The organism is Pseudomonas fjordensis (assembly GCF_976987115.1).
Genome location: NZ_OZ336860.1, coordinates 2662036 through 2719706, shown reverse-complemented (window position 1 = coordinate 2719706; position 57671 = coordinate 2662036). Strand labels below are relative to the sequence as shown.

The following is a 57671-nucleotide window of genomic DNA, read 5'->3' as shown; positions in this document are numbered from 1 at the left end:
GCACCTTGGGGCCGCGGGGACTTTTCGCAACTTGTTTGGGTTGGATGTTTCTGGCCAGCTCCAACAAACGCTGGGCCAACTTTTCCACAGGGATGGCGGGAAGATATTCCGAGGGCAGTGCAATCTGCATTCCCTCATAACCACTCCTGACCTGGACCGCCAAGTGATAGATCGAGGCTTCCCAGCCATCAGGCTGGGTCTCCCGATGGGCTTGCTCCACGCTTCGCTTGAGTACAGCCAGGACGTTGTAGGCCAACACTGCCGTAGTGAACCCGAGCAAGGCGGCCTTTGGGCTGCCGAGAGTTTCGATTTCACTTTCCAGGATCGCTTCCAGTCGCTGGAACATACCTTCAATGCTCCAGCGGCGGCGATAGAGTTGCGCGATCTGCTGAGCGCTGACGCTTTCAGGCAGGTTGCTCCAGAACATCAAGCTGCTGTCACCCGAGTCTGTTGGCGAATGAAGCGTCAGTTCGACACGCCGACATTGGTAACCGCCTCTGACCTGGATGATCTGCTCACGCACAGAGCCTGTTTCCACAGGCACGGGTTCTTGCCACTCACCCTCTTGAATCAGGCGTGGATGTTTGGCTTGCTGGCGAATGACAAAGGACGTCTGGACCTGCTCACAAGCTTCCATTACCGGAAGCGTGCAGTAGAGTCGGTCAGCCAGCCACACCTGGCCAGGTTCAGCATTAGCCAACAGAGGCAACACGCAAACACGCTCGCTGGCGTAGGCATCCTCACATGCCTGAAGGTCGATGACCTGATCGAGATCAGGATCGTAGACCACTACCGAAAAACCGGGACGAGCCGCACCTCGCTCCTGGCGTAAAGCCCCCAGACGCTTCTCAGTGGATGCCAGGTGATTGCCATCTACCACGCGAACCTGCCAGTCCGGCAGCATCGTCGTGCAACCCAGTTCTTTGATGGTTGGAGTCAGTCGTTGCGCACTACCGGTGACCAGAGCGCGCAATAGCGCGGGTTCAGTACGACTGATTTTGTCGTAGAGCGCCGCCAAGCTGACAGGGAGATCTTCCAGTTGCCGCGCGGCGGCGTGCAGGGATGGCTTCAAGCCCAATGAAACAAGGGACATCAGCTTGATTATGGTCGAGAACAGTAGTTCACGAGAATACTGCCGTTGCCGATGTTCTTCGAAGACCTGATCGACCCACTCAGGGGCAATAGCTTGTTCCAGCGCCAATTTGGCCATGACGCTGGCAGGTGCTTTTTTCTCGAAACGCGCTAGAACATCGGCCCACATCGTTTGGGATCCCTAAATGAAATTTCAGGGGATTTTACCGAAGACCTTGAAAGGGATGGCTCTGACAGCGGGTCACTTTTGGAAAAGAGCCCCAAAAGTAACCAAAAGGGCTCTTGCCCCACCACTCGGCACCTCGCTGTGGCTCGGTGTGCCCGTAATCCGCCAGTGATTTGGGGGGCCGCCGCCACGCGCCATCCATGGCGCGGGGCGGCTAAACCGGCATCCCTGCCGGTTTACCCCCCAAATCACTGTCGAATTACGGCCAGCGTGGTTTGACGGGGCGCTTGAGATCAAAATCAAAAGCAGAGCAAGAGCAGATCAAAAGCAGATCAAGAGCGGCTCGCTTCGCATCGTGGTTACCGTCGGCTGTCAGGCAGCCATCGCAGGCAAGCCAGCTCCCACATTTGGATCGCGGGGCGTCAGATAGATAGGTGAACGCTGTTATTGCTGGGTGAGTTGCGTCCACAACGCCGGCGCGCCTGCAGCCTTGGCAATCGCCTCCAGCCGCGCCGCATGCTCGGCCAGGTCCTGCTCGCTGGCGCGGATGATCGGCGTCGGCTTGCGATCAGCAGGCAAGCGGCGGATTTCCGAAGGGCGGTTGCCCGAGCCCTCCGCCGAACCGCTGCCATCGGACGCATTACCGGCCAGGGACAGGCTGGTCTGCCCGCCGGTCATGGTCAGGTAAACGTCGGCCAGAATCTCGGAGTCGAGCAAGGCGCCGTGGAGTTCACGGCCGGAGTTGTCGACGCCATAACGCTTGCACAAGGCGTCGAGGCTGTTGCGTTGGCCCGGGTGACGCTCGCGGGCCATCATCAGGGTATCGAGGATCGTGCAGTGCTGGGAGATGTCCGCACGGTCGGTCTGCCCCATCAGGGCAAATTCGTTGTTGATGAAACCGATGTCGAACGCCGCGTTATGAATGATCAACTGGGCGCCGTTGATGAACTCGAAGAACTCATCGGCCACTTCGGCAAAGCGCGGCTTGCCCTTGAGGAATTCATCGGTGATGCCGTGGACGCCAATCGCCCCTTCGTCACTGTCACGGTCCGGTTGCAGATAGACGTGGAAGTGGCGGCCGGTCAGGCGGCGCCCCATCAGTTCGACACAGCCGATTTCGATGATCCGGTGACCATCGGTCACCGGCATGCCGGTGGTTTCGGTATCGAGTACAACAGATCGGATGGCCATCAGGGTTCAGCTCTCAACGGTTCGGTACAGTTCAAGGGGCGGGATATTAGCACGCTCTGTAAACGAAGCGCCCCATGGCACCCAGCCACCGGTGAACACCAACAGTTTTTACAAGCTTTAGCAAAGTCGCTGATTCAGCTCTGCTTGTAACCGCGCACTTCATCCACGCCACGGTTGGCCAACTGGTCGGCGCGCTCGTTGCCAGGGTGGCCAATGTGCCCGCGTACCCATTTCCAGGTGATGTCGTGACGGTTGCACTGCTCATCGAGCAATTGCCACAGGTCGGCGTTCTTGACCGGCTCCTTGGCCGCCGTCTTCCAACCGCGTTTTTTCCAGTTGACCATCCACTCGTTGATGCCCTTCATCACATATTGCGAGTCGGTCACCAGCAGTACGTTGCAGCGCCGCTTGAGTTCTTCGAGGCCGCGAATGGCGCCCATCAGTTCCATGCGGTTATTGGTGGTATTGGCTTCGCCGCCCCACAGTTCCTTCTCCACGCCCTTGCACACCAGCAAGGCGCCCCAGCCACCTGGGCCCGGGTTGCCCTTGCAGGCGCCATCGGTGAAGAGTTCTACGCTATCGGTCATCGGTTATTCGGCCTGAAATCAAAAAGAGGTTTTACGGTTCGCGTTGTTCGCGGTTGACCTTGGCCAACGGCATCGGCACGAGCTTGCCGATCGGCTCGCGGCGCACTTGCTGCACCGGTCGCAGCCCGACCACGATCTTGCGTGCAACCAGTAAATAGAAGCCGCCACCCGACAGCTGCCAGGCCCCTGCGCGGCGTTCCCAGCCGGCCAGGCGGCCCTGCCACTTGGCAGTCGCAAGCGGCGGACGATAGCACCCGAAGCGGCGTTTCTCCAGCGCGAAGCCCAGCAGGTTGAGCCAGTCGCCTACCCGTGAAGGCGCGATGCAACGCGCCTGGCGCAGCCCGTCATGGGCGAACACCCGGCGCAGGCCCCAACTGCTCCAGGGGTTGATGCCGACAATCAGCAAATGGCCACCAGGGCGCACGCTGCTCGCCGCTTCGCGCAACAAACCGTGGGGGGACAGGCAGAAATCCAGGCCATGCTGCAACACCACCACATCGGCGGCGTGTTCGCTCAAGGGCCAGGCCTGTTCCTCGCAGACGATTTCCACCCCCGGCAACGGCGCACCCAGGCGCACATTGCGTTGCACCTGCGGCGCCGAGGGTGGCGTGTCGGCCGACGGGCCGTAATGCACCAAGTAGCCACCAAAGAACCGGCCCAGCTCGTCTTCGAGCATGCGCCGCTCTTCTTCCAGCAAAAACTGCCCAATCGGCCCGGACAACCATTCGCGGGCCGCGCTGATCAGGGCCAGCCACTCAGGATCGGCCTGGGCGAACGCTTTATCAGTCATTGCATTCTCCAACTCGCCTAGACGTTCTAAGATGCACCAATGTGTTCAGCTTGGCGAATCGAAGAATGATACAGATCAGTGCCCTACCCGCCTTCACCGACAACTACATCTGGTTGTTACAAGACCCCGCCACCCAACGCTGCGCTGTGGTCGACCCCGGCGATGCCGCGCCAGTGCTGGCCTGGCTCAAGCAAAATGCGGCGTGGACCCTCAGCGACATCCTGGTCACCCACCATCACCATGATCATGTAGGCGGTGTCGAGCAACTGAAAAATGCCACCGGCGCCAAGGTCTACGGCCCGGCCAACGAAAAGATCCCGGCGCGGGATGTGGCCTTGCACGATAACGACCGTATCAACGTGCTGGGCTGGGACTTCGACGTGTACGCCGTGCCAGGCCATACCCTGGGCCACATCGCCTTTTACCACCAAGGCGTACTGCTGTGTGGCGATACCTTGTTCGCTGCCGGCTGCGGTCGCCTCTTCGAGGGCACGCCCGAACAGATGTACAGCTCCCTGGAACGCCTGGCCGCGCTGCCCGCCGATACGCAGGTGTACTGCACCCACGAGTACACACAAAGTAACCTCAAGTTTGCCCAAGCCGTGGAGCCGCACAACGCCGACATCACCGAACGCGTGGAAAATGTCGCCCAACTCCGCGCCCGTGGCGAGATGACGCTGCCATCCAACCTGGCCTTGGAAAAACTTACTAACCCATTTTTGCGCACCGCTGAAACATCCGTTAAACAAAAAGCGGACGAACGGAACGGCCGCGACAACCGCTCTGGGGCCGAGGTGTTTGCTAGCTTGAGGGCTTGGAAAGATAAGTTCTAACCAGATGCAATCTGATACGTAATTTCTGAATGGTTGACCGGAACCACAGCGCTTTCTAGAATCGCCCGACATTTTTGCCCGGAACTTACTTCCAGCCAATGTCGTCATCTATTCGTAAATCCATTTCTTCAGACGCATTGACCCGCCTGGCTCAAGCCGTGGCGGTGGCCGTTTCCGCAACTCTGGCGGGCTGCCAATCGACCAATTACGCTGCACAATCCACCGTGCAACCCAAACCGAATCTTGCTGCCAAGATCAAGCAAAAACCTATTTGGCTATCAGAGAAGCCTAGCCCCGAAGTGCCCCAGGATGTCTGGGAACGCATGCGTCGGGGCTTTCAATTGCAGGACGGTGTCGGCGTCAACCCGCGCATCGAGCAACAGCGCCTGTGGTTCGCCAGCAACCCCTCCTTTCTGGAGAATGCCGGCGAACGCGGCAGCCTCTACATTCATTACATCGTCGAACGCCTTGAAGAACGCAACATGCCCCTGGAGCTGGCGCTGCTGCCAGTGATTGAAAGTGCCTACAACCCAATGGCCTATTCGCGCAGCGATGCGGTCGGCTTGTGGCAGTTCATTCCCTCCACCGGGCGCTACTTCAACCTGCGCCAGACCCGCGCCTACGACGGCCGCCGCGACATCACCGCCTCCACCACGGCCGCCCTGGACTATCTAACGCGTCTGCATGACATGTTCAACGGCGACTGGCTGCTGGCCCTGGCGGCCTATAACGCCGGCGAAGGCACAGTGAGCCGGGCAATCGAGCGCAACGAAAAGCTCGGCCTGCCCACCGATTACTGGAACCTGCCCCTGCCCCAGGAAACCAAGGACTACGTGCCCAAGTTCCTGGCCTTGTCCCAGGTGGTACTGGCGCCCGAAGCCTACGGCGTCAACCTGAACCCGATTGCCAACACGCCGTACTTTGAAGTGGTTGAAGTCAAGCAAAGCATGGACCTGTCACGGGTTGCCGCGCTGGCCGAGATCGACGAAGACGAACTGTTCCAGCTCAACCCGGCCTTGAAACAACGCACCACCCTGGACGGCCCCCAGCATCTGCTGGTGCCGACCTCCAAGGCCCAGTTGCTGACCAGCACCCTTTCGACGATGAAGCCGGAAGAATTGCTGAGCATGCGCCCGAAAAAGCCGGTGTTCGACGAAGTCGAGACCAAGGCGGTTGCCGGGCGTACCCGCAGCTACAAGGTACGCAGTGGCGACAACCTCACGCTGATCGCCAAGGCCAACAAGGTCGATGTGCATGACCTGCAGCGCTGGAACAAGCTCAACGGCCAGGCCCTCAAGGTCGGCCAGACCCTGGTGATGCAGGACACGCGTAAAGTCGCGGCGAAAAAACCGGTGCAGTACAAGGTCAAGAAAGGTGACTCGCTGTACATGGTGGCCAAGCGCTTTAACGTCGAGATGCAACATCTCAAGCGTTGGAACCCGCGCACCGGCCAGGCATTGAAACCAGGCCAGATGCTGGTGGTTTCCGGGCCGCGCTAAGGCCTCAGGCATTGTGGGGAACCCATGTGGGAGCGGGCTTGCCCGCGAAGGCGGCCTGACAGCCGACCAGAACGTTGGGTCTGACCGGGTATATATCCGTTATTTAGGTAACGGCCACTTAGGGTTCCGCCCTGACGGCGGCTCACTTTGCAAAAGCCGGAATGCCGGCCCAGGCCAAAGTAAGCAAAACGCTCTTGCCCCACCACTCGGCACCTCGCTTGGGCTCGGTGTGCCCGAACGCAGGCTTGAATCCGTGGGCCGCCGCCACGCGCCATCCATGGCGCGGGGCGGCTAACCCGGCGTCCTGCCGGGTTACCCACGAATTCAAGCCTGCGTTCGGCCAGCGTGGTTTAACGGGGCGCCTGAGATCAAGATCACAAGCAGATCAAGAGCAAGAGCGGCTCGCTTCGCATAGTGGTTAGCGTTGAGCACTACAGCGTTGTGTAGAGACCGATGCACATGGGCCTATAGCCAATTTCAAGATGCTTTTTCCAACCGGAACAAGCTGTTACTGTACCGATCATAAAGCCCAAGCCGCCCGGATCGGATCTCTGACTTGAAGCGTCCCCTCCTTCTACTAATAAGCCTGGCCTTGAGCTTTGCGGCGAACGCGACGATCACCGAGAGCCACGGTTATGCGCAGTTCGGCACACTCAAGTACCCGGCCAAATTCACCCATTACGATTGGGTAAACCCTGCAGCGCCCAAAGGCGGGACATTGCGGGTGATGGCATTTGGCACCTTCGATACGCTCAACCCCTATACCTTCAAGGGTTCAAGCCCGGTTTCCACCGCCAACTTCCTGCAGTACGGCGTCAACGAGCTCAATGAACCCTTGATGGTGGGCACTGGGCAATACGCGCCGTCCGGCGATGAACCCACCTCCAGCTATGGCCTGATTGCCCAGTCGGTGGAATACAGCGAGGACCGCAGTTGGGTGGTGTTCAACCTGCGCCCCGAAGCGCGCTTTCACGACGGCAAGCCGATTACCGCCGATGACGTGGCGTTCTCCTATCGCACCCTGCTGACCGAAGGCCACCCGCAGTACCGCACTAACCTGCAGGAAGTGGCTCGGGTCGACATCCTCAACCCTCACCGTATCCGCTTTGTGTTCAAGCGCGCCGGCAACCCCTTGCTGATCCTGCGCCTGGGCGAGTTGCCGGTGCTGCCCCAGCACTATTGGAAAAACCGTGACTTCAAGGCCACCACCTTCGAGCCACCCCTGGGCAGTGGGCCTTACCGCATCACCAAGGTGGCGCCTGGGCGGCAACTGGTGTTTGAACGGGTCAAGGATTACTGGGGCAAAGACCTGCCGGTCAACCAGGGTTTCTATAACTACGACAAGGTCGAAGTGGAGTTCTATCGCGACAGCGACGTGGCCTTTGAAGCCTTCAAGGCCGGTGAATTCGATATTTATATAGAGCATCAGGCCAAGAACTGGGCCACGGGCTACAACTTTCCGGCGGTCAACCGCGGCGATGTGATCAAGGCGCAGATCGCCCATCAGATCCCCACCCAGAGCCAGGGCCTGTTCATGAATACCCGGCGGCCGGCGCTCAGCCAGGCCAAGGTGCGCGAAGCTCTGGGGTTGATGTTCGATTTTGAATGGACCAACCGCACGCTGTTCAGCAGCGCCTATAAGCGCTCGGTGAGCTATTACCCCAACAGTGAATTCTCGGCCACCGGCCTGCCCGTGGGCCATGAGTGGTTGATGCTCTCGCCCTACCGCGACCAACTGCCGGCCGCGCTGTTTACCCAGCCGTTCAACCTGCCGCACACCGACGGCCGCGGCATCCCCCGCGAAACCCTGCGCCAGGCTCTGGCCCTGCTCAGCGAGGCCGGCTGGAAACTGTCGGGGCAGCGCCTGCTGGACAAGGACGGGCAACCGCTGCGCCTGGAAATCCTGCTGGTCAACCCGAACCTTGAGCGCATCCTGCAACCTTATGTCGAAAATCTGACCCGCATCGGCGTCGACGCCCGCTTGCGCACCGTTGACCGCGCACAGTACAAACAGCGCCTCGATCAATTCGATTTCGACATGATTCTGATGACCCTCAGCCAGACCTTGAGCCCCGGCCTTGAGCAGTGGCAGTACTTCCACTCCAGCCAGGCCGCAATCAAGGGCAGCAAGAATTACGCCGGTATCGCCAACCCGGTGGTCGACCACCTGCTGGACCAACTGCTGGCGGCGCAGACCCGCGAAGAACAACTGGCCGCCGGCCGCGCCCTGGACCGGGTGCTGCTGTGGCAGCACTACAGCATTCCCAACTGGTACCTCAACTATCATCGCCTGGCGTACCGCAACCGGTTCGCCTTCGTCACCACGCCGCCCTATAGCCTGGGCCTGAGCGCATGGTGGCTGAAAGCTTCGGAGAAAGCCCAATGATGTCCTTGCGTACTACCCTGCTCGCCAGCCTGTTGCTGTGCACCGCGGCGCACGCCGCGCCACAACATGCGCTGACCCTCTACAACGAGCCCCCCAAGTACCCCGCCGACTTCAAGCATTTTGACTACGTAAACCCCGACGCCCCCAAGGGCGGCACCTTCCGCGAATCGGCCATGGGCGGTTTCGACAGCCTTAACCCCTACATCAGCAAGGGCGTGCCAGCGGACAACCTGCCGCTGATTTACGACACCCTGGCCACGCAGAGCCTGGACGAACCCATCACCGAATACGGCCTGGTGGCCGGCAAGATCGAAAAAGCCCCGGACAACAGCTGGGTGCGCTTCTACCTGCGCCCCGAAGCGCGCTTCCATGACGGCCACCCGATCCGCGCCGAAGACGTGGTGTTCACCTTCCAGACCCTGATCAAGGAAGGCAACCCGCTGTACCGCAACTACTACGCCGACGTCGATGAGGTGGTGGCCGAAGACCCGTTGCGCGTGCTGTTCAAGTTCAAGCGCACCAACAACCGCGAGTTGCCGTTGATCCTTGGGCAGTTGCCCGTGCTGCCCAAACATTGGTGGGCGAGCCGGGATTTCTCCAAGGGCAACCTGGAAATCCCCCTGGGCAGCGGGCCTTACCAGGTGGCGGAGGTCAAGCCGGGCCGCATGATTCGCTACGAGCGCGTCAAGGATTATTGGGCCAAGGACCTGCCGGTCAATAAGGGCTTCTACAACTTCGATACCCGCATCACCGATTACTACCGCGACAGCACGGTGTCCCTGGAAGCCTTGAAGGCCGGGCAGTTCGACTATTGGCTGGAGTTCAGCGCCAAGAACTGGGCCAACGCCTACAACATTCCAGCGGTGAAAGAAGGCCGCTTGATCAAGGAAGAAATCCCCAACGGCAACCCCACCGGCATGCAGGGTTTTGTATTCAACATGCGCAAGCCGATGTTCCAGGACGTGCGGGTGCGCAAAGCCATCAGCCTGTTGCTGGATTTCGAATGGAGCAACAAGCAGTTGTTCAACGGTGCCTACACCCGCACCCGCAGCTATTTCGAAAACTCGGAAATGGCCGCTACCGGCCTACCCGGCCCGGATGAACTGGCGATCCTTGAACCGCTGCGTGACAAGATCCCTGGCGAAGTCTTCACCCAGGCCTTCGAACCGTCCCACACCGACGGCAGCGGCATGATCCGCACCCAACAGCGCGAGGCCTACCAACTGCTGCAAGAGGCAGGCTGGAAGATTGTCGACGACAAAATGGTCGACAGCACCGGCAAGCCCGTGACCATCGAGTTCCTGCTGGCCCAGACCGAGTTCGAGCGCATCCTGCTGCCGTTCAAGCGCAACCTGGCAGACCTGGGCATCGACCTGGTGATTCGTCGCGTGGACGTCTCGCAGTTCGTCAACCGCCTGCGCTCGCGCGACTTCGACATGCTGGTGGGCAGCTTCCCGCAATCCACCTCGCCGGGTAACGAGCAGCGCGAGTTCTGGAAATCCTCCAGCGCCGACAAGCCCGGCAGCCGCAACTACATGGGCCTCAAGGATCCCGCCGTCGACCAGTTGGTGGAAGAGTTGATCGACGCCGGTTCACGCCAGAGCCTGATCGCCCACGCCAGGGCGCTGGATCGTGTGCTGCAGTTTGGTTACTACGTGATCCCCAACTGGCACATCAAGACCTTCCGTGTTGCGTACTGGGACCACCTGGGCCACCCCAAGGTCTCGCCACGCTACGACGTCGGCACCGCCACCTGGTGGGCTAAACCCGACGTCAAACCGGCGGTATCCCTCGACACCACGCAGAACGCCGATGCGGCGAGCGGAGGCAATTGAATGCTGGCCTATATTGCTCGCCGCCTGTTACTGATCATCCCTACGCTGTTCGGGATCCTGCTGATCAACTTCGTCATCATCCAGGCCGCACCCGGCGGCCCGGTGGAGCAGATGATCGCCAAGCTCGAAGGCTTCGACGGTGCCACCAGCCGCATTGCCGGCGGTGGGGCCGAAGTCGCGGTGGCCGGTTCCAGCTACCGTGGCGCCCAAGGCCTGGACCCGGCGCTGATCAAGGAAATCGAAAAGATGTACGGCTTCGACAAGTCGGCGCCGGAACGCTTATGGATCATGGTCAAGAACTACGCCCGGCTGGACTTCGGTGACAGCTTTTTCCGCGACGCCAAGGTCATCGACCTGATCAAGGAGAAGATGCCGGTGTCCATTTCCCTCGGGTTATGGAGCACCCTGATCATGTACCTGGTGTCCATCCCCCTGGGGATCGCCAAGGCCACTCGCCACGGCAGCCATTTCGATGTGTGGACCAGCTCGGCGATCATCGTCGGCTATGCGATACCGGCGTTCCTGTTCGCGATTTTGCTGATCGTGGTGTTTGCCGGTGGCAGTTATTTCGACTGGTTCCCCTTGCGCGGGCTCACCTCCAACAACTTCGACGAGTTGAGCTGGGGCGGCAAGATCCTCGATTACTTCTGGCACCTGGCGCTGCCCGTCACCGCCCTGGTGATCGGCAACTTCGCGACCATGACCCTGCTGACCAAGAACAGCTTTCTCGACGAGATCAACAAACAGTACGTGGTCACCGCCAAGGCCAAGGGGCTGACCAACCGCCGCGTGCTGTATGGCCATGTATTCCGCAACGCCATGCTGCTGGTGATCGCCGGTTTCCCTTCGGCATTCATCGGCATCTTCTTTACCGGCTCGTTGCTGGTGGAGGTGATCTTCTCCCTCGACGGCCTGGGGCTGATGAGCTTTGAAGCGGCGATCAACCGTGACTACCCGGTGGTGTTCGGCACGCTGTTTATCTTCACCCTGCTGGGGCTGATCGTGAAACTGATCGGCGACCTCACTTACACCCTGGTCGATCCGCGTATCGACTTTGCCAGCCGGGAGCATTGAGATGAACCTGTCCCCCCTCAATCGCCGCCGGTTCGAGCGGTTCAAGGCCAACAAACGTGGCTGGTGGTCGCTGTGGCTGTTCCTGGTGCTGTTCGTGCTGAGCCTGGGCGCCGAGTTGATCGCCAACGACAAGCCCCTGGCAGTGCACTTCGACGGCGGCTGGTACTTTCCGGCACTCAAGCGCTACCCGGAGACCACCTTCGGCGGTGAATTCCCGTTGGAAGCCAACTACAAGAGCCCGTACATCCAGGAACTGCTCAAGGCCAAGGACGCCTGGACCCTGTGGGCGCCGATTCCGTTCAGCTACCAGAGCATCAATTACGACCTGAAAGTGCCGGCCCCGGCGCCGCCGTCCTCGGTCAACCTGCTGGGCACCGATGACCAGGGGCGCGATGTGCTGGCGCGGGTGATCTACGGCTTTCGCGTGTCAGTGCTCTTCGCCCTGACCCTGACCATCCTCAGCTCGATCATCGGCGTGATTGCCGGCGCCTTGCAGGGCTTTTATGGCGGTTGGGTCGACCTGGCCGGGCAGCGTTTCTTGGAGATATGGTCCGGCTTGCCGGTGCTCTACCTGCTGATCATCCTGGCCAGCTTCGTGCAACCCAACTTCTGGTGGCTGCTGGGGATCATGTTGCTGTTTTCCTGGATGAGCCTGGTGGATGTGGTGCGCGCCGAGTTCCTGCGCGGGCGCAACCTGGAATACGTGCGCGCGGCGCGGGCGCTGGGCATGCAGAACGGCGCCATCATGTTTCGTCACATCCTGCCCAATGCGATGGTCTCGACCATGACCTTCCTGCCCTTCATCCTCACCGGCGCCATTGGCACCCTCACCGCCCTGGACTTTCTCGGCTTCGGGCTGCCGGCAGGTTCGCCGTCGCTGGGTGAGCTGGTGGCCCAGGGCAAATCCAACCTGCAAGCGCCGTGGCTGGGCATGAGTGCCTTTGCGGTGCTGGCGATCATGTTGAGCTTGTTGGTGTTTATCGGCGAGTCCGCTCGCGATGCGTTCGACCCGAGGAAATGAGATGAATCCGGACAATCTGATCGAAATCCGCGACCTCAGTGTCGAGTTCGTCACCGGCGAGCATCATCACCGCGTGGTCAACCACGTCAGTTTCGACATCAAGCGCGGCGAAACCCTGGCGCTGGTGGGTGAAAGCGGTTCAGGCAAATCGGTCACCGCCCATTCGATCCTGCGCCTGCTGCCCTACCCGTTGGCCAGGCATCCGTCTGGCACCATCGAGTATTCAGGGCAAGACCTGCTGACGCTCAAAGAGAAGACCCTGCGGCATATACGCGGCAATCGTATTGCGATGATCTTCCAGGAGCCGATGACCTCGTTGAACCCGCTGCACTCCATCGAAAAACAGATCAACGAAGTGCTCGGCCTGCACAAGGGCCTGACCGGCAAGGTCGCCACCCAGCGCACGTTGGAGTTGCTGGAACTGGTGGGTATTCCCGAACCGCACAAACGCCTCAAGGCGTTGCCCCATGAGCTGTCCGGCGGCCAGCGCCAACGGGTAATGATCGCCATGGCCTTGGCCAACGAGCCGGAGTTGTTGATCGCCGACGAGCCGACCACCGCCCTCGACGTCACCGTACAGTTGAAGATTCTGGAATTGCTCAAGGAGTTGCAGGCGCGGCTGGGCATGGCGCTGCTGCTGATCAGCCACGACCTCAACCTGGTGCGGCGCATCGCCCACCGCGTGTGTGTGATGCAGCAAGGTTGCATCGTGGAACAGGCCGATTGCGAGACGCTGTTCCAGTCGCCCCAGCATCCCTACACCCAGGAACTGCTCGCGGCGGAGCCCAGTGGCGGTCCGGCCAATAATGAGGTCGGTCCACCGCTACTGGAGGTGGACGACCTGAAAGTCTGGTTTCCGATCAAGAAAGGCTTTTTGCGTAACACCGTGGATTACGTCAAGGCCGTGGACGGCATCAACTTCAGCCTGCCCCAAGGGCAAACCCTAGGCATCGTGGGCGAAAGTGGCTCGGGCAAATCCACCCTGGGCCTGGCAATTTTGCGCCTGATCGGCAGCCAGGGCGGGATTCGCTTCGAAGGCCAGCAACTGGACCGCCTCAGCCAACAGCAGGTGCGCCCGTTGCGCCGGGAAATGCAGGTGGTGTTCCAAGACCCTTTCGGTAGCCTGAGCCCGCGCATGTGCGTCAGCGAGATCGTTGGCGAAGGCCTGCGCATCCACAAGATGGGCACGCCCGCCGAACAGGAAGCGGCGATTATCGCGGCGCTCAAGGAGGTGGGCCTGGACCCCGAATCCCGGCATCGCTACCCCCATGAATTCTCCGGCGGCCAGCGCCAACGCATCGCCATTGCCCGAGCGCTGGTGCTCAAGCCACGCCTGATCCTGTTGGACGAACCCACCTCGGCCCTGGACCGCACAGTACAACGCCAAGTGGTAGAGTTGCTGCGCGGCTTGCAGGCCAAGTACAACCTGACCTACCTGTTTATCAGCCATGACCTGGCGGTGGTGAAGGCGCTGAGTCACCAATTGATGGTGGTCAAGCAAGGCCAGGTGGTGGAGCAAGGCGACGCCCGGGCTATTTTTGCCGACCCGCAGCATGCCTATACCCGGCAGTTGCTCAAGGCGGCTTTTTTGGTACCGGCCTGACGTAACGCGGGTGCAAATGCAGGAGAACTAACGCTATGTCGCCGAGCCCTACCGCCCGCCCCGCGGATGCACCGCGCTTCTGGCGCGACGAACGCCTGCCGTTCATCGAAGCGCGCACCATCGCCGACGGGCGCAAGGTTACCTACACCCGGCACGCCCATGAGCATTTTTCCATCGGTGCGATTACCACGGGCTGTAGCTATTACCACTACGGCGCGCAAACCTTCGACATCAGCGCCGGCACCGTGGTGCTGATGAACCCCGGCGATGTGCATGCATGCAACCCCATCCATGACCAGCCCTGGTCCTACCACATGCTGTACCTCGACACGCCGTGGCTGACCGACCTGCAATACCAGTTGGGGTTCAGTACCGACCAGGGCTACCGGCCCTTCGACACGCCCCATACCCGCGACACCGCGCTGTACCACGGCTTGCTCGACCTGTACCGCACACTGGTGGATGAACAGGCCGATCTGCTGCAAAAACAGAGCGCGCTGGTGAGTTACTTCACCGAGGTACAACAGCGCCTGAACCCTTCGTTGGCGCCGGTGCGCGAGGTCAACCACAAACTGGAACGCGCCGCCGACTACATTCGTGCCCACTGCACGCAGGCCTTGAAACTCGAAGACATCTGCCAGGCCGCCGACTTGTCGCCGTCTTACCTGATCCGCGCGTTCAAACAGTATTACGGCTTGACGCCCCACGCCTTCATGGTCAACCGACGCATCCAGTTTGCCCGCAGCCAACTGCGCAATGGCGCACTGATTGCCGACGTCGCCCTGGCCGCGGGCTTTGCCGACCAGGCGCACTTCCAGCGCACCTTCAAACAACACTTCGCGGCCACGCCGGGGCAATACCGCGAAAACCTCAAGCCATCAGCAAATAACCCACACTGGCCACCAGCAACGCGGCCATTGAGCGGTTGAACAGGCGCACCCCCTTCGGGTTGTGCAAATAGCGGCGCAAAAACGTCCCCGCATACGCCCAGCACGCCACCGATAGGTAGCAAATCACCAGGTAAAGCGCGGCAAACAACCACACCTGCGCCGCATCGCCATCGGCCACAAACAACCCCATGCCTGCCACACACGCCAGCCAGGCTTTCGGGTTGAGCCACTGCATGATCGCGCCGTACAGCATCGACGGCGCGGTCTGTGCACCATCAGCGTCCAACCGGCCATCATCCACCGCCAGCTTCCACGCCATATACAACAAGAACGCGACTCCGCCCCAACGGATCAATCGGATCAGGATCGGCCAGCGCACCAGCACTTCATGCAGCCCCAGGCCAATCAGCACCAACAACAAGGTGAAACCTACGGCGGCGCCCAACACATGTTTCTGGCTGGCGACAAAACCGAAACGCGCACCGGCACTTAAAGCAACCACATTAACGGGGCCCGGGGTGATGGACGTGGCCAGGGCAAAAGCGGCCATGGAGAGAATCAAGCTCATTACAGTTCCTTGTGTGATGCCAACGATGTTGAGATCACGGTAACGCGCACAAAGACGGGAGGTATTGAAGAAAATGCCCCTTTATCTTTCAGAACGAGCGCTGTTGATTTACGCCCCACCGCTAACCACGATGCGAAGCGAGCCGCTCTTGATCTGCTTTTGATCTTGATCTTAAGCGCCCCGTCAAACCACGCTGGCCGGAATTCGACAGGGATTTGGGGGGTAAACCGGCAGGGATGCCGGTTTAGCCGCCCCGCGCCATGGATGGCGCGTGGCGGCGGCCCCCCAAATCACTGGCGGATTACGGGCACACCGAGCCCCAGCGAGGTGCCGAGTGGTGGGGCAAGAGCGTTTTGCTTACTTTTGCGCTTTTCAAAAGTGAGCCGCCGTCAGGGCGGAACCCTAAGGGGCCGTTACCGCAGCAATGGATATGTACACAATCCAACTGTGTCGCCTGTCAGGCCGCCTTCGCGAGCAAGCCCGCTCCCACAGTTTGATTGTGGGGCGCCAGGTGGATAGGCGTTGGCTGGAAGGCCGCCATCGCAGGCAAGCCAGCTCCCACAGTTGGATCGTTAGGGTATCAGGTAGGTAGGCGTCGGCTGGCAGGCCGCCATCGCAGGCAAGCCAGCTCCCACAGTTGGATCGTTAGGGTGTCAGGTAGGTAGGCGTCGGCTGGCAGGCCGCCATCGCAGGCAAGCCAGCTCCCACAGTTGGATTGCGGAGGTATCAGGTAGATAGGTGTCGGCTGTCAAGCCGCCATCGCAGGTCAAGCCAGCTCCCACAGTTTGATTGCGGGGCACCAACGTTGAACCTCCCGCTTGAGCCTTCAGCACCAGTGACCTTACGGTGCCAAAGGAACAACGTTTCTCTATGATGTGGCCTTTGACTGAACATCCCTGGAACCGCCCATGCCCACCCTCACCTTGCGCAACGCCCTGCCCACCGACGCCGCACGCTGCTTTGAAATCGAAACCACCGCCTACGAGGGCGACGAAGCCGCAACGCTTGAAAAGATCACCACGCGCATCGCGCAGTACCCCGAGGGCTTTTTGATCCTGGAGGAAGATGGCGCAGTGGTGGGTTTCATCAACTCAGGGTGCGCCCATGAAGTGGTGATGTCGGACGAGGCCTTCAAGGAGTTGGTGGGCCATGTGGCCGAGGCGCCGAATGTGGTGATCATGTCGGTGGTGGTCGACCCGGCCCATCAAGGCAAGGGGTATGCGAAAACGCTGATGGCCGAGTTCGTGCAACGCATGCAAGCAATGGGCAAGCGCACCCTCCACCTGATGTGCAAGGAGCAGCATGTGCCGTTGTACAGAACAATGGGCTACACCTATGTGCGCCCTTCGCCGTCGGATCATGGGGGTATGGCGTGGCATGAGATGGTGAGAATGCTTTGATGCAAGCCGTTGCACGAGTGATTGCAAAAGTGTTTCCAAGCGTGAAGCCGCCAAAAAACCTGCAACGACACAGTGTGTTTCAGTGAGTGAAAACCTGGCGCTGCGCTGCGCTATCTGACAACCAGCCTGACTTTTCGGCGCGTGGGCCGGACTGCACCTATAGCCTTTTCACTCACTCGAAAACCTGCGCCCGATGCGGTTTTACGTTGTTACACCCAGCCAAAACAGACCTCGTTGAGCGCCTGCCCCTGGCGCTGTAGCCTGCGAAACGCCCTGTCAGGATCCCCTCCTGACAGGGTCAATTTCCTAGCGATCAGAGAGGTGCAATCATGTCTTCAATCAGTGACTCCATCCCATTCGTACCCGCGTACCAGCCCGCTGGCAAACACCCTATCGATAACGATGTACCCAGGACAAACCCTCTGGACAAACAGGCGGGAGAAGATGCCGAAGTGTCCAATGGCAAGGGCGGCTGGAAGAGCATTGGCAATGCGACGCGCGACCACGCCAACCGCACTCGGTTGGATCGCAACTTCTTGCCTTCGGACAAAAAGATCGTCGATGACTCCAGGGTCAATACCCATATCCAATATCACGGCAGCGGCACCCTGCCCGCCTTCTCAACTTCGGATTACAAGGCCTTAGACGACTCCCCGTCCAATATCCATCGTGAACCGATCGACTTCGAAATAAAACCTGACGGCATCGGCGGTTGGACCAAGGCGTGACAACTCCTCTGCTTTTGAGCTAAGCCGCCGTAGTACCCAGGGCTTTGCCGAACACCCCATACCCATTGGCTTCAACTGGTATGGTTGGCGGTTGTTCCGCTGTGGGACAGCCGCCGAGTCATCTACCAACTGCCGGAAGCCCCCCCGCCACCGCTGGAACCGCCACCGCCCGACGAACTGCTGCTGGAGCTTGAGCCGCTGGAGCCTGAACTGGACCCGCCGCCGGAGCCAGAACCTTCGCCGACCTTGCCAAAGATAATCAGCGCAACAAACGATGCGATAGGAAACGCCAGCAACCAGGCGTCGCGATCACCGTCCATCACCCGCCCCGCCACCCCGTACACGGCCATCACCGCCAGCAGTCGTACGGCAAAACCTGCGCGGCTGGTGCGCCAGGTCTCCCTCATGATCAGCAGCAGCACCAGGTACAAGCCCAGTACTATCAAGACGCCCAATGGCCACAGCAGCCAATGGGTGAAACTGACGTCCACGTACTGGTTTGCCACCACCAACCCGAGGATATAAGCCAGCAGCCCGATCACGCCGTAAAACAGCGTACGTACCTGCCACAACGCGCCGAATATCGCGCCGCCAATCAACAACGTCAGCGGCACTACAAACAGAAACATCGGCCAATCCCGACCACCTGCCAGCAGCGCCAACAACAGCGTGGCGGCTACCGCGACGATCAAAGCCCTGCGCCAGGGCAACTGGCCAGCAGCGATCAATACACCGGTGAGCGCCCCCAGGATAAACGCCGCCAATATCGCGATAAATTGGGGGTTGAGCCTCGGCCCGGCCCTTTCGGGCAGGTCGCCGCCGTCCACCAAGACGACCAGCGCGTTCACGCCTTGCTCGATGCCACCGGCAAAGTCGCCCTGACGAAACGCCGGCGTGATCCGTTCTTCAATGATGCGATGGGCCAGCAGGTCGGTGACAATGCCTTCCAGGCCGTAGCCCACTTCGATGCGCACCTTGCGGTCGTTCTTGGCCACCACCAGCAGGAGGCCGTCGTTGACGTCCTGGCGTCCCAGTTTCCAGGCGCGAAACAGTTGGTTGGCGTAGCTTTCGAGATCGGCGCTGCCGGTGGTCGGCACCAGCAATACAGCAACCTGCGCGCCTTTGCGTTGTTCAAGGTCGGCGAGTTGTTGCTTGAGGCGCTCGGCGGTGCCCGAGTCGAGAGTGTTGGTCAGGTCAATGACCCGTTGATCAAGGGCAACCCCAATAGGCGAGGTGTCCGCCTGCGCGGCGATCAACAGGCTGGAAAATACCAGAGCCAGTAGGCTGAACACCGATTGCCGCACAAGCACGATCATGTATGGTTACCTGAAGTCTCTCCCTGAAGGCGCCGACTTTACCTTATCTGCACGCAAACGCGTGACCCAGGGCCTGCGACTATCTAAACTGCCGCCAAGCTATATAGCAATAAGCCATCAACGAGACGCCCATGGACCTAAGCCACCGCAACAATGTACATGTGATGGGCAACGGTCCCTCGACCCTGGTGTTTTCCCACGGCTTTGGTTGCAACCAGGCCATGTGGAATGCCCTGGCACCGCACTTTCTCGAACGCTTTCGCGTGGTGCTGTATGACCTGGTCGGCGCCGGCCTGTCGGACTTGAGTGCGTTCGACAAAGCCAAATACAGCCGCCTGGATGGCTACGCCCATGACCTGAACGAGATTATCGACGCCTACGCCCAAGGCCCGGTGATTCTGGTGGGCCACTCGGTGAGCGCGATGATCGGCACCCTCGCCGACCGTTTCATCCCGGGCCGCATTGCCGCGCACGTGATGATTGGCCCATCGCCGCGCTATATCGATACCGATGAGTATGTCGGCGGTTTCCAGCACGACGACATCGAAGACCTGCTCGACACCCTCGACAGTAACTACCTGGGCTGGTCCAGCGCCATGGCCCCGGTGATCATGGGCGCGCCGACGCAACCCCACTTGAGCGAGGCGCTCACCGACAGCTTTTGCCGCACCGAGCCGGACATCGCCAAGCAGTTCGCCCGCGTGACCTTCCTGTCGGATAACCGCCAGGATGTGTTCGGCCTGACTACCCCGGTGCTGATCCTGCAATCGACCGAAGACCTGATCGCTCCCGTGGCCGTGGGCGAATACCTGCACGCCGTATTACCTAACAGCACCTATTGCCTGGTCGAGAATGTCGGCCATTGCCCACACATGAGCGCCCCCCAGGCGTGCGCAACAGCGATGGACCGCTTCCTCGCCCCTTGGGCGGCTGCCGATGCCCGCTGATTCACTGTTTGACAGCGCGGCCTGCGCCCTGGCGGTGACCCAGGAAGACGGCACGATCCTGCACGTCAACCCGCGCTTGTGCGATTGGCTGGGCTTTACCGCCGCCCAACTGCTGGGCCGGCGTTTCCAGGACCTGCTGGCCATGGGCGGGCGGATTTTCCATCAGACGCACCTGGCACCGATGCTGCGCATGCACGGCAGCGTCACCGAGGTGAAGCTCGACATCCGCCATTGCGACGGGCACAAGGTCACCGTATTGCTCAATGCCAACCGGCGCCAGCAGCCCGACGGCGTGGTGTATGACCTGGCGCTGTTCGGCACCACCGACCGTGACAAGTACGAGCGCGAACTGCTCAATGCCCACAAGCAGGCCGAAGCCCTGCTGCAGGAAAAAACGGCTACGGAACTGGCCCTGCAACAGGCCCAGGCCGAACTGAGCGAAGCCTATGCCATTGCCCAGCGCCGGGCGTTGTTTGCCGAACAGATGGTGGCGATTGTCAGCCATGACCTGAAAAACCCTCTCACGGCGATCCGCATGGCGTCCGACTTTCTCCAGCGTGGCGAGCGCACGGCCAAGGAGCGCCAGTTGTTGGGGCACATCGGCCAGTCGTCCGAACGCGCCCACCGCATGATCGCCGACCTGCTGGACTTCACCCAGGCCCGGGTTGGCCAGGGCATTATCATCAAGCCGCAACCGCTGGACCTGCACAGCGTGATTCATAGCAGCGTCGACGAACTGCGAGTGGCCTTCCCCAAGGCCACGCTGGTGCATCACGCCGAGGGCCAGGGCGACGCCTGCCTGGACGCCGACCGCGTGCAACAGATGATCGGTAACCTGGTGGCCAACAGCGTGGCCTATGGCGACTTGCTGCAGCCGATCACCATCACCTCGCGCCTGGGCGACAACACCTGCGAGGTTGCGGTGCACAACCACGGCCCCGCGATCCCCCAAGCCTTGCTGGCCGGGTTGTTCGAACCCATGACCCGCGGCACCGACCAGGGCAGCGACGTGCGCAGCGTGGGCCTGGGCCTGTATATCGTGCGCGAACTGGCCAGGGTGCATGGCGGCGATGTGGCGGTGAGTTCCTGTGCCAGCGCCGGCACCACGTTTACCGTGAAGTTCTAGTACAGGTACGCGGTGCCCTGCATGATCGGCTCGACGTGGCCGGTCAATATCACCCCGCCCTGCCCGTCCCATTGCACCGTGACCGCGCCGCCGTCGCACTGGACCTCTACACACTCATCGAGCAGCCCTCGCCGGATGCCGTTGACGACCGCCGCGCAACAGCAGGAACCGGACCCCTGCGGCACACCGCCGCCACGCTCCCAGATACGCAGGCGGATATGGCTGCGGTCCAGCACTTGCACGAAATGCACATTGGTCCTGGCCGGAAACAGCGGGTGAACTTCCAGGGTCGGGCCCATGGCCTCAATATCGAGCGCCGTCACATCCTCCACAAAAAACGTGCAATGCGGGTTGCCCATGCTGCACGCCGCAGGCTGGCCGTCGATAGGCAACACGCAGGTGTCCATCGCCCTGGCCAGGGGCACCGACGCCCAGTCCAAGGAGGGTGGGCCCATGTCCACCGACACCCGCTGCCCATCAGCACGTGTGCATCTCAGCAAGCCACGGTCGCTGCGCAGCACGATGGTGTCAGTGCCAGCCTCGTGCATGAGGCGATCGGCCACGCCACGCGTCGCGCTGCCGCAGGTGTGCAGGCGTGTCCCGTCCGGGTTCCAGAACTGAACGCGCGCGGCGGCCTCCTCACAGTCGAGTACCACCGCCAGTTGATTGAAACCGATGCCGAAGCGGCGGTTACCCAGGTAGCGGGCAATCTGCGCAGTAATGGGGTTATCCTCGCCACGGCGGTCGACGATGATGAAGTCGTCGCCGTGGGCGTGCATCTTCACGAACGGCAGGGTCATGGGCGCTCCTGTGAGTGAAATGAGCCGAGCGGTTCTAATACCACTGTAGGAGCGAGCTTGCTCGCGAAAAAACCATAGGCGCCGCGTTTATTCAGTTAGTACACGTTATTGTTGGCGTTTTTCGCGAGCAAGCTCGCTCCTACAGGGGGGTTGATGGGTCATGCTTATTGTATTCAGCGGTTTGCCCGGCAGCGGCAAGACCACGATTGCCAGGGAACTGGCACGTCAGTTGGGCGCGGTTTACCTGCGTATCGATGTGATTGAGCAGGCGTTGCGCGAGGCTGGGGTGTTGGCGGGCGATGTGGGGGCCAGTGGCTACGCTGTGGCGAATGCGCTGGCGCTGAGTAACCTGCGCCTGGGGCAGCGGGTGATCGCCGATTGCGTGAACCCGGTGAAGGAAAGCCGTGATGCCTGGCAAGCGGTGGCGACAGCCGCCGGCGTGGCGCTGATCAATATCGAGGTGGTGTGTTCCGATCAGCAGGCGCATCGGCTTCGAGTCGAAGGCCGTGTGGGCGATATTCCGGGGCTGGTGCCGCCGACCTGGGAATCGGTGCAGGTGCATGAGTATGAACCCTGGGAAGCGCCGCCGTTCAGGCTGGACACGGCGCAGTTGACGCCGGCAGAGGCTGTCGCGGCAGCCTTGCTCCATCTAGGCTAAAAAATCCACCCTGTGGCGAGGGAGCTTGCTCCCTCGCCACAATCCTTAGAACTTGCTGCGCAGCGCCTCAAGCCCGCCCTCGTAGACACCGGTAAACAACTCCTCTGCCTGCGCCTCGGTGGTACCCGCTGCCGGCGTGAACACGCCGGACCAGGTCACTTTCGCCGAGGTGTCCGTCAACGCTTCAACCTGCAAGGTCGACAGGTAAGCACTCACCGGAAACGGCGACGCTTCAATGGTGTAGCTGTAGGTGCGCGCCACGTTGTCGAAAGTCTGCAAGCGCTCGACAATCGTGCCGCCGTCAGCGGCGGTCAGGTGACGCACACGGCCACCCTCGCTCGGCTCGCTCTTGGCAATAAAAGGCAGCCAGTCAGGCAGGCTGTTGAAGCCGCCAATCAGTTGCCAGACCTGGTCGGCCGACACCGCAATTTCAATCACAGAAGACGCTGTTGCCACGATCAATACTCCAGTCAGGAAAAAATCAGATTGCCATGCTGTCGACCACGCCACCGTCGACCCGCAGCGCAGCACCGGTCGTCGCCGAAGACAGCGGTGAAGCAATGTACGCCACCAGGTTCGCCACTTCATCCACATTGGCCGCACGCTGGATGATCGAGGTGGGCCGCGCATGGCGCACAAACACATCCGCTTCGTCTCGGGCACTGCGCCCGGATTCGGCCGTGGCGTCCTTGAGCATGTGTTCCAGGCCATCGGTAAAGGTCGGCCCCGGCAAGATCGCATTCACCGTCACCCCGGTACCCGCCAGGCGCTTGGCCAGGCCGTGGGACACCGCCAGGTTGGCGCTTTTGGTCACCCCGTAGTTGATCATGTCGGCCGGCGTCGCCACCCCGGACTCCGACGACACGAAGATCACCCGGCCCCAGCCTTGCTCGACCATGCCCGGCACATAATGCCGCGCCAGGCGCACACCGGAGATCACATTGACCTCATAGAAGCGCGCCCACTCGCTGTCCGGCGCGTCGAAGAAATCCACCGCATCGAAGATGCCCAGGTTGTTGACCAGAATGTCGGCGCGGGGTTCGGCGGCGAAGAGTTTCTGTGCGCCTTCAACGGTGCCCAGGTCGGCCACCACACCACGCAGTTGAGCAGCCGGAATCGCCTGGCGAATGCTCGCCAAGGCGTCGTCCACCTTGCCTGCATCCCGCCCGATCACCACCACCGTGGCACCGGATTGCGCCAGGGCCTGGCTGATGCCCAGGCCGATACCGGCGGTGCTGCCGCTGACAATCGCCACTTTGCCACTTACATCAATTTTCATGCTCAAGCTCCTTAACGTGAGAGAGGCAAAGGTGCACGGTCCGAGATCAAGCGGGCCTCGCGCAACGCCTGCCAGAAGGCGGCTGGAATCTGTTCAGACAACGCCGCAACGTCTTCGGCAATCCGCCCCGGACGACTGGCACCGGGAATCACCGCCGCCACCGCCGGATGGGCCAGTGAGAACTGTAGCGCAGCGGCCTTGATACTGACGCCAAACACCTGGGCAATCGCCTTGATCTGCTCGACCTTGGCAATGATCGCCGGGCTGGCTTGCTGGTATTCAAAGTGCGCACCGCCAGCGAGGATGCCGGAGCTGTACGGGCCACCGACGACGATCTCGACCTGCTGGGCGTGGGCCGCGTCCATCAGGCGCTGCAACGCGCGGTCGTGGTCCAACAGCGTATAGCGCCCCGCCAGCAGAAAGCCGTCGGGCTGGGCTTCGGCCAGGTCCAGGGTCAACTCGCAAGGTTCGACGCGGTTGACGCCAAGGCCCCAGGCCTTGATCACCCCTTGCTCGCGCAAACGGGTGAGTACTTTGAAGGCGCCGGTGCGGGCCTGGTTGAAGTATTCCAGCCATTGGTCGCCGTAAAAATCCTGGGCGATGTCGTGAACCCACACGATGTCCAGGCGATCGGTTTGCAGGCGTGTCAGGCTGTCTTCAATGGAGCGCAGGGTGGCGTCGGCGCTGTAGTCATTGATTATTTTATTGGGGCGGCCGTGTTCGAATACGCCGCTTTTTTCGCCAAGGTCACGGGCGGTTTCTTCGACTTCATCGAGAATCACCCGGCCGACCTTGGTGCTGAGCACGTAGTCGTCGCGGTGGTAGTTGGACAGCGCCTGGCCCATGCGCATTTCCGACAGGCCCGAGCCGTAGAACGGCGCGGTATCGAAGTAACGCACGCCCTGGCTCCAGGCGGCCTCGACGGTGGCCTGGGCTTCTTCTTCGGGGATGGCGCGGAACATATTGCCCAAGGGGGCGGTGCCAAAGCCCAGTACGCCGGGCAGTGTGTCTTTCAAGCTCATGGTGGTTCCTCAATGAGTGCGAGGTCACGGTGACCGTTGAGCAGATGCTAGATTGCGCTGATCAGACCGTCCAAGACATACTGCGACCAACTTGAGTCCTTGCAGGTCTTACATGATTGATCTACGCCAGTTGCGCTACTTCGAAGTGGTGGCTGAAGAAGAACACGTTGGCCGCGCCGCCGAGCGCTTGCACATTTCCCAATCGCCCTTGAGCCGGCAGATCGCCCAGCTCGAGGAACGCCTGGGCCTGACCCTGTTCGAACGCAGCCAGCAGCGCATCCGCCTGACCCGCGACGGCCAGACCTTTCTGGCCGAGACCAAGGCATTGCTGACCCACGCCAACCGCCTGGAGTCACTGGGCAAGCGCCTGGGCCGTGGTGAAGAAGGCGGTTTGTGCATCGGTTATATCGAGAACGCCATGCATGCCGGTGTCTTGCCCAACGCCTTGCGCATACTGCGCGACGACCGGCCCGCCGTGCATATCAAGCTGTATAACCTGCCCTCCCTGGAACAACTCGAAGGTTTGCGCCAACGCAGCCTGGACATCGCCCTGGTGAGCGAACCACCCGCCGCCGATGACCCGGACCTGACCGCCTGGCAAGTGCTCGACGACCCGATGCTGTTGGCCCTGCCCGAACAGCATCCGCTGGCTCGACAACGCGAACTGTTGCCCGAACACCTGGCCGACCAACAATGGATCGGCGTGCAGCGCAAACCTGGCGCCCACCCGGCTGACGATTTCGTCGCCGCCTGTATCCGCGCCGGTTTCACCCCGCAGATCCCCATGGAGGCCAGCGAGCCCTTTACCGCATTGGGCCTGGTGGCGTCCGGGCTGGGGGTGGCGATGGTGCAAAAAGGCCTGAGCCGCAACGCACCGCCCGGCGTGGTGTTGCGCGAGCTGCCGTGGCTGGCCTACACCACACCGCTGTGGGCGGCCTGGCATCGCGTCAACTTGAGGCCATTAGTGGAAACCTTTCGCAAAGTGCTGACCGAACCTGAGGCTATCTGACTGACGCCCTGCAGTTTGAATGTGGGAGCGGGCTTGCTCGCGAAGGCGTCGGTTCACCAACATTGATGGTGACTGACCCACCGCTTTCGCGGGCAAGCCCGCTCCCACATTGGATCTCAGAGTGCTTCGCGCAAGCGATACCACAACATCCCCAACGCCAGCAGCGGCGAGCGCAGCGCCTTGCCACCAGGAAAGGTCATGTGTGGCACCTGGCTGAAGATATCCAGGCCCTGGCTTGCACCCGCGTGTATCCCTTCGGCCAGCAACCGTGCGCACCAGTGCGTCACGTTCAAGCCGTGGCCGGAATAGCCTTGGGCATAGAACACATTCGGGTACTGCTTGAGCCGCCCGACCTGGGGAAAACGGTTGGCGGTGATGCCGATCTTGCCGCCCCACTGGAACTCGATGGCGGCGTTGGCCAACTGCGGGAACACCTTGAGCATTTTCGGACGCATGTACGCGGCGATGTCCTGAGGATCGCGCCCCGAGTAATGGCAGGCACCGCCGAACAACAGGCGCCGGTCGGCGGTCAGCCGGTAGTAATCCAGGCCGACTTTCTGGTCGCACAGCGCCAGGTTCTGTGGGATCAACTGCTGGGCCACAGGCTCAGGCAGTGGCTCGGTGGCGATGATGTAGCTGCCCGCCGGCAGTACCTTGCCGCTCAAGCGCGGCTCCAGCTCTTCAAGATGGGCATTGCATGCCAGCACCAGGTTGGCCGCGCGCACGCTGCCGCTCGCGCAGCGCACCTGCACGGTATCGCCGTGGATCAGCTCCAGCACCGGGCTGTGCTCAAAGATACGCACCCCAAGGGCCTCGGCCGCCTGCGCTTCACCCAGCACCAGGTTGAGCGGGTGCAGATGCCCGGAGCCCATGTCGACCAGGCCGCCGGCATACACCGTCGAGCCCACCACCTGCGCCATGTCGTGCGGGCCGACCAGCCGCGTTTCATGGGCATACCCCATGGCCGCCAGGTGCGCCTGTTCGCCCTTGAACGCGGCGAACTGCGCCGGGGTGTTGGCCAGTTCGCAATAGCCCCAGCGCAGGTCGCAGTCGATACCGTGCTCGGCAATGCGCTGGCCCACCAGGGCCACCGAGTCGATACCGGCCCGCTCCATATAACGCACGCCCTCCTCGCCCACGTATTTGGCAAACCCCGAAACATCATGGCCGATGCCGCGGATCAATTGCCCGCCGTTGCGCCCGCTGGCGCCCCAGCCAATGCGGCGCGCCTCCAGCAGCACCACCGAGAGCCCGCGCTGGGCCAGTTCGATGGCGGTGTTGACCCCGGTGAAACCACCGCCGATCACGCACACATCGGCGCTCAGGTCGGCCTCAAGTGCGGGCCGCTGCGCCATGGCATTCGCCGAAGCGCGGTAATAGGACTGGGCATGTTCGTTGGACTGCATCATCGGTTGGACTTCACTTTGCTCCAGGCGCGGGTCATCACGCGCATGGTCGCCGGCGTGGGCGTGGTGGAAATATAGAGTTTGTCGAGTACCTCCTGGGGCGGGTACACCTCAGGGTTGTTCACCAGTTCCGGGGCCATGAACGGCTTGGCGGCCGGGTTGGCGTTGGCATAGCCCACCGAGGCGCTGACCTTGGCAATCACCTCGGGCTCAAGCAGGTAGTTGATGAACGCATGGGCTTCTTTAGGGTTGCTCGCGTCGGCCGGAATCGCCAACAGGTCGAACCACAGGTTGGCGCCTTCCTTGGGGATCGAGTACGCAATGTTCACCCCGTTCTTGGCTTCCTTGGCGCGGTTGGCGGCCTGGAACACATCGCCGGAATAACCGAAAGCCACGCAGATATTGCCGTTGGCCAGGTCTGAGATGTACTTGGATGAGTGGAAATAGGTGATGTACGGCCGCAGCGTCAGCAGCTTGGCTTCGGCCTGCTTGTAGTCCTCGGCATTCTCGCTGCGTGGGTCCTTGCCCATGTAGTTGAGGATCGCCGGGAACAGCTCATCCGCCGAATCGAGGAAGGCCACACCGCATTCATGCAGCTTCTTGATATTTTCCGGTTCGAACAGCACGGCCCACGAATCGATGCGGTCGACACCCAGCACCTGCTTGACCTTGTCAACGTTATAGCCAATGCCATTGGTGCCCCACAGGTACGGCACCGAATGCGTATTACCGGGGTCGTTCTGCTCCAGCAACTTCAGGAGCTTGGGGTCCAGATTCTTGAAGTTGGGCAACTGCGCGCGGTCGAGCTTGAGGAACGCACCGGCCTTCACCTGGCGCGCCAGGAAGTGGTTGGACGGCACCACCACGTCATACCCGGTGCGCCCGGCCAGCAACTTGCCCTCCAGGGTCTCGTTGGAGTCGAACACATCGTAGATCACCTTGATGCCGGTCTTGGCCTGGAAGTCCGCCAAGGTGGTCTCGCCAATGTAATCGGTCCAGTTGTAGACACTCACCGTCGGTGCCGCCTGGCCGGCACTGCTGAACGCCGCGGCCAGGGCCAATGGGAGAAGCTTGTTCACAAGACGCATATCGTCACCCCTTTTATGCTTGTTTTTAGACGCTCAACAGCAGGAACTCACGCTCCCAGGAACTGATCACTCGCTTGAAGTTTTCATGCTCGGCGCGCTTGACCGCCACATAGCCGCGCACGAATTTCTCGCCCAGGTACTGCTTGACCGTGTCGCACTCCTCCATGCGCGCCAGCGCATCTTCGAGGGTGAACGGCAGGCGCAGGTTTCGGCGTTCATAGGCGCGGCCTTCCACCGGGGCACTGGGTTCGATGTGCTCGATCATCCCCAGATAACCGCACAACAGGCTCGCGGCAATCGCCAGGTACGGGTTGGCATCGGCCCCCGGCAGGCGGTTTTCCACGCGCATCGCCTCCGGGCTGGAAGTGGGCACGCGCAAGCCGACGGTGCGGTTCTCTTCGCCCCATTCGACGTTGACCGGCGCCGAGGTGTCCGGCAGGAAGCGGCGGAACGAGTTCACATTGGGCGCGAACATCGGCAACAGCATGGGGATGTACTTCTGCAGGCCGCCGATGTGATGCAAAAACAGCGGGCTCATGGCGCCATCGGCATCGACGAACACCGGTTTGCCGGTGGCAATCTCCACCACGCTCTGGTGCAAATGCATGGCGCTGCCCGGCTCATCGGCCACCGGTTTGGCCATGAAGGTGGCGGCGACGTTGTGCTTGAGGGCGGCCTCGCGCAAGGTGCGCTTGAACACCGTGATCTGGTCGGCCAGGTCCAGGGCGTCGCCGTGACGGAAGTTGATTTCCATCTGCGCCGGGCCGTCTTCGTGGATCAGCGTATCGAGGTCCAGGCCCTGGGCTTCGCACCAGTCATAGACATCTTCGAACAGCGGGTCGAATTCGTTGGCGGCATCGATGGAGAACGACTGGCGGCCGGTTTCGGCACGGCCGGAACGGCCAATCGGGGTTTTCAGTGGCAGGTCCGGGTCTTCGCAACGCTGGGTGAGGTAGAACTCCATTTCCGGCGCCACGATCGGCTGCCAGCCTTGGTCGGTGTAGAGCTGCAGGACTTTCTTCAACACATTGCGCGGCGACAGCTCGATGGGGTTGCCCTGCTTGTCGAAGGTGTCGTGGATCACGATGGCGGTGGGTTCGATGGCCCACGGCACCACGTAAGTGGCGTTGGCTGCCGGGCGGCAGATCATGTCGATATCGGCCGGGTCCAGCAGGTCGTAATAGATATCGTCGTCGACAAAGTCCCCGGTTACCGTTTGCAGCAACACACTTTCCGGCAGGCGCATGCCTCGCTCATGCAGGAACTTGTTGGTGGGCGCAATCTTGCCGCGTGCGATGCCAGTCAAGTCACTGATCACGCATTCGACCTCGGTAATCTTGTGTTCTTTCAGCCAGGCGGACAGCTGATCGAAGGGGGCGTTCATAAGGACCTCGTCTTGGGTGGGATGCGACGCCGGCTTGTACTCCCAGCGCATTGAGGTCTATCTTGGGCCAGCCTTGAAACGGCATCTATCCACTTTGCACGCGGCACAACGCACCAATAGAGTGCGCACGGATCACCCATGACACAGGCAACCGCTTTGCGCGTACAGGCCTTCGCCACCGGCGATGTGGCCGCCCAATGCAGTGCGACACCCGGCTGGGTGCAGCAGTACCAGCAGATGTCCCCGGGGCATTTTGCCGGGCAGGTGCGCTACCTCGACCTGCAAGGTGTGCAGGTTTACGAAGAGTGCATGAACACCCGCGTGGAGCAGCATTTCAACGCCCCCACCGGCGCCCTGACGTTCTGTTTCGACGGCAGCGACAACGCGCTGTACCTGCTCAATGGCGACAGCCGCAACACCTGGATCACCCCGGTCAACTACCGCGAAGTGGCGGTGGTGTTCGGCCCACAGTTCGTCCAGCGCCAGGGCCTGGACATGGCCAGACTCGAAGGCCTGTTCATGGCACCCCTGACCGGCCAACAGAACGCGCTGTTCACCCGCTGGCTCAGTGGCACGCTCACGCGCTTGTCCGCCCTCACCGACCCCATCAGCCGCGATGCGCTCACCCAGCAATTGCTCGACGACTGCCTATTTATCCTCGATAACGCCTGCGTGTGTCTGGACCGCAGTTCGCTGCAAAAGCGCAGCGAAGAACGCCGCTTGATGGCGCGCATCGGCGAATGGGCGGCGGATGCGCCGGATGAAACCGTCAACTTGCTGGAACTGGCGCAGATTGCGGGTGTGCCGTTGCGCCAATTGCAGCAAGGGTTCAAGACCTACACAGGGATGAGCCCGGCGCAGTGGTTAAGGTTGCGTCGGTTGAATGGGGCGCGGCGTGAGCTATTGAGTGGCGCGGATACCACCGTGGCCGAGGTGGCGATGAATTGGTCGTTCTGGCATTTGGGGCGGTTTTCCAACAGCTATCGGGCTTTGTTCCGGGAGCTGCCCAGCGAGACGCTGAAGCGCTTTGGTTGAAACGCTATGCCCTGTGGGAGCTGGCTTCTACACAACTTTCTGAGCTGTAACAGCAGACGGTAACCACGATGCGAAGCGAGCCGCTCTTGATCTGCTTTTGATCTTAGGCGCCCCGTCAAACCACGCTGGCCGGAATTCGACAGGGATTTGGGGGGTAAACCGGCAGGGATGCCGGTTTAGCCGCCCCGCGCCATGGATGGCGCGTGGCGGCGGCCCCCCAAATCACTGTCGGATTCCGGGCACACCGAGCCTAGGCGAGGTGCCGAGTGGTGGGGCAAGAGCGTTTTGCTTACTTTTGCGCTTTTCAAAAGTGAGCCGCCGTCAGGGCGGAACCCTAAGTGGCTGTTACCTAAATAACGGATATGTACCCGGTCAAATCCAACATCCCGGTAGGCTGTCAGGCCGTCATCGCAGGCAAGCCAGCTCCCACATTTGGACTGCGGCGCGTCAGGTAGATAAGCGTCGGCTGTCAGGCCGTCGCGGGAGCAAGCTCCCTCGCCACAGGTCCAGCGTCGCACCAAAGTTGTGTAGATACCTATGGCTATCGCAGGCAAGCCAGCCCACATTCGATCAGCGGTGTGGCAGAGCCCTGCTGCATAACTTGTAAAATCCCGCCGTTATGCCTAGCTTATGCGCCCCCCGCCCAGCGCTTTAAGGCCTTGCCCCATGGTTTTGCGTTTCCGCCCCGTCGTCACCTCACGTTTCGCCCTCGGCCTGTTGCTTAGTGGCGGCATCGGCAGCAGCCTGGCCGCAGAGATCGAGCTGCCGACCGTAAAAGTCCAGGGCCAGGATGAGTCGGGTTACCGCAACGAAACCGCGTCGGTGGGCGGCTTTGACGAAGCGCCGCTGCTGGACACCCCCGCTTCGATCACGGTGATCAACGCCGCGCTGATCAAGGACCAGCAGGCACGCCTGCTCAGCGAAGTGCTGCGCAACGATGCCTCGGTGGGCGACAGTTACGCGCCCATTGGCTATTACGAGAATTTCGTGGTGCGTGGCTTTTCGCTGAACGCGGCCAGCAGTTACAAGATCAATGGGCGCACGATCACGGGCGAGCAGAACGTCGCCCTGGAAAACAAGCAGCAAGTGGAAGTGCTCAAGGGCCTGGCCGGGTTGCAGAGCGGCATTTCCGAGCCCAGTGGAGTGATCAACTACGTGACCAAGCGCCCTCAGGATGTGCGCTCGGTGACGGTGTCCACCGATGATCGTGGCAGTGGCTACATCGCCACCGATGTCGGCGGCTGGTTTGGCAGCGAGCAGCAGTTCGGCCTGCGCGCCAACGTCGCCCATGAAGACCTCAATTCCTATGTGGAACACGCCAACGGCCAGCGCGATTTCGTGTCCCTGGCCTTTGACTGGAACATCAGCCCCGACGCCGTGCTGCAGCTGGATGCCGAATACCAAAACAAACAACAGCGCTCAGTACCCGGTTATCAACTGCTGGGCGGCACCGAAGTGCCCCATGATGCGTCGCCGAAAAAGCTGCTGGGGCACCAGACGGGGGGCAAGCAGGTGGGGATTGATTCGCTGAACCTCAACGGCAAGTTCGAGTACCGTTTCAGCGATCAGTGGAAAGGCAGTGTCAGCGCGGCGCGTAGCAAGGTGGTGATTGATGACTACAGTTCGTTTGCCTGGGGCGGCGATACCAACGGCCTAGGCAATTACTTCACGCCGGAAGGTGACTATGACATCTACGACTACCGCAGCCCCGACGACACTCGCCGCGACGATGAAGTCCAGGCGGCGATGACCGGGCTGTTCGACGCTGCGGGATTGAGCCATGAACTGACCTTCGGCACAAGCGCATTTCGCCGGGTGATCGACAAGCGTGAGTCGGTCAACGACCCCATCGGCAGCGGTAATATCAATCAGGATGCGCCAAGCTTCGAACCTACCAAAAAACCGCTGAACGACAGCCATCGCAACCTCGACAGCCGCCAGTACGGCCTGTTCGTCACCGACCGCATCCGCTTCAACGAGCAATGGCAAACCATTCTCGGCGGCCGCGAAGTGCGCCTGGACGAAAAAGCCTTCGACAGTGTCACCGGCGCCCAGACACGCCACACCCAACAGTACGTGTTCCTGCCCCAGGCCTCGTTGATCTACAAGCCGGTGGACAACGTTTCGTTGTACACCAGCTACAGCAAGGGCCTGTCCCTGGGTGGCACCGCGCCGTGGTTCGCAAACAATGCGGATGAAACCCTCGCCCCCACCGTCTCACGCCAGCTCGAAGCCGGGGTGAAATACGACTGGCGCCGTATCAGCTTCGCCGCCGCCGTGTTCCAGACGCGCCAGGCTTACCAGTACGCCAAGCCCGAAGGTGGCACGTTCAACTACGTGCAGCAGGGCCAGCAGAAAAACACCGGGATTGAATTGTCCGCCAACGGCTGGGCCACCGACCGTCTGCAGATCGCCACCAGCGTGGCCGCGATCCGAGCGCGGGTGAGCGGCAGCGGCACGCCGGAGTACGAAGGCCATCAGGCGATCAACGTGCCAAAGCTGCGCGCCAGTGTGTACGCCGACTACGCCCTGCCCTGGGTCAATGGCCTGGCGGTATTGGGCGGCGTGCAATACAGCGCGAAGAAGTCCGCCAATCGCACCGGTAATGTGGAAGTGGGCGACTACGCGGTGGTCAACGTCGGGAGCCGCTACACCACCAAGGTCGATGGCTACGAGACAGTGTTTCGCCTGAGCGTCGATAACCTGTTCGACAAGCGCTACTGGCGCGACGCCGGCGAATACATGGGCGATGACTACCTGTTCCAGGGCGCGCCGTTGACGGCGCGCTTGAGTGCGTCGGTCAACTTCTGAGTAGCCACGACGTAGCCAGCCACAACGCTGCCAAGCCGCACACCAACAGGCTCCAGCCAAGATCCTGAGACCAGGTCACCAAGGCCAGCCCGCCGCCAATCACCAGGTAGTACAGCAAGCCAAACAAGGCGGCGGCGGTGCCAAGGCGGTCTCGGTAATCGACCAGGGCCGCCCCCAGCACGTTGGGAATCGCCATGCCGAAGGCCAGCACCACCAACAGCATCGGCCACACCAACAGCCAGCTGTGCTGCAGGGCCAACACCAACAGGCTCCCCACCACGGCCACCGCTGCGGCGACAACCACCAACCGCTCACCGCTCAACCCACGCTTGAGCAAGGCTTTGTTCAGCCACGCCCCCAAACCGGAACCCAGCGCGAGCAGCACGCCGCTGTAGCCGAACTCGGCGGTGGAACGCCCTTGCTGCGCGAAGACAAACGGCCCCACGCTGTAATAGCTGAACAGCGCGATATTGAACGCCGCGACCAACCCGACCGAGCACCATACTCCCGCATCCTTGAGCATCAGGCCGAGCGTCTGGCCAAGGGCGGCGGTGGGCAAGGAGGCCGGACGGGTTTCCGGCAAGGCCCACCAACACCAGCCCCATAACACCGCCGCGAGCAGCAACAACGCGCAGAGCACGCCGCGGTAACCGAAAAATTCCACCAGGCTCGCGCCGCTGAACAGGCCGATAGCAGGACTGGCGGCCAGCGCAATACCCATCACGGAAAACACCTGGGCCAGGTCGGCACCGTGGAAACGGTCACGCAACACCGTCTGCGTGACCACCGACCCCACCGCCGCGCCAAATGCCGCGCAGGCCTGGGCCAGCAGCAAGGCGTTGAATGTCGTCACCGTCAAGGCCAGCGCCGAAGCGCCCACATAGATTGCCAGCCCCATCAGCATCACCGGCCGCCGCCCCAGACGATCACTCAGCCGGCCCCACACCACCACGCCCAGGGCGAAGGCGAGGAAATACACCGACAAGGTCTGCCCTGCACGCTCCGGCGCGACGTCAAAGGCGCGGCCGATATCGCCCAGGGCCGGGCTGTACAGGGTTTGGGCCAACTGCGGGAACATCAGCAGGGCCATGGTCAGCGGCAGCAACTTTTTAAATGTCATCACACGATCCATCCATAAACACAACGGACGGATTCTAGGGCGCGCCAGCTGGGCTATTATCCGGACTTCGACACTTTATCCATCAAATCGGACAACCCATGGCCTGGCTTGCCGCTACCGCGTCTTTCAACCCCGATGCCTTCGCAGCGCCCGTGATCGGCATCGCGGCGGTGCTGGGCAATCACGATTCGGGCCTGCATGTGCACCAGCGCGGGCAACTGTTGTTCACCCACCAAGGTTGCACGCGCATCACCCTGGACAATCAACTGTGCCTGTTGCCACCTAGCCGCGCAGCCTGGATCCCCGGCGGCCTGCCCCATCGTGCGATGATGCAGCAGGCGGTGGATTATCGGTCGGTGTATGTGAGTGCGGCCCTGGCCGAGCAATTGCCGGCCCAGGTGCGGGTGATCCAAGTGAGTGCCTTGCTCAGGGCAGTGCTGGAACCCATGGCCCTGGCGCCGTTCGAGACCGACTGGCAGGCAGGTCGCTATGCCCATTTGCTCGGGCTGTGCCTGGATGAAATCCGCCACGCGGCGGCGCAACCCATGCTGTTGCCGTTGCCACGGGACAAGCGCCTGGCGCCGCTGCTGGCCCAGCTTGACCGCTTGCCCCCCACGCTGCAGGACCTGGAACAGCACATTGGCGCCAGCACCAAGACCATCGGCCGGATTTTCCTCAAGGAAACCGGCCTGGGGTATCAGCAATGGCGCCAACAGTGGCGTCTGATGCGCATGATCGAACTGCTTGCCATCGGGCGCAGCCTGGGCTACTGCGCCTTTGAACTGGGCTTTGCCAGCGACAGTGCACTGATCGCCTTTTTCAAAGGCATGACCGGCACCACGCCGCGAAACTATTTCAAAGCCAACTGACGGGCTTACTTGGGCATCTTGCGAAAGCCCACTGCCAGGCGGTTCCAGCTGTTGATAGTGGCGATGGCGACGCTCAGGTCCACTTGTTCCTGGGGGCTGAACTGGGCGGCCAGTGCGTCGAAGTCTTCATCCGGGGCGTGGGTCTGGCTGAGCAGGGTCAGGCTTTCGGCCCAGGCCAGGGCAGCGCGCTCGCGCGGGGTGAAGAACGGGGTTTCACGCCAGGCCGACACGGTGTACAGGCGGCGCTCGGTTTCGCCGCCCTTGCGGGCATCGGCGGTGTGCATGTCCAGGCAGAACGCGCAGCCATTGATCTGCGAGACGCGCAGGCGCACCAGTTCCAGCAGTGGCAGTTCGATGGAGAGTTTGCCGACCGCCGCTTCCAGGGCAAGCATGGCTTTCATGGCGTCTGGGGAAGCGGTGTAGAAATCGGTACGGGTTTGCATGGTGTTGCTCCAGGACAGTGGGGTTGGTGAGCAGGTTAGTCACCCCGGCGTCCTGGAGAAATAGCCAATCCGGGCGAAGAACAGGTGACCAATCTACAGGCCACGGTTCCTCAGCCACTGCAAAAAGCCCTTCTTCACCGGCATGGCCGGCGCGTCCTGGGTCAGGGCCTGGGCAGCATGCACACGGAAATCCAGCAGCGCCTTCATCGCCTCGCCGATGTCGTGTCGCGCGTCCAGGCAAGGCTTGAGGTATTCCTTCTCGATGCGGTACAGCGTGCAGAAGGTCTTGGCAGTGAAGTCCGCCAGCGCCGCCTGGTCGGACAGGATCCCCGCTTCGCCAATCACCTCCCCCGGCCCCATGCGCCCGGCTTCGAACTTATGCCCGTCTTTGAGCAGCAACACCGAGACCACGCCGGATTCGACAATGAACAGGTGATCGCTGACCTCCCCCGCGGCCAGGATCATGTCCCCAGCGCGGTAGGTGTGCAGGGTCATGTTCTGGCTGAAGGTGTCTTTTTCTTCCTGGCGCAAGGTGGAGAAAATCGTCGAGCGCTCCAGCAAGGCGCGGGCGCCAGACACCGCAGGCGGCGTGCTGCCTTCGGTGGCGGACAGCAGGCCCACGCCCGCCGCCTGCAAATGCCGGTAGGCCAGGTCGTAAAGCTGGTTACGGGTTTCGCGCTTGAGGCCCATGGCCGGCACAAAGCCGCTGATTTCATATTCCACCCCACTGCCAGTGGATGCCTTGAACGCCACGCTGGGCGCCGGCTGGGCCAGCAACGGCCGGCAGCCCTGCATCGCACGCTCCAGCGCTTCGATCACTGTTTGCGGGCGCGCATGGGGGCTGACTTGCAGGCTGACCGCCAGGCCGAACATGTCTGCCGGGCGCGAGAAGTTGATGATCTTGGCCTTGGCCGCCAGGGAGTTGGGGATCACCGCCAAGCTGCCCTGGGAAGTTTGCAGGCGCGTGGCGCGCCAGTCGATATCCGTAACACGGCCTTCGGTGCCGTCGATGGAGATCCAGTCATCGATCTGGTAAGGCTTGGTGGTATTGAGGACGATCCCGGAAAACACGTCGCTCAAAGTGCTTTGCAAGGCCAGGCCGACGATGATCGCCACGGCGCCGGAGGTGGCCAATACGCCTTTGACCGGCAGGTCGAGCACGTAGGCCATGGCGGCGATGATCGCGATGAGGAAAATCACGGCGCCCAGCAGGTCCTGCAACAAGCGCCCGGTATGGCCGACCCGCTGCATCATCACTGCGCCGAGCAATACCGTGAGGGTGCGCGCCGCAAACAACCACCAGCCGATCTGCAATGCCGTGGCGGCCAGGTGCAACGTGGTGTCATCGGCATAGGGCGCCGCTTGCATGGGGTTCATGCCGTCGTTGAACAGCACGGCACTGAACACCGCGAAAATCACCAGCCGCGCTGCGAGTTTCCAGTTGGCCAGGTTGGGGGAAATAAGGCGCCACACGGCGATGTCGATCAGGATCAACGCCACGGCGCACAGCATCGGGTGATCAGCGATAAATGAGGGCATCCAGGCGACTCCAGGGCGAATGCCGAGAAGATCGCATGAAATCAGAACCCTGGAAACAAAATGTAGGAGCGAGCTTGCTCGCGAAAAACCACAACGATGACGCGTGCTGTCTGATTGAACGCGGTATGTTGCAGTTCTTCGCGAGCAAGCTCGCTCCTACAGGGGTTTGCGGTGAACCGTCAGGCGTGCATCTGCCCGAATTTGCCCGACTGGAAGTCGACAAATGCCTGATGAATCTCCTGCTCGGTGTTCATCACGAACGGACCGTGGCCGACGATGGGCTCGTCGATGGGTTCGCCGCTGAGCAGCAGCACCTTGGCGTCGTCGTTGGACTCCAGGGTCAGTTGCTTGCCGTCGCGCTCGAACAGCGCCAATTGCCCCTGGCGTGCGACTTCTTCGCCATTGATCAACAACGTGCCGCTGAGCACCACCAAGGCGGTGTTACGCCCGGCGTGCAGGTCCAGCGTGACTGCTTTATCGGCGTTGAGGCGCAAGTCCCACACGTCTATAGGCGTGAAGGTGCGGGCCGGACCTTGAGTGCCGGCAAATTCCCCGGCGATCAGGCGCAGGTGGCCGGCGTCGTTCGCCAGTGGCAGCACCGGAATGTCGCCATCGACGATGGTCTGGTAACCGGCATCCGCCATTTTGTCCTTGGCCGGCAGGTTGACCCACAGTTGCACCATCTCCAGTGCGCCGCCGCGACGGGCGAAGTCTTGGGAGTGGAACTCCTCGTGAAGAATGCCCTTGGCTGCGGTCATCCATTGCACATCGCCTGGGCCGATCTTGCCGCCGGCACCGGTGGAATCGCGGTGTTCGACTTCGCCGTCGTAGACGATGGTCACGGTTTCAAAGCCGCGGTGCGGGTGTTGGCCGACGCCACGGCGCTGTTCGGTGGGGGTGAATTCGGCGGGGCCGGCGTGATCCAGCAACAGGAATGGGCTGATGTGTTTGCCCATGGTGTCGTAGGAAAACAGCGTGCGTACCGGGAAGCCGTCGCCGACCCAGTGGGCGCGGGGGCTGGTGTAGATACCAATCAGCTTTTTCATGGTGTACCTCCAAAGTGAGTACAGCTTAATTCGCCTCACGCCTGAGTACTAGACGGCAAAATTGGCCCTGATCGTTCTACATATAGAACAATGCTTTAACCTGTGGGAGCTGGCTTGCCTGCGATGACGGCCTGCCAGTCGATATCTATCTACCTGACACCCCGCGGTCCAAACTGTGGGAGCGGGCTTGCTCGCGAAGGCGGCCTTGCAGTCAACACAGGTGGATTGTGTACATATCCATTGCTGCGGTAACGGCCACTTAGGGTTCCGCCCTGACGGCGGCTCACTTTTGAAAAGCGCAAAAGTAAGCAAAACGCTCTTGCCCCACCACTCGGCACCTCGCTTAGGCTCGGTGTGCCCGTAATCCGCCAGTGATTTGGGGGGCCGCCGCCACGCGCCATCCATGGCGCGGGGCGGCTAAACCGGCATCCCTGCCGGTTTACCCCCCAAATCCCTGTCGAATTCCGGCCAGCGTGGTTTGACGGGGCGCCTGAGATCAAGATCAAAAGCAGATCAAGAGCGGCTCGCTTCGCATCGTGGTTAGCGTTGGGCTACAACCTACAAAAATGTGTAGATGGTTCGGTTGATTCATCAGTGACTGACAGGAGATCTGCGCATAGCTGACTGGGATTATCGGGGGCTGGATTAATTTATATTTCAACCATAATATAAGTAGAAAATTACGCCCGTAATTTTTTGCACAATGGTTTTCGGAGTTCGCCATGCCCCCTCTCCCCCTGCGTCTTCTCACGCCCCTGGCTCTGCTGATGATTCTTAATGGCTGCAACAGCAAGGCCGATACCGCCGAGGCGCCCGTTTCACGTCCGGTACTTGCCGCCAAAGTCGAAGCCGCCGGCACCCAGCAAAGTGCCTACACCGGCGTGGTGGCGGCTCGCACTGAAAGCAACCTGGGCTTTCGGGTCAGCGGCAAGGTGATCGAGCGCAAGGTCGACCCCGGCCAGCATGTCTCCCGTGGCGATACCTTGCTGGTACTGGACATCGGCGACTTCGAACTGGCGCTGCGTTCGGCCAAGAACCGCGTCAACGCCGCCGAGGCGCAACTGCGCCAGCGTCGTGACGATGAAAACCGTTACCAGCGCCTGGCCAGTACCGGCGCGGTGTCGCGGCAGATCTTCGACCAGTCGGCCACCAACCTGCGCGTCGCCCAGGCCGAACTGGCCGCGGCGCAATCGGATGCCAGCCAGATCGAAAACCGTCGCACGTATTCGGTACTCAAGGCCGATGGCAACGGCATCATCACCGATGTACTGGCCGACCGCGGCCAAGTGGTGGCCGAGGGGCAAATCGTCGCGCGCCTGGCCCATGACGGTGCCCGTGAAGCCATCGTCAACTTGCCGGAAAACCAGCGCGACCTGGCCACGCAAAAAGCCTTGGCATTCCCCTTTGGCGCAGCGGACCAGGCCGTGGCCGCTACCCTGCGCGAACTGTCCGCCAGCGCCGACCCGGTCACCCGCACTTACCGCGCACGTTATGTGCTGCAGGGTTCGGTCGAGCGTTTCGCCCTCGGCTCCACCATCACCGTGCGCCTGCAAGGCAACGGCCAGCCCCTGCAAACCCGCGTGCCCATTGGCGCCTTGCAGGATGCAGGGCAAGGCACGGGCGTCTGGCTGATTGGCGATGACCAAAAGATCAGCTTCGCCCCGGTGAAAGTCGCCAGCCTCGGCCAGGAAGACGCCTTGCTCGACAGCGGCGTAACACCCGGCCAAACCATCGTCGCCCTTGGCGCCCACCTGCTGCACAGCGGCGACACGGTGCGCTTGCTGCCCGCCCAGGCGCTGGCCCTCAACCGTCAGCAGGATCAATGAGTATGCGCGGGATCAACCTCTCCGAACTGGCCGTCAAACACCGCGCCGTTACCCTGTTTTTGCTGATTGCGATCCTCGTCGCCGGGGTCTTCGCCTTTGGCAAGCTGGGCCGCGCGGAAGACCCTTCGTTTACCGTCAAGGTGATGACCATCACCGCTGCCTGGCCCGGCGCTACCGCCCAGGAAATGCAGGAGCAAGTGGCCGACCGCCTGGAAAAGCGCCTGCAGGAACTGGACTACTACGACCGCGTCGAGACCATTGCCCAGCCGGGCTTTGTGTCGATGCGCATGACCTTCCTCGAGTCCACCCGCCCGAGCGAGATCCAGGCGCTGTTCTACCAGACGCGCAAAAAGCTCAGCGACGAAGCCGCGCAATTGCCCAAGGGCGTGATCGGGCCGTTTTTCAATGATGAATATTCCGATGTGTACTTTGCGTTGTACGCCCTGGAAGCCGAACACCTGCCCCACCGCCAGCAAGTGCAAATGGCCGAACAATTGCGCCAGAGCCTGCTCAACCTGCCCGGGGTGAAGAAGGTCAATATCCTCGGCGAACAGGCCCAGCGCGTGTTTGTCGAGTTTTCCTATGAGCGTCTGGCAACCCTGGGCATCAAGCCCGAACAGATCTTCGCCGCCCTCGCCGCACAAAACGCCGTGGCGCCCTCCGGCTTCGTCGAAACCGCGGGCGCCCGCGCCTATATCCGCATCGACGGCGCGTTCGACAGCCTGGCCTTGATCGAGAATGTGCCCCTGCAAGTCAATGGCCGCGTATTGCGCATCGCCGATGTGGCCACCGTGAGCCGGGGTTATGAAGACCCGCCCAGTTACCGCATCCGCCACCAGGGCGACCCGGCGCTGATGCTGGGCGTGATCATGGAGAAGCACTGGAACGGCCTTGAACTAGACAAGAGTCTGCAAGCCGAAGAAGCGCGGATCCAGGCCGACCTGCCCCTGGGCGTGAACTTCGCCAAGGTCTCCGACCAGGCGAAAAACATCAGCCTGGCAGTCAATGAATTCATGCTCAAATTCTTCGTCGCCCTGGCGGTGGTGATGCTGATCAGCCTGTTGGCCCTGGGCTTTCGCGTGGGGCTGGTGGTGGCGGCCGCCGTGCCGCTGACCCTGTCGATCGTGTTCGTGATCATGCTGGTCACGGGCCGGGAATTCGACCGGGTCACCCTCGGCGCGCTGATCATCTCCCTGGGCCTGTTGGTGGACGACGCGATCATTGCCATCGAGATGATGGTGGTCAAACTCGAAGAAGGCTTTGACCGCATTCACGCGGCGACCTATGCCTGGAGCTCCACCGCCGCGCCCATGCTCACCGGTACGCTGGTGACCATCATTGGCTTTTTGCCGGTGGGGTTTGCGCGCTCCGGTGCCGGCGAGTACGCCGGCAATATCTTCTGGATTGTCGGGTTTGCGTTGATTTCGTCGTGGCTGGTCGCGGTGGTGTTCACGCCTTACCTGGGCGTAAAGATGCTACCGCAGATCAAGCCAGTGCCCGGCGGGCATGATGCGATTTATGCCGGACGCTACTACCAGAAGCTGCGCCGCCTGGTGGAGGCCTGCGTGCGTGGGCGCTGGCTGGTAACTGGGCTGGTGGTGGCCGCGTTTGTGCTGTGTGGTCTGGGTATGGCGGTGGTGAAGAAACAGTTCTTCCCGGACTCCGACCGCTCCGAGCTGATTCTGGAAGTGTATATGCCGCCCGGCAGCGCGTTCAAAAGCACCGAGGCGGTGGCGGCGCAGGTGGAGAAGGCGCTGTTGCAAGAGCCGCAGACCAGCATGGTCGACACCTATGTGGGCGGCGGTGCACCACGGTTTTTCCTGTCGTTGAACCCTGAAATGCCGGACCCGGCGTTTGCTAAGTTGATCGTGCAAACGCCGGATTCCCACGCCCGCGACGCACTGAAACTGCGGATGCGTGAGCGCATTGCGGCAGGCGAATTCCCTTCGGCGCGGGTTCGGGTCACACAGCTCGTCTTCGGCCCGCCAGTGCCGTTCCCGGTGGTGTTCCGCGTTTCCGGGCCGGACCTGAATGTGCTGCGCGGGCTGTCTGAAGACGTGCGTCAGGTGGTGGCCGGCAACAAGCTGACCAGAGACACCTTCCTCGAATGGGGCGAACGTGCCAGCGGTTATCGCCTAGTGCTGGATCAGGATCGCTTGCGCCTGCTGGGGTTCACGCCGGACGAGGTCAAGTCCCAGCTCAACGCTTTGCTCAGCGGCAACCCGATCACCGAAGTGCGCGAAGGCAACCGCACCGTGTCGGTGGTGGCCCGTGCCCAGGGCAGCCAGCGTGAAGACCTGGGCAACCTCAACAACATGACCCTGACCAACAGCGCCGGCACCTCGGTGCCATTGGCCCAGGTCGGGCATTTCCAGGCGGTAATGGAAGAGCCGATCCTCAAGCGGCGCGACCGCGCCACCACCGTGGAAGTGCGCGCCGACATCATCGACGGCGTACAACCGCCCGACGTGGAAATGGCCGTGTACAAAGACCTGCAACCGCTGATCGCCAAACTGCCCAGCGGTTACAAAATCGACATCGGCGGCCCGGTTGAGGAAAGCGCCAAGGCCAACGTCGCCCTGGCGGCGCTGTTCCCGATCATGATCCTGCTGACCCTCACGGTGATCATGTTCCAGGTGCGCTCCTTTGGCGTGATGTTCATGGTGTTCGCTACCGCGCCTTTGGGCCTGATCGGCGCAGTGCCCACCTTGCTGCTGTTCAACCAGCCGTTCGGCTTCAACGCAATTCTTGGACTGATCGGCATCGGCGGCATCCTGATGCGCAACACGCTGATCTTTACCGACCAGATCCGCCAGAACCAGGACCACGGCATGGCGATTCGCGAGGCCATTATCGAAGCCACGGTGCGGCGTGCGCGGCCGGTGATCCTTACGGCACTGGCGGCGGCGTTGGCGTTTATTCCGCTGACGCTCTCGGTGTTCTGGTCGTCCCTGGCCTATGTGCTGATTGGCGGGGTGTTGGTGGGCACGGTGTTGACGCTGTTGTTCTTGCCGGCGCTGTGCAGCCTGGTGCTGCGCGACAAGGTTGCTGAAATGTCCCACGTAACGGCCGGATAAGCTCTACTCCCCTCCCCTGTAAACCGCTGCAAAGTCCCTCGCCTGATCAAACAGTGCGAGGGATTGCAGATGGTTTTTCCTGTGAGTGCCTTGGTTACCTGGCCGCCCCCCGTGGGGAGCCGTCGCGGATGACCCAAGCAGCCCAAGTTACCTTTATCGAACACGAGCTGGATGGTTTCCATCAGAGCCTGGTGGAGTACCGCCAGCAGATGGGCGCCTGGTATTCGCGTGCGCTGGATACGGTCAGTCATGCAGCGGACATGCCGTCATTGCTGGGTATGGACCGGGTATTACGGGCTGGGGATGCGCAGCAGTCGGTGAGTCTTGGCGATGCGGACTTTGCCACCGTGGCCCGCTGTCCGGCAGGAGGTGTGCTGAAGATCCAGAGCAGGTTCGAGTCAGCGTACGACGTGCCGATCGGCAATATCCCGGTTGAGGTGATCGGGCTGGATGACGGCAGTTCCAAGGTCATCCTGCTCGACGAGCACGGCGAGGGTTCCCACGACTGCGCCGCCGGCGGGCGTTATCAGGTGAGGGTTCAAGGCGGTGTTTCAGCGCAGCAAGTCGACGCCTTGTTTGCGTCCTATGCGGGGCTGACAGCGGATCTGGAGCAATGGCTGCGCGAACAGTGGCAAGGCTTCAAACCGCATTGGCAGCAATCCCCCGCCAGCGCAATTGGCAGCGGCGTGCTGGCCGGCAGTTGGGCGGCGATCCGTGACGCGTGGGACAGCGTCAAGCAGGTGCAGGCGATGCTTGAAGACCCGCTCAAGTACGCCGAGCAACTGGGTAGCGAGGCGGCCAGGTTGGCGCAAATCGCCACTGATGCGCCCAGGGTCATGGAACAGGCGATGTTGCTGGCCAGTGATGAGGCGGCGCTGTACCTGTTACTGCGCACCGCCATGATCTGGCTGGAGGCGTTACCGCCCAGTGAAGTCGCGCAAGCAGCCGCCGGTTTTATGGTGTCGCTGCTGATTGACCTGGTGATTGGCGCGGTGCTGACCATCGCGCTGCCGGCAGCGGGCGTAGCGTATTTGAGTATGCGCCTGGTCAAGTACGGTGCGTGGGTGCTTCAGTCAGCCGTGGGCTTCGTGACCGGTGTGCTGACGATCCTCACGAAGTTCATGCGGGCGGTGGACCGCTACAAAGCGGTGGCGGTTCGCGGGGTGGTAGGTGGGCTGAAGCAAGGCACGGTGCAGATGCGCTGGCGGGCGCAGCAGAACGCGGTGCTGATGCAGAAAGAGCGTGTGGATGATGTGCCGGTGGTGGCGTCGAATCCGAAGGGGGATGCGGCGGCCCCAGCGGACAAGACCGTTACCCACGGTTGCCCGGTGTCGATGGTCACGGGCGAGGAATTGCTGACCCTCACCGATGGTGCGTTGGACGGGATCTTGCCGTTTGAGTGGACGCGGCTGTATCGCACCAGCGCGGTGGAAGTCGATTGTGGGTTGGGGTTTGGTTGGAGCCATGCGCTGGCCCATCGGCTGGTGGTGTCGGGCGATTCAGTGGTGTGGACTGACCATGAGAACCGCTCGACTACCCTGCCCTTGCCCACCGACTCTCGGCCCGCGATCACCAATAGCCTGGCGGAAGCGGCGATCTATTTGGTCCGGCGCCTGACGAGTTGGTGCTGGCCCAGGCCTCGCGCTTCTATCACTTTCGCGATGGCGTGCTGACAACCATCAGCGATGCGTATGACAACCGACTGCGCCTTTGCCGGGACCGCTCAGGGCGGATTGAGCGGCTGGATAACGGTGCTGGCCGTTCGTTGCTGTTGCGTTATGAGTTGGGTCGCATCGTCGCGGTGGACTATCAGGTGCATCGTGCCAAAGGGCGTGAGCCCTACGTGTGGGAGACCGAACAGAACGTTGTTTCCTACGCCTATGACGAACACGGACGACTGGTTTGCGCGACCAATGCTGTCGGTGAAAGCGAGCGCTATCGGTACGACGATCAGCACGTCATTCTGGAACGCCAACTGGCCGGGGGTGCGAGTTTCTTCTGGGAATGGGAACGTGCTGGCAAGGCAGCACGCTGTGTTCGGCATTGGGCGAACTTTTCGCAGATGGACACGCGTTATGCCTGGGGCGATGACGGGCGTGTCACCGTGCATAACGCCGACGGTAGCCAGGAGGTGTATGTCCATGACCATCGGGCGCGGTTGGTGCAGCGCATCGATCCGGACGGCGCTCAGCATTACAAATCTTACGATGACAAAGGCCGGCTGACCGTCGAGCAAGACCCGATGGGCGCGGTGACGGCCTATCAGTATGACGACGCCGGACGCCTGGTGGCGCTGTTTCCGGGGGATGATGAGCCGACTTCCTACGAGCATGACAATGGGTTCGTACGGGTTGTGCGCCGTGGCGAGGCGGTCTGGAAATATGAGCGTAATGACCAAGGCGATGTCATTCGCAAGACTGATCCCGATGGCCATTCGACTGACTACAGCTACAACAAACAGGGGCAACTGACCGGGGTTTGGTACCCCGACAGCAGTTGTCATCGACTGGTGTGGAACGAGCGTGGGCAGTTGCTTGAGGAGCAATTGCCCCAGGGTGGGATCAAGCGTTATCGCTATGACGATCTGGGTCGACAGATTGCTCGTGAGGATGAACACGGCGCGCAGACCGTTTATGAATGGGACAGCGTCGGTCGGCTGATTCGCCTCATCTTGCCAGGCGGCGCCACCCGCGAATTCAGCTACAACCCCTACGGCAAAATCATCGCCGAACGCGACGAACTCGGCCACGTCACCCGCTACGAATACGCCGACGGCCTGCACCTGATCAGCCGCCGTCTCAACGCCGACGGCACCCAGGTCAAGTACCGCTACGACAACACTCGGCTGCTGCTCACCGAGATCGAAAACGAAGCCGGCGAAACCTACCAACTCGACTACCACCCCAACGGCCTGATCCGCCAGGAAACCGGCTTCGACGGCCAACGCACCGCGTATGCCTACGACCTCAACGGCAACCTGCTGGAGAAAACCGAATACGGCGACGATGGCAGTCAGCTCATTACCCGCTACCAACGTGACCACGCCGGGCGCCTCGTACGAAAAACCCTCCCCGACAGCAACGTTGTCGACTATGCCTACGACCGCCAAGGCAACCTCCTCAGCGTCGAAGACGGTCACTGGGCGCTGGCCTACGAATACGACCGCCAAAACCGCCTCACCGCCGAACACCAAGGCTGGGGCACCCTGCGCTACGGCTACGACGCCTGCGGCCAACTGAAAAACCTGTGCCTGCCAGACAACAACCGCGTCACCTTCAACCACGACAAAGGCGGCCACCTCGCCACCGTCCAACTCAATGGTGACGTGCTCACCTCACATCTATTCAACAGCGGCCGAGAGCATCAGCGCCAGCAAGGCCAACTGCTCAGCCACTACCACTACGACGACCAACACCGCCTACACGCCCACGCGGTGACCCAGCAACAAAACCACCTCTACCAACGCCAATACGACTACGACAAAGCCGGCAACCTCACCCGCCTGCTCGACACCCGCAAAGGCGAGCACTGCTACCACTACGACCCCCTCGCCCGCCTGACCCGCGCCGACCATTCCCAAGACATACAGGAACGCTTCGGCCACAACCCGGCCGGCAACCTGCTGATGCAAGACCGTCCCGGTCCAGACATCGTCGCGGCGAATCGTCTGATGATCCAGGGCGACCGCCATTACGACTACGACGCCTTTGGCAACCTCATCCGCGAACGGCGTGGCAAGGGCCAGCAACTCGTCACCGAATACCGCTACGACTGCCAGCATCGGTTAATCAGCATCACAAAGCCGAACGGCCAAACCGCCAGCTATCGCTACGACCCATTTGGGCGGCGCATCAGCAAAACCGTGGACGGCAAGACCACCGAGTTTTTCTGGCAAGGCGACAAGCTGATTGCCGAGCACCATGCAGAGCGTCATCGCAGTTACCTCTACGAACCGGATAGCTTTCGACCACTGGCGCTACTGGAAGGCTTCGGCCCACAAGCCACAACGCCCTACCACTACCAACTCGACCACCTCGGCACCCCGCAGGAACTGACCAGCCCCGAGGGCGAAATCGTCTGGTCCGCCCACTACCGCGCCTACGGCCAGATCGCCCGACTCGACGTAGGCAAAATCGACAACCCACTGCGGTTTCAAGGGCAATACTTCGATGCGGAAAGCGGGCTGCACTACAACCGCCATCGCTACTACAATCCGGATATTGGTCGCTACCTGACACCGGACCCGGTGAAGTTGGCGGGAGGAATCAATGGGTACAGGTATGTGCCCAATCCAACGGGTTGGGTCGACCCCCTAGGCTTGAATACATGCCCTGGTGCTGACGGATGTAAACCCAGCACCAGTGCTCCAAACCCTGCGCAGAGTGTTAACCACGGAGAGCCTGCCTTACCGCAACTGACCCGCACGCAGCGGCAGGCGAAAATTGATGAACTAGCAGAATCAAATGCTCATCGGCGATTATCAGAGCTTGAAGCGTCAATTCCAGGGGCACACTTCTTAGAAAAACACGGTGCGCAGACGTCGTTAGAGTCTCAACTAGAGCGGGTAATAACAGCGAGGAACCCAACCACAGGGGAAATTGAGCGACACCTAAGAGGGCCACGCCAAGGAGAGCCAAGACCGCCAAGCGCGGCGACTCACTTTCTAAGCCACAGAGACCAGTTGAATGCTATTTACCGTGCTCAGCTCATTTTCAAATCGCTCAACTTGTCGGCATCCAAACAACCTATGCACATGGGAAAAATAGTTGGAGAAGGGTATAAACGAGATGGATACGAATACCGCCAAACGAAGAAGGCTAGGGTTTTCTTAAACGAAGATGGACAACCTATCACAGCATTTACGGATCTCGAATGAAACTCAAGCCAAACCTCTCCATAATCCAAGGTCTGCTTTTTACATACTGCATCGAAAACACCAGAAGTGTGGACCGAGAAGAGCTAATTACCTCTATAAACGTGAACCATCACGAGGAACTCACATGGTTATTCAACACGCTAACTAAGCCTGAATTCATCAAATATAAGCAAGATGAAAGAGAATGGCACATCAACACACTCCAGCATTTTCTCAGCACGGACGAGAATTTTGAGTCCGTATTTTATCTATTTGACACTTACTTCGAAGATGAAATCATCGACAACAGAGCCTTTATGAAAACATTGCTTGAATGTCTAATTCGTTATCACGCTGAAGCGAAAACAGATAAGTAATCCGACAAAACCAAGCGAACACAACGCTCAAATCAACAAAGCCCAAATGTGGGAGCTGGCTTGCCTGCGAAAGCGGTACTGCAGTAACACATGCAGCGACTGACACACCGCCTTCGCGGGCAACCCCGCTCCCACAGGGGATCTGCGTTTGCCTGACGGGCATTCCTCCCACATTCAAACCCGCTTCGTTCGATCTGATCAGCGCTTGGAAAGCTCCATAATCATCCGACTCAACAAATAAACCCGCGGCGCCACACTTTCCACCTCGGCATATTCCTCCGGCGTATGAATATTGCCCCCCACTATCCCAAACCCATCCAACGTCGGCGTGCCTACTCCGGCGGACAAGCTGGCATCTGCCGCGCCGCCACTGCCTTCGATGGTCAACTTGCGTCCCAGTTCGCCGTAAATCCCTTGGGCAATCGCTACCAACTTATCCGACTCGGCCGTCTGCGGCATCGGTGGCAGGCCACGCTGCAGGCTGGTTTTTACTTCGGTTTCCGGGATCAATTTGTTGGCTGAAACCCGGGCCAGGTCTTTCTCGATCCGGTCGAACTCTTCCGGCAAGGCCGCACGCACGTCGGCCTTGGCGGTGGCCTGGTCAGGGATGACGTTGGTGCGGTCGCCAGCCTTGAGCACGGTGAAGTTGATGGTGGTTTTCTTGTCTTCATCACCAAGTTTGCCCAGTTGCAGGATCTGGTGCGCGGCTTCCATGGCGGCGTTGCGTCCCAGCTCCGGGGCGACGCCGGCGTGGGCGGCTTTGCCTTTGACTTCGACCACGGCGGTGGCGCTGCCTTTGCGCCATACCACCAGCCCGTCCGCTGGGCGACCGGGTTCCAGGTTCAGGGTCACGTCGTGGCCCTTGGCAGTGTTGCGGATCAGTTCGGAGGCGGCGTCGGACCCGGTTTCTTCGCTGGCGTCGAGCAGGAAGGTGATCTGCGCGTAGTCCTTGAAGCCCTGGCTTTTGAGGACTTTGAGCGCGTAGATGCCGGCCACGATACCGCCTTTGTCATCCATCACACCGGGGCCGTAGGCGCGGCCGTCCTTGATGTAGAAGGGGCGCTCGGCAGCCGAGCCTTCCTTGAATACCGTGTCCATATGGGCCATCAGCAGGATCTTGGCCTTGCCGGTACCTTTGAGAGTGGCAACCACATGGCTGTTGTTGGCGGCTTTGTCCGGCACCTGTTCGATGGTGAAACCCAACTGTTTCAATTCATCCACGGCGATATCGCGCACTTGGGTCAGGCCCGGCTCGTAGCCTGAGCCGGAGTCAATATTCACCAGGCGCTCCAGCAGTTTCAAGGCTTCGGCCTTGTATTGTTCGGCCTGTTGCTGGATCTGTTCATGAGGCTCGGCGCTGTAGGCCGGCAGGCTGAAAGACAAGGCCAGGGTAGCGGCCAACAGGGTACGCGGGAAGGAGAAGAGCATGGACCGATCCTTGTTTTTTGTTGGAGGGTGCTCGGCCACCCTACCCCACTAAACCGACCGCAACCAGCTGCCCTGTACTGAACTGACCCGGTTGCGCCCGCTGCTCTTGGCCTCGTACAGCGCCTGGTCGGCATCGTTGAGCCAACTGATGGAGTCGGCGTGGCTCGGCTGGTAAGGCGCCAGGCCGATGCTCAAGCTCACTCGCAGTGTCGGGTCCTGGGCGTAGGCCAAGGCGTTGAAGCGACCGCGCAGGGCCTCCATCACCTCGGTGGCACGGTTGAGGGGCATGTCTGGCAGGATCACGCAGAACTCATCGCCGCCATAACGCCCGGCCAGGTCGGTGGTGCGCAGGTTCTGGCGCAGCACCTTGCTCAGTTGGCGCAGGACGATATCGCCGGTCACATGGCCGTAGGTGTCGTTGATGGTCTTGAAGTGGTCGATGTCGATCAATGCGATGGCGGCACCGGCCGGGCCTTGGCGGCAACGTTGAAACTCGAGGTCCAGGTGGTCTTTCCAGGCGCCGTGGTTGAGCAGGCCCGACAGGCTGTCGGTGCGGCTCAAGGCCAGCAGCTCACGCTTGTGGCGGGCCAAGGTGACGGCCTGGCGGTAGCAGATCCAGCCCAGGGCCAGGGGATACAGCATCAGGATCGGCAGGCAGGCATACAGCTGGGCCTGGGTGGTCACGGCGATAAACCCGGGCGTGAACAGCATCAGCGCGGTGCCCAGCCCCAATGCCTGCGCCGCCCAACCCGCGAACAAAAAGCGCGGCCCGCCGATGGCGACGTTGTTCATGCTCATCATCGACAGGGTGGTGACGCTGGGCAGCGGGTTGAAGTGCATTGCGCCAACCCAGAACCCACCGCAAAAGGAATCGAACAGCAGGCTGCGGCGTTCGCTGCGCAAGGTATTGGCCGAACGCAACGAGCATTGAAAAGCCAGATGCGGCCACGCAAAGGCGTTGATCAGCATCCAGGCCCACACCCACAGGGGCGGGTTCAACGGATACATGCCGAACGCCACGCACACAAAGCCGAGCGTCAGCCCCAACAGGCGGGATTTGTACAAGCGCAAAGCGAGCGGAAGTCCTTTTCCTCCGACGGCTGGCATGGTGGGGGCGATCCTGGGTGATTGCCTGGAGTCTAACAGGGCAACGTCAAATCGCCACTACCGCTTATTGGCTAATACTTCAGTGCGAAAACCCACGCGCCAGCATCAAGGCCACGCCCAGCAGCAACACGGCTGTGATCCGCTGCAACAGCACGCGCCGCTTGGGGTTTTCCAGTACATGCTTGATGCGCTGGCCGAAATAGCAATACAGGCAGCCGCTGGCAAATTGCAGCAGCAGGAACGTCAGGCCAAGGATGGCGATATCCGCCGCCGAGCTGTGTTCACCGGCGCCGGCAAACTGCGGGAACACGGCGCTGAACATGATGATGGTCTTGGGGTTGGAAAACCCGGTCAACAGCCCTTTGCCGAACAGGCTGCGCGCGCCCTCAACCGTGCCGGCGTTGTTGATCGACACGCCACTGCTGGTCCACTGCTTGTAGGCCAGGTAAAGAATGTAGGCCACCCCGACAAACTGGATGGTCTGGGTAATGGCGAGGTTGCCCTTGATCAGTTCCGAAAAGCCCACGGCAAAGATCAGGATCGAAATCAGGTACGACACACTGGCGCCGACCTGCGCCGGGATCGAACTGCGCAGGCCATCCTTCAAGCCCAGGCTGAGCAACAGCAGGGTCATGGGGCCCGGGCTGAAGGTCATGGTGGCGCAGAACAACAGGAAGTAGAGAAATGAAGACAGGGTTAACGCACTTGTCATGGCCAGCACCTTGAATAAAGAGAAACAGCAGCAACGGGGCGAACGCAGCCGGCGCTCGCCCCAGGCCGATCAGGCGACGGCGATTTCGGTGGTCAGGGAGTCGCGGTACATCACCGCCAGGTCAGCCAGGGCGGCCTTGGCGGTCTGGTTGCGGGTTTCAAACGCAACCAGGCCCTTCCAGTTGGTCTCGACAATGGCCTGCAGCACATCGGCGTAATCGCAGTTGCCGTCATGGATGCCGAAGTGCTGGTCTTGCACGCCGTTGTTGTTGCTGAAGGAAATGCCCTTGATCAGGTGGTGGTACTTGCGCACCACTTCTGCCGGCAGGCCGTTCTCGATGTTGGCGTGGCCGGCATCGAGGAAGAAGTACACATTGCTGTGGGCTTGCAGGCGCTCGAACACAAAGGCGTATTCCGCTTCGTGGGTGAAGATGTAATGGAATGGCCGATAGTTGACGTAGTTGGACAGGTTTTCCAGGTAGATATCCGTGCCCTTGGCCTCGGCGTACAACGCCAGTTCCTGCACCGACTTGAGGTAATGCTCCAGGGCAACCTTCTTGGCCATCAGCACCATTTTCGGCTCGACGATGCAACCACCGTGAATGATCAACGGCGCGCCCAGGCGGCTGGCGATGTCGATTTCCTTCTTCACGTACTCCACGGCCGCGCTACGGAAGGCTTCAACATCACTGCCCAACGGCGCCTTGAAGTTGCCGTGGAAAACCGGCTTGACCCCCGTGGCCGCGATTTGCGCCTGCAGGCTTTCGATACGTGCATCGGTCCAGTCATCGACCATTTCGCCGAACAGGCTGCCGTCGATGTACCAGTGGGTGCAGTCGCCTTCGATGGCGGTTTGCAGGCCCTTTTCGGCGCCCAGGTATTTCTGGTGGGCCACACCGGTGCAGAACGGGACGGTGGCGTTGATCAATTTGCTGTGCATGGGACGATTCCTTTCGTTGATGGTGTGTCAGGCTTCTTGAAGTTCAGGGAGGTTGATGGCCATGAAATCGGCCTTGGTCACGCCACAATCCGGGCATGCCCAGTCTTCAGGCACCTCTTCCCAAGGGGTGCCTGCGGGAATTCCGTCCTCCGGAATGCCCAGTTCTTCTACGTACATAAAACCGCAGGGTGCGCACATATAAGTCTTCATGGAAATGCAAAATCCATTGCTTAGGTGTAGGAAATTTCGCCATCTCCTGGCGAGATGCCGCGCAGTCTAGGGGAGTGGCATTGCGCAAGGCAGGTAAAGTGATGCCTAATCCGGCCTAACTTCACCGGTAAAAGCACCGGCAAACACAAGGACGCGTCATGTTTGTATCCGCCATCGCTTTTGTAGAAGGCACGCCCAAGGTCCAGCAGATCGTCGAGGCGTTCAGCCACGCCATCGAAAAGGGCGAATGGGCACCGGGCAGCAAACTGCCATCCGTGCGTGAACTGACCCAGATCCTCGGCGTCAGCAAGTTCACCCTCAACGAGGCACTGGACCGCCTGCGCGGTCGCCACCTGCTCACCTCGAGCCAGGGCCGCGGCTACTTCGTGGCGATGGACAGCACCCGCCCAGCCTCGGCGACCTGGGTGGACCTGTTGCCCCAAGACCTGCTCAGCGTATTGCGCCGCCCGTTGGCCACCGCCAGTGGCGAACTGCGCCCTGGCGGCGGGCACTTGCCGGAGGACTGGCTCAATGGCGAAGCGATCCGCCAAGCCATGCGCAGCGTAGTGCGCGCGCCGTCACTGCGCATCGCCGGGCTGGGCACTCCGGCGGGGCTGTTGCCGTTGCGCCAGGCGCTGCAACAGAAACTGCACGGCGAAGGCTTGTCGGTGCCGGTGGAACAAATCATCACCACACCCAATACCGTGCAGGGCCTGGACATGCTCATGCGCCTGCTCGCCCGCCCCGGCGACACGGTGCTGCTCGACGCACCGTGCTACTTCAACTTCCACGCCAACCTGGCGCTGCACGGCGTCAAGGTCATCACCATTGCCCGCCGCCCCGACGGCTTTGACTTCACCGCCCTCGAACAACTGCTGGCCGAACACCGCCCCAGCCTGTACCTGACCACCAGCGTGTTGCACAACCCCACCGGCCACTCCTTCAGCCCCAGCCAGGCGTTCCGCCTGTTGCAACTGACCCAGCACTACCACTGCCATATCGTCGAGGACGACCTCTACGGTGACCTGCACCCCAACCCACCCCCACGCCTGGCCGCCGTCGCCGGGCTGGACCAGGTCACCTACCTGTCGGGTTTCTCGAAGATCCTGAGTGCCAACACCCGCGTCAGCTACGTGGTGGCCGCCCCGCAACTGGCCGCCAACCTGACCAACATGAAATTGATGAGCGGCGGCGTCACCTCCGAACTGTTCGAACAGATCGTCTACCGCATGCTCAGCGAAGGCAGCTACGCCAAGCATCGCAAACGCATGGTGCAGCGCCTGATGGAAGCCGGTGGGCGCGTCGAACAATGGCTCAAACGCTGCGGGTGCGAACTGCCCATGGCGTATGAAGGCGGGATGTTCATCTGGGCACGCCTGCCGCCCGGCGTAAACGGCGAACTCCTGGCCCAGGAAGCGCTGAAACGCAGCATGGTACTGGCCCCCGGCGCCCTGTTTGGCTACGACCCGGCCCACCGCGACTCAATGCGCTTCAATGTGGCACACAGCGACGAACCACGCGTGCAGCGAGTGTTCGAGGCGCTGCTGCTGCACGGTGTCGCCCAAAAAAGCAAAAGCCCCCCAACCTAACCACGATGCGAAGCGAGTAGCTCTTGATCTTGATCTGCTTGTGATCTTGATCTTAGGCGCCCCGTTAAACCACGCTGGCCGGAATTCGACAGGGATTTGGGGGGTAAACCGGCAGGGATGCCGGTTTAGCCGCCCCGCGCCATGGATGGCGCGTGGCGGCGGCCCCCCAAATCACTGGCGGATTACGGGCACACCGAGCCTAGGCGAGGTGCCGAGTGGTGGGGCAAGAGCGTTTTGCTTACTTTTGCGCTTTCAAAAGTGAGCCGCCGTCAGGGCGGAACCCTAAGTGGCCGTTACCAAAATAAAGGATATGTACCCGGTCCAACTGTGTCGCCTGCCAGGCCGCCTTCGCGAGCAAGCCCGCTCCCACAGGTTGATCGTGGGGTGCCAGGTAGATAGGTGGCGGCTGGCAGGCCGTCATCGCAGGCAAGCCAGCCCCCACATTTGGACTGCGGGGTGTCAGGTAGATATGGGCCGGCTGGCAGACCGCTATCGCAGGCAAGCCAGCTCCCACATTTGGACTGCGGGGTGTCAGGTAGATATGGGCCGACTGGCAGGCCGCCATCGCAGGCAAGCCAGCTCCCACATTTGGACTGCGGGGTGTCAGGTAGATATGGGCCGGCTGGCAGACCGCTATCGCAGGCAAGCCCGCACACGTTGGATCGCAGGGCGTCAGCTGGATACGCATCGGCTCGCGCCGTAGCCCCCCGTCAACCCGGCAACGGAATCACCCGCAACGGCCGCACCGACTTGTACGAAAAACTCGAATAAATCTCCTTGACGCAAGGCAACGTCTGCAAAACCTCCCGCGCAAACTCACCAAACGACTCCAAATCCTTGGCCACCACCTCCAGCAAAAAGTCATAGCGCCCCGAAACGTTATGGCACGCCACAACCTCCGGAATCGCCAACAGCCGCTGCTCGAACGCCCGGGCGATTTCCTGGGTGTGGCTCTCCATCATGATGCTGACAAACGCAGTCACACCATAACCCAGCGCCTTGGGAGAAAGGATCGCCTGATAGCCACTGATCACCCCGCTCTCCTCCAGGGTGCGCACCCGGCGCCAGCAGGGTGACGTGGTGAGGGCCACCCGCTCGGCCAACTCGGCCACGGTCAGGCGGGCATTGCCTTGCAACGCGTTTAAAAGGGCTTTGTCCGTACGGTCCAGCTTGATGGGCATAACGTGCCTCTAATCATTATTTTTATCGGTGTTTGATCCACAAACGCAGGTTTTCCCGGGCTTTTTTGCAAGGTTCATGCGTGGTTATGAGCATAGCATTGTAGGAAATAAGGAGCGCCCGACATGCACACTAAACACACCAGCTTCGGCTTTTCTACCCGTGCCATCCACCACGGCTATGACCCCGTTGACCACCACGGCGCCCTCGTCCCGCCCATCTACCTGTCTGCCACCTTCGCCTTCCCCACCGTCGAATACGGCGCCGCCTGCTTTGCCGGCGAAGCCAGCGGCCACTTCTATACGCGCATTTCCAACCCGACCCTGGCCCTGCTGGAGTCACGCATGGCCAGCCTGGAAAACGGCGAGGCCGCCGTAGCGTTCAGCTCCGGCATGGGCGCGATTGCCGCGACGTTCTGGACCCTGTTGCGCCCGGGCGACGAGATCATCGTCAGCCAGACGCTCTATGGCTGTACCTTCGCCCTGCTGCACCACGGCCTGGGCGAATTCGGCATCAAGGTGCGGCACGTCGACCTGACCGACCTGGCCGCCCTGCAAGCAGCCTTCTCCCCGGCCACCCGCATGCTCTACTGCGAGACTCCGGCCAACCCCAACCTGCGCCTGATCGACATCGCCGCCGTGGCCGAACTGGCCCATCAACAGCCGAATGTCACCGTGGTGGTCGATAACACTTACTGCACCCCCTACCTGCAACGCCCCCTGGAACTGGGCGCCGATGTGGTGGTGCACTCGGCCACCAAATACCTCAGCGGCCACGGCGACATCACCGCAGGCATCGCGGTGAGCAACCAGGCTCTGGCCCAGCGCATTCGCCTGCAAGGGCTCAAGGACCTGACCGGCGCGGTGATGTCGCCCCAGGACGCCGCGTTGTTGATGCGCGGCCTCAAGACCCTGGGCCTGCGCATGGACCGCCATTGCAGCAACGCCCAGGCGGTGGCCGAGGCGTTGCAGGCACACCCTGCGGTGCAGTGGGTGACCTACCCGGGGCTGCGTTCTTTCCCACAGTACGAACTGGCAAACCGACAAATGAAACTGCCCGGCGGCATGATCGCCTTTGAACTCAAGGGTGGCATCGAGACCGGCCAGCGCTTCATGAACGCGCTGCAACTGTTCACCCGCGCGGTCAGCCTGGGGGATGCCGAATCACTGGCCCAACACCCGGCGAGCATGACCCACTCCACCTACACCCCCGAGCAACGGGCGCAGCACGGTATCAGCGAGGGCCTGGTGCGTTTGTCGGTGGGGCTTGAAGACGTTGCCGACCTGCTGGCCGATATCCACCAGGCCCTGGCCAAGTGCAACGGTGCCAACCTGCGGCCCACCACGACAGCGGCGTACGCGATGAAATAGCGCCCAAACCCACGCGTTTTGCGGTGCCCGGGCGGCGGTCGGAAGGATCCGACTGACGCTGTGCCTGCTTAATGTTTTTTTTCGCAGATTGGATCCCCCTCCTTCAGCCAGCCTGTACTAGCATGTCAGCGGCGGGACGCACTATCACTGCAGGTTATTCACATTAGTTACCTTCTTAATCCCCGTCGCTATAAGGCCCAATACCTGCACGAAACTCATGGACGAATTGATGAACTCACACCTGTTCCCACAGATAGGCAAGGTCATCGCCAGCACCGGCAGCCGCCATTTCCCACGCATGCTGCATGACCTGATCCTTACCCAACTGGCAGTGGACGCCACCCATATCACCCAATTGCACGTCAGCCGTGAAGGCCTTGGCCGTCGCAAGATCAGCCCGGTGTACACCGATTCGATGGCGGCGCTGGGCAGCGAGCAACT

The 57671-nt window shown here is 61.2% G+C and carries 46 protein-coding genes and 1 pseudogene (2 of these 47 only partly in view); 24 read left to right on the top strand and 23 right to left on the bottom strand.

Annotated elements, in window-relative coordinates:
* The 4 genes from ACWHXD_RS12375 to ACWHXD_RS12360 form a co-directional block, all read right to left on the bottom strand.
* Positions 1–1210 carry the 5' portion of an IS4 family transposase gene (locus ACWHXD_RS12375; RefSeq protein WP_499085050.1) on the bottom strand. Its footprint begins 92 nt before the window's first position, so 1210 of the gene's 1302 nt are visible here — the first part of the coding sequence; it begins with the start codon at positions 1208–1210; the stop codon falls past the left edge of the window.
* Positions 1211–1702: 492 nt separating this feature from the next.
* The gene (gene dnaQ, locus ACWHXD_RS12370; protein WP_164692278.1) at positions 1703–2443 is read right to left on the bottom strand and encodes a DNA polymerase III subunit epsilon; all 741 of its coding nucleotides are present in this window, start codon (positions 2441–2443) and stop codon (positions 1703–1705) included.
* A 140-nt stretch (positions 2444–2583) separates the two neighbouring features.
* Positions 2584–3036 carry a ribonuclease HI gene (gene rnhA, locus ACWHXD_RS12365; RefSeq protein WP_003173571.1) on the bottom strand — a complete coding sequence of 151 codons (453 nt, stop codon included), beginning with the start codon at positions 3034–3036 and terminating at the stop codon, positions 2584–2586.
* 31 nt (positions 3037–3067) lie between these two features.
* Positions 3068–3826: a class I SAM-dependent methyltransferase gene (locus tag ACWHXD_RS12360; protein WP_003190694.1), complete on the bottom strand. Its 759-nt coding sequence runs from the start codon at positions 3824–3826 to the stop codon at positions 3068–3070.
* Between the two features lie 65 nt (positions 3827–3891).
* Here ACWHXD_RS12360 and gloB point away from each other — a divergent pair, with 65 nt between their 5' ends.
* The 8 genes from gloB (at position 3892) to ACWHXD_RS12320 (ending at position 15006) form a co-directional block, all read left to right on the top strand.
* Positions 3892–4659, top strand: coding sequence for a hydroxyacylglutathione hydrolase (gene gloB / locus ACWHXD_RS12355; protein ID WP_098951827.1), 768 nt, complete (start codon positions 3892–3894; stop codon positions 4657–4659).
* A gap of 98 nt (positions 4660–4757) precedes the next feature.
* A complete protein-coding gene (locus tag ACWHXD_RS12350) occupies positions 4758–6158 on the top strand; it encodes a transglycosylase SLT domain-containing protein (protein ID WP_020301567.1) in 1401 nt (466 codons plus the stop codon).
* Positions 6159–6714: 556 nt separating this feature from the next.
* Complete coding sequence (locus ACWHXD_RS12345) at positions 6715–8544, top strand: extracellular solute-binding protein (protein ID WP_138763481.1); 1830 nt, start codon at positions 6715–6717, stop codon at positions 8542–8544.
* Positions 8541–10379, top strand: a complete 1839-nt coding sequence (locus tag ACWHXD_RS12340) for an extracellular solute-binding protein (RefSeq protein ID WP_138763482.1) — start codon at positions 8541–8543, stop codon at positions 10377–10379. Before ACWHXD_RS12345 ends, ACWHXD_RS12340 begins: the two co-directional genes overlap by 4 nt.
* Positions 10380–11453 carry a microcin C ABC transporter permease YejB gene (locus tag ACWHXD_RS12335; protein WP_032892218.1) on the top strand — a complete coding sequence of 358 codons (1074 nt, stop codon included), beginning with the start codon at positions 10380–10382 and terminating at the stop codon, positions 11451–11453. It abuts the gene before it with no gap.
* A gap of 1 nt (position 11454) precedes the next feature.
* The gene (locus ACWHXD_RS12330; RefSeq protein ID WP_003190688.1) at positions 11455–12474 is read left to right on the top strand and encodes an ABC transporter permease; all 1020 of its coding nucleotides are present in this window, start codon (positions 11455–11457) and stop codon (positions 12472–12474) included.
* Position 12475: 1 nt separating this feature from the next.
* On the top strand, positions 12476–14077 hold the full coding sequence (locus ACWHXD_RS12325) for an ABC transporter ATP-binding protein (RefSeq protein WP_138763483.1): 1602 nt from the start codon (positions 12476–12478) through the stop codon (positions 14075–14077).
* Between the two features lie 35 nt (positions 14078–14112).
* A complete protein-coding gene (locus tag ACWHXD_RS12320) occupies positions 14113–15006 on the top strand; it encodes an AraC family transcriptional regulator (RefSeq protein WP_032892220.1) in 894 nt (297 codons plus the stop codon).
* On the opposite strand, the gene ACWHXD_RS12315 is transcribed toward ACWHXD_RS12320, so the two are convergent.
* Positions 14948–15535 carry a LysE family translocator gene (locus tag ACWHXD_RS12315; protein ID WP_056784402.1) on the bottom strand — a complete coding sequence of 196 codons (588 nt, stop codon included), beginning with the start codon at positions 15533–15535 and terminating at the stop codon, positions 14948–14950. The two genes, ACWHXD_RS12320 and ACWHXD_RS12315, sit on opposite strands and share 59 nt — an antisense overlap.
* 908 nt (positions 15536–16443) lie before the next feature.
* Here ACWHXD_RS12315 and ACWHXD_RS12310 point away from each other — a divergent pair.
* Together ACWHXD_RS12310 and ACWHXD_RS12305 are read left to right on the top strand one after the other, a co-directional pair.
* A complete protein-coding gene (locus ACWHXD_RS12310; RefSeq protein WP_138763485.1) occupies positions 16444–16935 on the top strand; it encodes a GNAT family N-acetyltransferase in 492 nt (163 codons plus the stop codon).
* A gap of 329 nt (positions 16936–17264) precedes the next feature.
* Complete coding sequence (locus ACWHXD_RS12305; RefSeq protein ID WP_032892223.1) at positions 17265–17663, top strand: hypothetical protein; 399 nt, start codon at positions 17265–17267, stop codon at positions 17661–17663.
* A gap of 122 nt (positions 17664–17785) precedes the next feature.
* Here ACWHXD_RS12305 and ACWHXD_RS12300 read toward each other — a convergent pair whose 3' ends face one another.
* The gene (locus ACWHXD_RS12300) at positions 17786–18979 is read right to left on the bottom strand and encodes a TPM domain-containing protein (RefSeq protein WP_138763486.1); all 1194 of its coding nucleotides are present in this window, start codon (positions 18977–18979) and stop codon (positions 17786–17788) included.
* A gap of 131 nt (positions 18980–19110) precedes the next feature.
* Between ACWHXD_RS12300 and ACWHXD_RS12295 the strand changes: the two genes are divergently transcribed.
* Both ACWHXD_RS12295 and ACWHXD_RS12290 read left to right on the top strand, forming a co-directional pair.
* Positions 19111–19926, top strand: a complete 816-nt coding sequence (locus ACWHXD_RS12295; RefSeq protein WP_032892225.1) for an alpha/beta fold hydrolase — start codon at positions 19111–19113, stop codon at positions 19924–19926.
* Positions 19916–21052, top strand: a complete 1137-nt coding sequence (locus tag ACWHXD_RS12290; RefSeq protein ID WP_138763487.1) for a PAS domain-containing sensor histidine kinase — start codon at positions 19916–19918, stop codon at positions 21050–21052. Before ACWHXD_RS12295 ends, ACWHXD_RS12290 begins: the two co-directional genes overlap by 11 nt.
* Here the strand turns inward: ACWHXD_RS12290 and dapF are convergent.
* Positions 21049–21852, bottom strand: coding sequence for a diaminopimelate epimerase (gene dapF / locus ACWHXD_RS12285; RefSeq protein WP_138763488.1), 804 nt, complete (start codon positions 21850–21852; stop codon positions 21049–21051). The genes ACWHXD_RS12290 and dapF overlap by 4 nt on opposite strands.
* A gap of 160 nt (positions 21853–22012) precedes the next feature.
* Here dapF and ACWHXD_RS12280 point away from each other — a divergent pair, with 160 nt between their 5' ends.
* On the top strand, positions 22013–22510 hold the full coding sequence (locus ACWHXD_RS12280; RefSeq protein ID WP_138763489.1) for a P-loop nucleotide/nucleoside kinase family protein: 498 nt from the start codon (positions 22013–22015) through the stop codon (positions 22508–22510).
* A 45-nt stretch (positions 22511–22555) separates the two neighbouring features.
* Here ACWHXD_RS12280 and ACWHXD_RS12275 read toward each other — a convergent pair whose 3' ends face one another.
* Genes ACWHXD_RS12275 through ACWHXD_RS12265 form a run of 3 tightly spaced genes read right to left on the bottom strand, consistent with a single transcriptional unit; the run spans position 22556 to position 24811 of the window.
* Entirely contained in the window at positions 22556–22966 is a 411-nt protein-coding gene (locus tag ACWHXD_RS12275; protein ID WP_138763490.1) for an SRPBCC family protein, read from the bottom strand.
* A gap of 25 nt (positions 22967–22991) precedes the next feature.
* On the bottom strand, positions 22992–23789 hold the full coding sequence (locus tag ACWHXD_RS12270) for an SDR family NAD(P)-dependent oxidoreductase (protein ID WP_032892229.1): 798 nt from the start codon (positions 23787–23789) through the stop codon (positions 22992–22994).
* An 11-nt stretch (positions 23790–23800) separates the two neighbouring features.
* The gene (locus tag ACWHXD_RS12265) at positions 23801–24811 is read right to left on the bottom strand and encodes an aldo/keto reductase (protein ID WP_138763491.1); all 1011 of its coding nucleotides are present in this window, start codon (positions 24809–24811) and stop codon (positions 23801–23803) included.
* 112 nt (positions 24812–24923) lie between these two features.
* Here ACWHXD_RS12265 and ACWHXD_RS12260 point away from each other — a divergent pair, with 112 nt between their 5' ends.
* Positions 24924–25820, top strand: coding sequence for a LysR substrate-binding domain-containing protein (locus tag ACWHXD_RS12260; protein ID WP_138763492.1), 897 nt, complete (start codon positions 24924–24926; stop codon positions 25818–25820).
* 116 nt (positions 25821–25936) lie between these two features.
* Here ACWHXD_RS12260 and ACWHXD_RS12255 read toward each other — a convergent pair whose 3' ends face one another.
* From ACWHXD_RS12255 to ACWHXD_RS12245, 3 genes are read right to left on the bottom strand one after another with little or no spacing between them, the layout of a single operon-like run.
* Complete coding sequence (locus tag ACWHXD_RS12255) at positions 25937–27229, bottom strand: NAD(P)/FAD-dependent oxidoreductase (RefSeq protein WP_138763493.1); 1293 nt, start codon at positions 27227–27229, stop codon at positions 25937–25939.
* Complete coding sequence (locus ACWHXD_RS12250) at positions 27226–28314, bottom strand: polyamine ABC transporter substrate-binding protein (protein WP_138763494.1); 1089 nt, start codon at positions 28312–28314, stop codon at positions 27226–27228. Before ACWHXD_RS12250 ends, ACWHXD_RS12255 begins: the two co-directional genes overlap by 4 nt.
* A 25-nt stretch (positions 28315–28339) precedes the next feature.
* Positions 28340–29698, bottom strand: coding sequence for a glutamine synthetase family protein (locus ACWHXD_RS12245; RefSeq protein ID WP_032897477.1), 1359 nt, complete (start codon positions 29696–29698; stop codon positions 28340–28342).
* Between the two features lie 138 nt (positions 29699–29836).
* Here ACWHXD_RS12245 and ACWHXD_RS12240 point away from each other — a divergent pair, with 138 nt between their 5' ends.
* Together ACWHXD_RS12240 and ACWHXD_RS12235 are read left to right on the top strand one after the other, a co-directional pair.
* Entirely contained in the window at positions 29837–30733 is an 897-nt protein-coding gene (locus tag ACWHXD_RS12240; protein ID WP_138763495.1) for a helix-turn-helix domain-containing protein, read from the top strand.
* A 666-nt stretch (positions 30734–31399) separates the two neighbouring features.
* Positions 31400–33544, top strand: a complete 2145-nt coding sequence (locus ACWHXD_RS12235) for a TonB-dependent siderophore receptor (RefSeq protein WP_138763496.1) — start codon at positions 31400–31402, stop codon at positions 33542–33544.
* Here the strand turns inward: ACWHXD_RS12235 and ACWHXD_RS12230 are convergent.
* Entirely contained in the window at positions 33534–34664 is a 1131-nt protein-coding gene (locus ACWHXD_RS12230; protein ID WP_138763497.1) for an MFS transporter, read from the bottom strand. The two genes, ACWHXD_RS12235 and ACWHXD_RS12230, sit on opposite strands and share 11 nt — an antisense overlap.
* A gap of 98 nt (positions 34665–34762) precedes the next feature.
* Here ACWHXD_RS12230 and ACWHXD_RS12225 point away from each other — a divergent pair, with 98 nt between their 5' ends.
* Entirely contained in the window at positions 34763–35533 is a 771-nt protein-coding gene (locus tag ACWHXD_RS12225) for an AraC family transcriptional regulator (protein ID WP_138763498.1), read from the top strand.
* Positions 35534–35538: 5 nt separating this feature from the next.
* Here the strand turns inward: ACWHXD_RS12225 and ACWHXD_RS12220 are convergent, their stop codons facing one another.
* From ACWHXD_RS12220 to ACWHXD_RS12210, 3 genes are all read right to left on the bottom strand, one after another.
* Positions 35539–35976, bottom strand: coding sequence for a carboxymuconolactone decarboxylase family protein (locus tag ACWHXD_RS12220; RefSeq protein ID WP_003190655.1), 438 nt, complete (start codon positions 35974–35976; stop codon positions 35539–35541).
* Between the two features lie 93 nt (positions 35977–36069).
* Complete coding sequence (locus ACWHXD_RS12215; RefSeq protein ID WP_032892240.1) at positions 36070–37515, bottom strand: mechanosensitive ion channel family protein; 1446 nt, start codon at positions 37513–37515, stop codon at positions 36070–36072.
* Positions 37516–37694: 179 nt separating this feature from the next.
* Complete coding sequence (locus ACWHXD_RS12210) at positions 37695–38561, bottom strand: pirin family protein (protein ID WP_138763500.1); 867 nt, start codon at positions 38559–38561, stop codon at positions 37695–37697.
* A 722-nt stretch (positions 38562–39283) separates the two neighbouring features.
* Between ACWHXD_RS12210 and ACWHXD_RS12205 the strand changes: the two genes are divergently transcribed.
* The 4 genes and pseudogenes from ACWHXD_RS12205 (at position 39284) to ACWHXD_RS12190 (ending at position 48696) form a co-directional block, all read left to right on the top strand.
* Positions 39284–40387: an efflux RND transporter periplasmic adaptor subunit gene (locus ACWHXD_RS12205; RefSeq protein ID WP_138763502.1), complete on the top strand. Its 1104-nt coding sequence runs from the start codon at positions 39284–39286 to the stop codon at positions 40385–40387.
* 2 nt (positions 40388–40389) lie between these two features.
* Positions 40390–43464, top strand: coding sequence for an efflux RND transporter permease subunit (locus ACWHXD_RS12200; RefSeq protein ID WP_138763503.1), 3075 nt, complete (start codon positions 40390–40392; stop codon positions 43462–43464).
* A 128-nt stretch (positions 43465–43592) separates the two neighbouring features.
* Positions 43593–48340: pseudogene (locus ACWHXD_RS12195) on the top strand (RHS repeat-associated core domain-containing protein).
* Positions 48337–48696: a hypothetical protein gene (locus ACWHXD_RS12190; RefSeq protein ID WP_098951864.1), complete on the top strand. Its 360-nt coding sequence runs from the start codon at positions 48337–48339 to the stop codon at positions 48694–48696. Before ACWHXD_RS12195 ends, ACWHXD_RS12190 begins: the two are co-directional and overlap by 4 nt.
* Before the next feature lie 198 nt (positions 48697–48894).
* On the opposite strand, the gene ACWHXD_RS12185 is transcribed toward ACWHXD_RS12190, so the two are convergent.
* The 5 genes from ACWHXD_RS12185 to ACWHXD_RS12165 all read right to left on the bottom strand — a co-directional run bounded on the left by ACWHXD_RS12185 (position 48895) and on the right by ACWHXD_RS12165 (position 53092).
* Positions 48895–50124, bottom strand: a complete 1230-nt coding sequence (locus tag ACWHXD_RS12185; protein WP_138763505.1) for a M20/M25/M40 family metallo-hydrolase — start codon at positions 50122–50124, stop codon at positions 48895–48897.
* A gap of 48 nt (positions 50125–50172) precedes the next feature.
* Complete coding sequence (locus ACWHXD_RS12180; RefSeq protein ID WP_032892246.1) at positions 50173–51231, bottom strand: diguanylate cyclase; 1059 nt, start codon at positions 51229–51231, stop codon at positions 50173–50175.
* Positions 51232–51310: 79 nt separating this feature from the next.
* Positions 51311–51943: a LysE family translocator gene (locus ACWHXD_RS12175; protein WP_032892247.1), complete on the bottom strand. Its 633-nt coding sequence runs from the start codon at positions 51941–51943 to the stop codon at positions 51311–51313.
* Between the two features lie 69 nt (positions 51944–52012).
* Complete coding sequence (locus ACWHXD_RS12170; protein WP_032892248.1) at positions 52013–52882, bottom strand: sugar phosphate isomerase/epimerase family protein; 870 nt, start codon at positions 52880–52882, stop codon at positions 52013–52015.
* 27 nt (positions 52883–52909) lie between these two features.
* Positions 52910–53092 carry a rubredoxin gene (locus ACWHXD_RS12165; RefSeq protein WP_032892249.1) on the bottom strand — a complete coding sequence of 61 codons (183 nt, stop codon included), beginning with the start codon at positions 53090–53092 and terminating at the stop codon, positions 52910–52912.
* Positions 53093–53250: 158 nt separating this feature from the next.
* On the opposite strand from ACWHXD_RS12165, the gene ACWHXD_RS12160 reads away from it, so the two are divergent.
* Positions 53251–54681 carry an aminotransferase-like domain-containing protein gene (locus ACWHXD_RS12160; protein WP_032892250.1) on the top strand — a complete coding sequence of 477 codons (1431 nt, stop codon included), beginning with the start codon at positions 53251–53253 and terminating at the stop codon, positions 54679–54681.
* A gap of 710 nt (positions 54682–55391) precedes the next feature.
* Here the strand turns inward: ACWHXD_RS12160 and ACWHXD_RS12155 are convergent.
* Complete coding sequence (locus ACWHXD_RS12155) at positions 55392–55862, bottom strand: Lrp/AsnC family transcriptional regulator (RefSeq protein WP_138763507.1); 471 nt, start codon at positions 55860–55862, stop codon at positions 55392–55394.
* 123 nt (positions 55863–55985) lie between these two features.
* Between ACWHXD_RS12155 and ACWHXD_RS12150 the strand changes: the two genes are divergently transcribed.
* Together ACWHXD_RS12150 and ACWHXD_RS12145 are read left to right on the top strand one after the other, a co-directional pair.
* Positions 55986–57230, top strand: coding sequence for a methionine gamma-lyase (locus ACWHXD_RS12150; RefSeq protein WP_138763508.1), 1245 nt, complete (start codon positions 55986–55988; stop codon positions 57228–57230).
* A 229-nt stretch (positions 57231–57459) separates the two neighbouring features.
* Positions 57460–57671, top strand: the 5' portion of a protein-coding gene (locus tag ACWHXD_RS12145; RefSeq protein ID WP_192901682.1) for a helix-turn-helix transcriptional regulator. Its footprint extends 460 nt past the window's final position; the window shows 212 of its 672 coding nt (coding positions 1–212); it begins with the start codon at positions 57460–57462; the stop codon falls past the right edge of the window.

Bases quoted from the DNA above. Each gene is read 5' to 3' on its own strand.
- rnhA (WP_003173571.1), bottom strand. From the start codon at position 3,036: ATGACCGATAGCGTAGAACTCTTCACCGATGGCGCCTGCAAGGGCAAC.
- ACWHXD_RS12360 (WP_003190694.1), bottom strand. From the start codon at position 3,826: ATGACTGATAAAGCGTTCGCCCAGGCCGATCCTGAGTGGCTGGCCCTG.
- gloB (WP_098951827.1), top strand. From the start codon at position 3,892: ATGATACAGATCAGTGCCCTACCCGCCTTCACCGACAACTACATCTGG.
- ACWHXD_RS12350 (WP_020301567.1), top strand. From the start codon at position 4,758: ATGTCGTCATCTATTCGTAAATCCATTTCTTCAGACGCATTGACCCGC.
- ACWHXD_RS12340 (WP_138763482.1), top strand. From the start codon at position 8,541: ATGATGTCCTTGCGTACTACCCTGCTCGCCAGCCTGTTGCTGTGCACC.
- ACWHXD_RS12335 (WP_032892218.1), top strand. From the start codon at position 10,380: ATGCTGGCCTATATTGCTCGCCGCCTGTTACTGATCATCCCTACGCTG.
- ACWHXD_RS12330 (WP_003190688.1), top strand. From the start codon at position 11,455: ATGAACCTGTCCCCCCTCAATCGCCGCCGGTTCGAGCGGTTCAAGGCC.
- ACWHXD_RS12325 (WP_138763483.1), top strand. From the start codon at position 12,476: ATGAATCCGGACAATCTGATCGAAATCCGCGACCTCAGTGTCGAGTTC.
- ACWHXD_RS12320 (WP_032892220.1), top strand. From the start codon at position 14,113: ATGTCGCCGAGCCCTACCGCCCGCCCCGCGGATGCACCGCGCTTCTGG.
- ACWHXD_RS12315 (WP_056784402.1), bottom strand. From the start codon at position 15,535: ATGAGCTTGATTCTCTCCATGGCCGCTTTTGCCCTGGCCACGTCCATC.
- ACWHXD_RS12310 (WP_138763485.1), top strand. From the start codon at position 16,444: ATGCCCACCCTCACCTTGCGCAACGCCCTGCCCACCGACGCCGCACGC.
- ACWHXD_RS12305 (WP_032892223.1), top strand. From the start codon at position 17,265: ATGTCTTCAATCAGTGACTCCATCCCATTCGTACCCGCGTACCAGCCC.
- ACWHXD_RS12300 (WP_138763486.1), bottom strand. From the start codon at position 18,979: ATGATCGTGCTTGTGCGGCAATCGGTGTTCAGCCTACTGGCTCTGGTA.
- ACWHXD_RS12295 (WP_032892225.1), top strand. From the start codon at position 19,111: ATGGACCTAAGCCACCGCAACAATGTACATGTGATGGGCAACGGTCCC.
- ACWHXD_RS12290 (WP_138763487.1), top strand. From the start codon at position 19,916: ATGCCCGCTGATTCACTGTTTGACAGCGCGGCCTGCGCCCTGGCGGTG.
- dapF (WP_138763488.1), bottom strand. From the start codon at position 21,852: ATGACCCTGCCGTTCGTGAAGATGCACGCCCACGGCGACGACTTCATC.
- ACWHXD_RS12280 (WP_138763489.1), top strand. From the start codon at position 22,013: ATGCTTATTGTATTCAGCGGTTTGCCCGGCAGCGGCAAGACCACGATT.
- ACWHXD_RS12270 (WP_032892229.1), bottom strand. From the start codon at position 23,789: ATGAAAATTGATGTAAGTGGCAAAGTGGCGATTGTCAGCGGCAGCACC.
- ACWHXD_RS12265 (WP_138763491.1), bottom strand. From the start codon at position 24,811: ATGAGCTTGAAAGACACACTGCCCGGCGTACTGGGCTTTGGCACCGCC.
- ACWHXD_RS12260 (WP_138763492.1), top strand. From the start codon at position 24,924: ATGATTGATCTACGCCAGTTGCGCTACTTCGAAGTGGTGGCTGAAGAA.
- ACWHXD_RS12255 (WP_138763493.1), bottom strand. From the start codon at position 27,229: ATGATGCAGTCCAACGAACATGCCCAGTCCTATTACCGCGCTTCGGCG.
- ACWHXD_RS12250 (WP_138763494.1), bottom strand. From the start codon at position 28,314: ATGCGTCTTGTGAACAAGCTTCTCCCATTGGCCCTGGCCGCGGCGTTC.
- ACWHXD_RS12245 (WP_032897477.1), bottom strand. From the start codon at position 29,698: ATGAACGCCCCCTTCGATCAGCTGTCCGCCTGGCTGAAAGAACACAAG.
- ACWHXD_RS12240 (WP_138763495.1), top strand. From the start codon at position 29,837: ATGACACAGGCAACCGCTTTGCGCGTACAGGCCTTCGCCACCGGCGAT.
- ACWHXD_RS12235 (WP_138763496.1), top strand. From the start codon at position 31,400: ATGGTTTTGCGTTTCCGCCCCGTCGTCACCTCACGTTTCGCCCTCGGC.
- ACWHXD_RS12230 (WP_138763497.1), bottom strand. From the start codon at position 34,664: ATGACATTTAAAAAGTTGCTGCCGCTGACCATGGCCCTGCTGATGTTC.
- ACWHXD_RS12225 (WP_138763498.1), top strand. From the start codon at position 34,763: ATGGCCTGGCTTGCCGCTACCGCGTCTTTCAACCCCGATGCCTTCGCA.
- ACWHXD_RS12220 (WP_003190655.1), bottom strand. From the start codon at position 35,976: ATGCAAACCCGTACCGATTTCTACACCGCTTCCCCAGACGCCATGAAA.
- ACWHXD_RS12215 (WP_032892240.1), bottom strand. From the start codon at position 37,515: ATGCCCTCATTTATCGCTGATCACCCGATGCTGTGCGCCGTGGCGTTG.
- ACWHXD_RS12210 (WP_138763500.1), bottom strand. From the start codon at position 38,561: ATGAAAAAGCTGATTGGTATCTACACCAGCCCCCGCGCCCACTGGGTC.
- ACWHXD_RS12205 (WP_138763502.1), top strand. From the start codon at position 39,284: ATGCCCCCTCTCCCCCTGCGTCTTCTCACGCCCCTGGCTCTGCTGATG.
- ACWHXD_RS12200 (WP_138763503.1), top strand. From the start codon at position 40,390: ATGCGCGGGATCAACCTCTCCGAACTGGCCGTCAAACACCGCGCCGTT.
- ACWHXD_RS12190 (WP_098951864.1), top strand. From the start codon at position 48,337: ATGAAACTCAAGCCAAACCTCTCCATAATCCAAGGTCTGCTTTTTACA.
- ACWHXD_RS12185 (WP_138763505.1), bottom strand. From the start codon at position 50,124: ATGCTCTTCTCCTTCCCGCGTACCCTGTTGGCCGCTACCCTGGCCTTG.
- ACWHXD_RS12180 (WP_032892246.1), bottom strand. From the start codon at position 51,231: ATGCCAGCCGTCGGAGGAAAAGGACTTCCGCTCGCTTTGCGCTTGTAC.
- ACWHXD_RS12175 (WP_032892247.1), bottom strand. From the start codon at position 51,943: ATGACAAGTGCGTTAACCCTGTCTTCATTTCTCTACTTCCTGTTGTTC.
- ACWHXD_RS12170 (WP_032892248.1), bottom strand. From the start codon at position 52,882: ATGCACAGCAAATTGATCAACGCCACCGTCCCGTTCTGCACCGGTGTG.
- ACWHXD_RS12165 (WP_032892249.1), bottom strand. From the start codon at position 53,092: ATGAAGACTTATATGTGCGCACCCTGCGGTTTTATGTACGTAGAAGAA.
- ACWHXD_RS12160 (WP_032892250.1), top strand. From the start codon at position 53,251: ATGTTTGTATCCGCCATCGCTTTTGTAGAAGGCACGCCCAAGGTCCAG.
- ACWHXD_RS12155 (WP_138763507.1), bottom strand. From the start codon at position 55,862: ATGCCCATCAAGCTGGACCGTACGGACAAAGCCCTTTTAAACGCGTTG.
- ACWHXD_RS12150 (WP_138763508.1), top strand. From the start codon at position 55,986: ATGCACACTAAACACACCAGCTTCGGCTTTTCTACCCGTGCCATCCAC.